65 protein-coding genes and 3 pseudogenes (1 of these 68 only partly in view) are annotated in these 53,088 nt (G+C 69.7%); 36 read left to right on the top strand and 32 right to left on the bottom strand.

Annotated features, from left to right (window positions below; all coding sequences use genetic code 11):
• On the bottom strand, positions 1–213 hold the 5' portion of the coding sequence (locus P3X83_RS32600) for a hypothetical protein (protein ID WP_277309149.1). Its footprint begins 207 nt before the window's first position; 213 of the gene's 420 nt are visible here — the first part of the coding sequence; the start codon lies at positions 211–213; the stop codon falls past the left edge of the window.
• A 22-nt stretch (positions 214–235) separates the two neighbouring features.
• Here P3X83_RS32600 and P3X83_RS32595 point away from each other — a divergent pair, with 22 nt between their 5' ends.
• Positions 236–1,009, top strand: a complete 774-nt coding sequence (locus P3X83_RS32595) for a hypothetical protein (protein WP_277309148.1) — start codon at positions 236–238, stop codon at positions 1,007–1,009.
• 343 nt (positions 1,010–1,352) lie between these two features.
• Here the strand turns inward: P3X83_RS32595 and P3X83_RS32590 are convergent, their stop codons facing one another.
• Positions 1,353–1,841: a MarR family winged helix-turn-helix transcriptional regulator gene (locus tag P3X83_RS32590; RefSeq protein ID WP_277309147.1), complete on the bottom strand. Its 489-nt coding sequence runs from the start codon at positions 1,839–1,841 to the stop codon at positions 1,353–1,355.
• 54 nt (positions 1,842–1,895) lie between these two features.
• Between P3X83_RS32590 and P3X83_RS32585 the strand changes: the two genes are divergently transcribed.
• Positions 1,896–2,309 (top strand): MarR family transcriptional regulator, encoded by a 414-nt coding sequence (locus P3X83_RS32585; RefSeq protein ID WP_277309145.1) that lies wholly within the window; start codon positions 1,896–1,898, stop codon positions 2,307–2,309.
• 328 nt (positions 2,310–2,637) lie between these two features.
• Here the strand turns inward: P3X83_RS32585 and P3X83_RS32580 are convergent, their stop codons facing one another.
• The 3 genes from P3X83_RS32580 to P3X83_RS32570 form a co-directional block, all read right to left on the bottom strand.
• The gene (locus P3X83_RS32580; protein ID WP_277309260.1) at positions 2,638–3,498 is read right to left on the bottom strand and encodes an aminoglycoside phosphotransferase family protein; all 861 of its coding nucleotides are present in this window, start codon (positions 3,496–3,498) and stop codon (positions 2,638–2,640) included.
• A gap of 190 nt (positions 3,499–3,688) precedes the next feature.
• A complete protein-coding gene (locus tag P3X83_RS32575; protein WP_277309143.1) occupies positions 3,689–4,222 on the bottom strand; it encodes a hypothetical protein in 534 nt (177 codons plus the stop codon).
• 533 nt (positions 4,223–4,755) lie between these two features.
• Positions 4,756–5,226 carry a helix-turn-helix domain-containing protein gene (locus P3X83_RS32570; RefSeq protein ID WP_277309142.1) on the bottom strand — a complete coding sequence of 157 codons (471 nt, stop codon included), beginning with the start codon at positions 5,224–5,226 and terminating at the stop codon, positions 4,756–4,758.
• Between the two features lie 74 nt (positions 5,227–5,300).
• Between P3X83_RS32570 and P3X83_RS32565 the strand changes: the two genes are divergently transcribed.
• Positions 5,301–5,636, top strand: coding sequence for a DUF899 family protein (locus P3X83_RS32565; RefSeq protein ID WP_277309141.1), 336 nt, complete (start codon positions 5,301–5,303; stop codon positions 5,634–5,636).
• 387 nt (positions 5,637–6,023) lie between these two features.
• On the opposite strand, the gene P3X83_RS32560 is transcribed toward P3X83_RS32565, so the two are convergent.
• Entirely contained in the window at positions 6,024–6,671 is a 648-nt protein-coding gene (locus P3X83_RS32560; RefSeq protein ID WP_277309140.1) for an NAD(P)H-binding protein, read from the bottom strand.
• Positions 6,672–6,759: 88 nt separating this feature from the next.
• Here P3X83_RS32560 and P3X83_RS32555 point away from each other — a divergent pair, with 88 nt between their 5' ends.
• Complete coding sequence (locus tag P3X83_RS32555) at positions 6,760–7,176, top strand: helix-turn-helix domain-containing protein (RefSeq protein ID WP_346742769.1); 417 nt, start codon at positions 6,760–6,762, stop codon at positions 7,174–7,176.
• A 44-nt stretch (positions 7,177–7,220) separates the two neighbouring features.
• On the opposite strand, the gene P3X83_RS32550 is transcribed toward P3X83_RS32555, so the two are convergent.
• A complete protein-coding gene (locus P3X83_RS32550; protein WP_277309139.1) occupies positions 7,221–8,123 on the bottom strand; it encodes a LysR family transcriptional regulator in 903 nt (300 codons plus the stop codon).
• Between the two features lie 93 nt (positions 8,124–8,216).
• Here P3X83_RS32550 and P3X83_RS32545 point away from each other — a divergent pair, with 93 nt between their 5' ends.
• Entirely contained in the window at positions 8,217–9,416 is a 1,200-nt protein-coding gene (locus tag P3X83_RS32545; protein WP_277309138.1) for an MFS transporter, read from the top strand.
• Between the two features lie 58 nt (positions 9,417–9,474).
• On the opposite strand, the gene P3X83_RS32540 is transcribed toward P3X83_RS32545, so the two are convergent.
• The 3 genes from P3X83_RS32540 to P3X83_RS32530 all read right to left on the bottom strand — a co-directional run bounded on the left by P3X83_RS32540 (position 9,475) and on the right by P3X83_RS32530 (position 11,905).
• Positions 9,475–10,434, bottom strand: coding sequence for a hypothetical protein (locus P3X83_RS32540; RefSeq protein ID WP_277309137.1), 960 nt, complete (start codon positions 10,432–10,434; stop codon positions 9,475–9,477).
• Positions 10,435–10,551: 117 nt separating this feature from the next.
• Positions 10,552–10,761: a hypothetical protein gene (locus tag P3X83_RS32535; RefSeq protein WP_277309136.1), complete on the bottom strand. Its 210-nt coding sequence runs from the start codon at positions 10,759–10,761 to the stop codon at positions 10,552–10,554.
• A gap of 160 nt (positions 10,762–10,921) precedes the next feature.
• On the bottom strand, positions 10,922–11,905 hold the full coding sequence (locus tag P3X83_RS32530; protein WP_277309135.1) for a YafY family protein: 984 nt from the start codon (positions 11,903–11,905) through the stop codon (positions 10,922–10,924).
• 111 nt (positions 11,906–12,016) lie between these two features.
• On the opposite strand from P3X83_RS32530, the gene P3X83_RS32525 reads away from it, so the two are divergent.
• Together P3X83_RS32525 and P3X83_RS32520 are read left to right on the top strand one after the other, a co-directional pair.
• Entirely contained in the window at positions 12,017–13,159 is a 1,143-nt protein-coding gene (locus tag P3X83_RS32525; RefSeq protein WP_277309258.1) for an epoxide hydrolase family protein, read from the top strand.
• Between the two features lie 196 nt (positions 13,160–13,355).
• Positions 13,356–13,661, top strand: coding sequence for a hypothetical protein (locus P3X83_RS32520; RefSeq protein ID WP_277309134.1), 306 nt, complete (start codon positions 13,356–13,358; stop codon positions 13,659–13,661).
• Positions 13,662–13,682: 21 nt separating this feature from the next.
• On the opposite strand, the gene P3X83_RS32515 is transcribed toward P3X83_RS32520, so the two are convergent.
• Positions 13,683–14,042, bottom strand: a complete 360-nt coding sequence (locus P3X83_RS32515) for a DUF4267 domain-containing protein (RefSeq protein ID WP_277309133.1) — start codon at positions 14,040–14,042, stop codon at positions 13,683–13,685.
• Positions 14,043–14,126: 84 nt separating this feature from the next.
• Here P3X83_RS32515 and P3X83_RS32510 point away from each other — a divergent pair, with 84 nt between their 5' ends.
• Positions 14,127–14,702, top strand: coding sequence for a TetR/AcrR family transcriptional regulator (locus P3X83_RS32510; protein WP_277309132.1), 576 nt, complete (start codon positions 14,127–14,129; stop codon positions 14,700–14,702).
• Here the strand turns inward: P3X83_RS32510 and P3X83_RS32505 are convergent.
• Entirely contained in the window at positions 14,686–14,874 is a 189-nt protein-coding gene (locus P3X83_RS32505; RefSeq protein ID WP_277309131.1) for a hypothetical protein, read from the bottom strand. The two genes, P3X83_RS32510 and P3X83_RS32505, sit on opposite strands and share 17 nt — an antisense overlap.
• A 266-nt stretch (positions 14,875–15,140) precedes the next feature.
• On the opposite strand from P3X83_RS32505, the gene P3X83_RS32500 reads away from it, so the two are divergent.
• Positions 15,141–15,518, top strand: a complete 378-nt coding sequence (locus P3X83_RS32500; RefSeq protein WP_277309130.1) for a hypothetical protein — start codon at positions 15,141–15,143, stop codon at positions 15,516–15,518.
• A 27-nt stretch (positions 15,519–15,545) separates the two neighbouring features.
• On the opposite strand, the gene P3X83_RS32495 is transcribed toward P3X83_RS32500, so the two are convergent.
• From P3X83_RS32495 to P3X83_RS32485, 3 genes are read right to left on the bottom strand one after another with little or no spacing between them, the layout of a single operon-like run.
• Entirely contained in the window at positions 15,546–16,208 is a 663-nt protein-coding gene (locus tag P3X83_RS32495) for a hypothetical protein (RefSeq protein ID WP_277309128.1), read from the bottom strand.
• A complete protein-coding gene (locus tag P3X83_RS32490) occupies positions 16,205–17,008 on the bottom strand; it encodes a hypothetical protein (protein WP_277309127.1) in 804 nt (267 codons plus the stop codon). The genes P3X83_RS32495 and P3X83_RS32490 overlap by 4 nt, the downstream gene beginning before the upstream one ends.
• Positions 17,005–17,676 (bottom strand): plasmid pRiA4b ORF-3 family protein, encoded by a 672-nt coding sequence (locus P3X83_RS32485; protein WP_277309126.1) that lies wholly within the window; start codon positions 17,674–17,676, stop codon positions 17,005–17,007. The genes P3X83_RS32490 and P3X83_RS32485 overlap by 4 nt, the downstream gene beginning before the upstream one ends.
• A 299-nt stretch (positions 17,677–17,975) precedes the next feature.
• Between P3X83_RS32485 and P3X83_RS32480 the strand changes: the two genes are divergently transcribed.
• Together P3X83_RS32480 and P3X83_RS32475 are read left to right on the top strand one after the other, a co-directional pair.
• Complete coding sequence (locus tag P3X83_RS32480; protein ID WP_277309125.1) at positions 17,976–18,224, top strand: hypothetical protein; 249 nt, start codon at positions 17,976–17,978, stop codon at positions 18,222–18,224.
• A 2-nt stretch (positions 18,225–18,226) separates the two neighbouring features.
• Positions 18,227–19,381, top strand: a complete 1,155-nt coding sequence (locus tag P3X83_RS32475; protein WP_277309124.1) for a recombinase family protein — start codon at positions 18,227–18,229, stop codon at positions 19,379–19,381.
• A 761-nt stretch (positions 19,382–20,142) separates the two neighbouring features.
• Here P3X83_RS32475 and P3X83_RS32470 read toward each other — a convergent pair.
• Complete coding sequence (locus P3X83_RS32470) at positions 20,143–20,712, bottom strand: helix-turn-helix domain-containing protein (RefSeq protein WP_277309123.1); 570 nt, start codon at positions 20,710–20,712, stop codon at positions 20,143–20,145.
• A 213-nt stretch (positions 20,713–20,925) separates the two neighbouring features.
• Here P3X83_RS32470 and P3X83_RS32465 point away from each other — a divergent pair, with 213 nt between their 5' ends.
• The gene (locus P3X83_RS32465; RefSeq protein ID WP_346742768.1) at positions 20,926–21,123 is read left to right on the top strand and encodes a Tn3 family transposase; all 198 of its coding nucleotides are present in this window, start codon (positions 20,926–20,928) and stop codon (positions 21,121–21,123) included.
• Here the strand turns inward: P3X83_RS32465 and P3X83_RS32460 are convergent.
• A complete protein-coding gene (locus tag P3X83_RS32460) occupies positions 21,077–21,220 on the bottom strand; it encodes a hypothetical protein (RefSeq protein ID WP_277309267.1) in 144 nt (47 codons plus the stop codon). The two genes, P3X83_RS32465 and P3X83_RS32460, sit on opposite strands and share 47 nt — an antisense overlap.
• On the opposite strand from P3X83_RS32460, the pseudogene P3X83_RS43380 reads away from it, so the two are divergent.
• Positions 21,203–21,262 (top strand): annotated as a pseudogene (locus tag P3X83_RS43380) (hypothetical protein); the annotation flags it as partial. The gene P3X83_RS32460 and the pseudogene P3X83_RS43380 overlap by 18 nt on opposite strands.
• 744 nt (positions 21,263–22,006) lie before the next feature.
• Here P3X83_RS43380 and P3X83_RS32455 read toward each other — a convergent pair.
• From P3X83_RS32455 to P3X83_RS32445, 3 genes are read right to left on the bottom strand one after another with little or no spacing between them, the layout of a single operon-like run.
• Positions 22,007–22,825 carry an NAD(P)H-binding protein gene (locus tag P3X83_RS32455; RefSeq protein ID WP_277309121.1) on the bottom strand — a complete coding sequence of 273 codons (819 nt, stop codon included), beginning with the start codon at positions 22,823–22,825 and terminating at the stop codon, positions 22,007–22,009.
• Positions 22,826–22,853: 28 nt separating this feature from the next.
• On the bottom strand, positions 22,854–23,642 hold the full coding sequence (locus P3X83_RS32450; RefSeq protein ID WP_277309120.1) for an ABC transporter permease: 789 nt from the start codon (positions 23,640–23,642) through the stop codon (positions 22,854–22,856).
• Positions 23,639–24,694, bottom strand: coding sequence for an ATP-binding cassette domain-containing protein (locus P3X83_RS32445; protein ID WP_346742767.1), 1,056 nt, complete (start codon positions 24,692–24,694; stop codon positions 23,639–23,641). Before P3X83_RS32445 ends, P3X83_RS32450 begins: the two co-directional genes overlap by 4 nt.
• 50 nt (positions 24,695–24,744) lie before the next feature.
• Between P3X83_RS32445 and P3X83_RS32440 the strand changes: the two genes are divergently transcribed.
• Positions 24,745–25,710 carry a YafY family protein gene (locus tag P3X83_RS32440; RefSeq protein WP_277309119.1) on the top strand — a complete coding sequence of 322 codons (966 nt, stop codon included), beginning with the start codon at positions 24,745–24,747 and terminating at the stop codon, positions 25,708–25,710.
• Between the two features lie 125 nt (positions 25,711–25,835).
• Here the strand turns inward: P3X83_RS32440 and P3X83_RS32435 are convergent, their stop codons facing one another.
• From P3X83_RS32435 to P3X83_RS32425, 3 genes are all read right to left on the bottom strand, one after another.
• The gene (locus tag P3X83_RS32435) at positions 25,836–27,029 is read right to left on the bottom strand and encodes a winged helix DNA-binding domain-containing protein (protein WP_277309118.1); all 1,194 of its coding nucleotides are present in this window, start codon (positions 27,027–27,029) and stop codon (positions 25,836–25,838) included.
• Between the two features lie 27 nt (positions 27,030–27,056).
• Positions 27,057–27,590: a VOC family protein gene (locus P3X83_RS32430; protein ID WP_277309117.1), complete on the bottom strand. Its 534-nt coding sequence runs from the start codon at positions 27,588–27,590 to the stop codon at positions 27,057–27,059.
• An 879-nt stretch (positions 27,591–28,469) separates the two neighbouring features.
• A complete protein-coding gene (locus P3X83_RS32425; protein WP_277309116.1) occupies positions 28,470–29,453 on the bottom strand; it encodes an AraC family transcriptional regulator in 984 nt (327 codons plus the stop codon).
• Between the two features lie 32 nt (positions 29,454–29,485).
• Here P3X83_RS32425 and P3X83_RS32420 point away from each other — a divergent pair, with 32 nt between their 5' ends.
• Both P3X83_RS32420 and P3X83_RS32415 read left to right on the top strand, forming a co-directional pair.
• Positions 29,486–30,475, top strand: coding sequence for an NAD(P)H-binding protein (locus P3X83_RS32420; protein WP_277309115.1), 990 nt, complete (start codon positions 29,486–29,488; stop codon positions 30,473–30,475).
• The gene (locus P3X83_RS32415; RefSeq protein WP_277309114.1) at positions 30,472–31,224 is read left to right on the top strand and encodes an SDR family oxidoreductase; all 753 of its coding nucleotides are present in this window, start codon (positions 30,472–30,474) and stop codon (positions 31,222–31,224) included. The genes P3X83_RS32420 and P3X83_RS32415 overlap by 4 nt, the downstream gene beginning before the upstream one ends.
• 111 nt (positions 31,225–31,335) lie before the next feature.
• On the opposite strand, the gene P3X83_RS32410 is transcribed toward P3X83_RS32415, so the two are convergent.
• The gene (locus tag P3X83_RS32410; RefSeq protein ID WP_277309113.1) at positions 31,336–31,662 is read right to left on the bottom strand and encodes a transposase; all 327 of its coding nucleotides are present in this window, start codon (positions 31,660–31,662) and stop codon (positions 31,336–31,338) included.
• Between the two features lie 220 nt (positions 31,663–31,882).
• Between P3X83_RS32410 and P3X83_RS32405 the strand changes: the two genes are divergently transcribed.
• The 3 genes from P3X83_RS32405 (at position 31,883) to P3X83_RS32395 (ending at position 34,098) form a co-directional block, all read left to right on the top strand.
• A complete protein-coding gene (locus P3X83_RS32405) occupies positions 31,883–32,659 on the top strand; it encodes a hypothetical protein (protein WP_277309112.1) in 777 nt (258 codons plus the stop codon).
• A gap of 363 nt (positions 32,660–33,022) precedes the next feature.
• A complete protein-coding gene (locus P3X83_RS32400; protein ID WP_277309111.1) occupies positions 33,023–33,247 on the top strand; it encodes a hypothetical protein in 225 nt (74 codons plus the stop codon).
• Entirely contained in the window at positions 33,244–34,098 is an 855-nt protein-coding gene (locus P3X83_RS32395; RefSeq protein ID WP_277309110.1) for a recombinase family protein, read from the top strand. The genes P3X83_RS32400 and P3X83_RS32395 overlap by 4 nt, the downstream gene beginning before the upstream one ends.
• On the opposite strand, the gene P3X83_RS32390 is transcribed toward P3X83_RS32395, so the two are convergent.
• Positions 34,070–35,035 (bottom strand): YafY family protein, encoded by a 966-nt coding sequence (locus tag P3X83_RS32390; RefSeq protein ID WP_277309109.1) that lies wholly within the window; start codon positions 35,033–35,035, stop codon positions 34,070–34,072. The genes P3X83_RS32395 and P3X83_RS32390 overlap by 29 nt on opposite strands.
• Before the next feature lie 62 nt (positions 35,036–35,097).
• Between P3X83_RS32390 and P3X83_RS32385 the strand changes: the two genes are divergently transcribed.
• Positions 35,098–36,129 (top strand): ATP-binding cassette domain-containing protein, encoded by a 1,032-nt coding sequence (locus P3X83_RS32385; RefSeq protein WP_277309108.1) that lies wholly within the window; start codon positions 35,098–35,100, stop codon positions 36,127–36,129.
• A gap of 144 nt (positions 36,130–36,273) precedes the next feature.
• Here the strand turns inward: P3X83_RS32385 and P3X83_RS32380 are convergent.
• Positions 36,274–36,489: pseudogene (locus P3X83_RS32380) on the bottom strand (TetR-like C-terminal domain-containing protein); the annotation flags it as partial.
• A 26-nt stretch (positions 36,490–36,515) separates the two neighbouring features.
• Between P3X83_RS32380 and P3X83_RS32375 the strand changes: the two are divergent.
• The 3 genes from P3X83_RS32375 (at position 36,516) to P3X83_RS32365 (ending at position 39,118) form a co-directional block, all read left to right on the top strand.
• The gene (locus tag P3X83_RS32375; RefSeq protein WP_277309107.1) at positions 36,516–36,824 is read left to right on the top strand and encodes a hypothetical protein; all 309 of its coding nucleotides are present in this window, start codon (positions 36,516–36,518) and stop codon (positions 36,822–36,824) included.
• Positions 36,825–37,841: 1,017 nt separating this feature from the next.
• Positions 37,842–38,057, top strand: coding sequence for a hypothetical protein (locus P3X83_RS32370; protein ID WP_277309106.1), 216 nt, complete (start codon positions 37,842–37,844; stop codon positions 38,055–38,057).
• A complete protein-coding gene (locus P3X83_RS32365) occupies positions 38,054–39,118 on the top strand; it encodes a M20/M25/M40 family metallo-hydrolase (protein WP_277309105.1) in 1,065 nt (354 codons plus the stop codon). The genes P3X83_RS32370 and P3X83_RS32365 overlap by 4 nt, the downstream gene beginning before the upstream one ends.
• Before the next feature lie 29 nt (positions 39,119–39,147).
• Here P3X83_RS32365 and P3X83_RS32360 read toward each other — a convergent pair whose 3' ends face one another.
• Together P3X83_RS32360 and P3X83_RS32355 are read right to left on the bottom strand one after the other, a co-directional pair.
• Positions 39,148–39,387, bottom strand: coding sequence for a hypothetical protein (locus P3X83_RS32360; RefSeq protein WP_277309104.1), 240 nt, complete (start codon positions 39,385–39,387; stop codon positions 39,148–39,150).
• A 130-nt stretch (positions 39,388–39,517) separates the two neighbouring features.
• Positions 39,518–40,213: a hypothetical protein gene (locus P3X83_RS32355; RefSeq protein ID WP_277309103.1), complete on the bottom strand. Its 696-nt coding sequence runs from the start codon at positions 40,211–40,213 to the stop codon at positions 39,518–39,520.
• Between the two features lie 190 nt (positions 40,214–40,403).
• On the opposite strand from P3X83_RS32355, the gene P3X83_RS32350 reads away from it, so the two are divergent.
• On the top strand, positions 40,404–41,549 hold the full coding sequence (locus P3X83_RS32350) for a histidine kinase (protein ID WP_277309102.1): 1,146 nt from the start codon (positions 40,404–40,406) through the stop codon (positions 41,547–41,549).
• 7 nt (positions 41,550–41,556) lie between these two features.
• Positions 41,557–42,252, top strand: a complete 696-nt coding sequence (locus P3X83_RS32345; protein ID WP_277309101.1) for a response regulator transcription factor — start codon at positions 41,557–41,559, stop codon at positions 42,250–42,252.
• Positions 42,253–42,270: 18 nt separating this feature from the next.
• On the opposite strand, the gene P3X83_RS32340 is transcribed toward P3X83_RS32345, so the two are convergent.
• Positions 42,271–43,143 (bottom strand): LysR family transcriptional regulator, encoded by an 873-nt coding sequence (locus tag P3X83_RS32340; protein WP_277309256.1) that lies wholly within the window; start codon positions 43,141–43,143, stop codon positions 42,271–42,273.
• Between the two features lie 106 nt (positions 43,144–43,249).
• Here P3X83_RS32340 and P3X83_RS32335 point away from each other — a divergent pair, with 106 nt between their 5' ends.
• From P3X83_RS32335 to rox, 9 genes and pseudogenes are all read left to right on the top strand, one after another.
• A complete protein-coding gene (locus P3X83_RS32335; RefSeq protein ID WP_277309100.1) occupies positions 43,250–43,744 on the top strand; it encodes a cupin domain-containing protein in 495 nt (164 codons plus the stop codon).
• A complete protein-coding gene (locus tag P3X83_RS32330; RefSeq protein ID WP_277309099.1) occupies positions 43,741–45,078 on the top strand; it encodes an MFS transporter in 1,338 nt (445 codons plus the stop codon). Before P3X83_RS32335 ends, P3X83_RS32330 begins: the two co-directional genes overlap by 4 nt.
• Before the next feature lie 153 nt (positions 45,079–45,231).
• Positions 45,232–45,339: pseudogene (locus tag P3X83_RS32325) on the top strand (alpha/beta hydrolase fold domain-containing protein); the annotation flags it as partial.
• Between the two features lie 16 nt (positions 45,340–45,355).
• Positions 45,356–45,550: a hypothetical protein gene (locus P3X83_RS32320; protein ID WP_277309098.1), complete on the top strand. Its 195-nt coding sequence runs from the start codon at positions 45,356–45,358 to the stop codon at positions 45,548–45,550.
• A gap of 150 nt (positions 45,551–45,700) precedes the next feature.
• Positions 45,701–46,027 (top strand): PadR family transcriptional regulator, encoded by a 327-nt coding sequence (locus tag P3X83_RS32315; RefSeq protein ID WP_277309097.1) that lies wholly within the window; start codon positions 45,701–45,703, stop codon positions 46,025–46,027.
• A complete protein-coding gene (locus P3X83_RS32310; RefSeq protein WP_277309096.1) occupies positions 46,024–46,380 on the top strand; it encodes a DUF1048 domain-containing protein in 357 nt (118 codons plus the stop codon). The genes P3X83_RS32315 and P3X83_RS32310 overlap by 4 nt, the downstream gene beginning before the upstream one ends.
• Position 46,381: 1 nt before the next feature.
• Positions 46,382–46,708, top strand: coding sequence for a DUF1048 domain-containing protein (locus P3X83_RS32305; protein WP_277309095.1), 327 nt, complete (start codon positions 46,382–46,384; stop codon positions 46,706–46,708).
• 278 nt (positions 46,709–46,986) lie between these two features.
• On the top strand, positions 46,987–47,364 hold the full coding sequence (locus P3X83_RS32300) for a VOC family protein (RefSeq protein ID WP_277309094.1): 378 nt from the start codon (positions 46,987–46,989) through the stop codon (positions 47,362–47,364).
• A 287-nt stretch (positions 47,365–47,651) separates the two neighbouring features.
• Positions 47,652–49,076, top strand: a complete 1,425-nt coding sequence (rox, locus tag P3X83_RS32295; protein WP_277309255.1) for a rifampin monooxygenase — start codon at positions 47,652–47,654, stop codon at positions 49,074–49,076.
• 93 nt (positions 49,077–49,169) lie between these two features.
• Here the strand turns inward: rox and P3X83_RS32290 are convergent, their stop codons facing one another.
• Positions 49,170–49,799, bottom strand: coding sequence for an LUD domain-containing protein (locus tag P3X83_RS32290; protein WP_277309093.1), 630 nt, complete (start codon positions 49,797–49,799; stop codon positions 49,170–49,172).
• A 158-nt stretch (positions 49,800–49,957) separates the two neighbouring features.
• Here P3X83_RS32290 and sigJ point away from each other — a divergent pair, with 158 nt between their 5' ends.
• A complete protein-coding gene (gene sigJ / locus P3X83_RS32285) occupies positions 49,958–50,869 on the top strand; it encodes an RNA polymerase sigma factor SigJ (protein WP_277309092.1) in 912 nt (303 codons plus the stop codon).
• Positions 50,870–51,243: 374 nt separating this feature from the next.
• Here sigJ and P3X83_RS32280 read toward each other — a convergent pair whose 3' ends face one another.
• Together P3X83_RS32280 and P3X83_RS32275 are read right to left on the bottom strand one after the other, a co-directional pair.
• Positions 51,244–51,564, bottom strand: a complete 321-nt coding sequence (locus P3X83_RS32280; protein WP_277309091.1) for a hypothetical protein — start codon at positions 51,562–51,564, stop codon at positions 51,244–51,246.
• Positions 51,565–51,692: 128 nt separating this feature from the next.
• Positions 51,693–52,541, bottom strand: coding sequence for an MBL fold metallo-hydrolase (locus P3X83_RS32275; RefSeq protein ID WP_277309090.1), 849 nt, complete (start codon positions 52,539–52,541; stop codon positions 51,693–51,695).
• Positions 52,542–52,618: 77 nt separating this feature from the next.
• Here P3X83_RS32275 and P3X83_RS32270 point away from each other — a divergent pair, with 77 nt between their 5' ends.
• A complete protein-coding gene (locus tag P3X83_RS32270) occupies positions 52,619–52,969 on the top strand; it encodes a helix-turn-helix domain-containing protein (RefSeq protein WP_277309089.1) in 351 nt (116 codons plus the stop codon).
• Positions 52,970–53,088: the final 119 nt, after the last annotated feature.

The following is a 53,088-nucleotide window of genomic DNA, read 5'->3' as shown; positions in this document are numbered from 1 at the left end:
GGGCATGATCTGGGCGTCGACATCGGCTTCTTCCAGGTTCCATCCCTGAAACCACGATGCCCGGGTAGGCATCGCCGGGGTGCAAGGCTTCGTGCCGCTCGTGATGCCAGCGTGCCTCCACGGTCTCGGCGCGGTGAGCGGCCGCGCGGGCGGAGGCGGGGAAGCGCCGATGTGGGCCGCGTTGTCGGAGCCGATCTCTACGATGCTCGGCACCCGATCATGTGAAGGGAGCACGATGACCGCCTTGGTGCAGAACGCCTGGGACGACGCCCTGGCCCAAGCCTTCGCGATCCTCCTCGGCAAGCCGCTGGAGGACTTCGACGCGGACGCGATGTACGCCACGTACTACTCCTGCTCTGACCTGTCGCTCGAGCTGTTCGACGAGGACTTCGACGTCGCCCCGCTGGCGCGCGGCGAGATCGTCAGTGCGCCGTTCTCCAGCGTGCCCATCCTGGGCGAACTCTTCGAAGGCTGGGACCTCATAGCTCCGCAATGGGCCATCGACCTGGGCAACTCGATCTTCTATAGCGAGGACGCGGTGCACGGTGTGAACGGGCTGGAGTCCGGATTGCCGGGCGTGGAGCTGGGCCGGATCCTCGTCGAGCGCGGCATGAAGACCAGTGATCTGTCGGAGGCGTTTCCCCTGGTCGCCTTCCGCGTGCACAGTGACGGATCGCTGCTGGACGCGATGCGCGTCATCACGGGAACCATGCGCGGTCCCGAACACCTGATGCCGCTGGAACCCGAGTACGGGGTCGAAGATCGTTGGAGAAGCCGCCTGGCCGCCATCGAGCATCCGGGGCTGCGGGACCACCTGATGAACCTGTGCAGGGAAAACGACACCGCCAGGGGCTACGGCGCCCTCTACCTCGAGGACGAGAACCCCGGATACGGCATTCCCCCGCATCCGGCGATCGCCGCGTGGCGGTTCGGCGAGGGGCAGGCCTGGTCGGCCGTCGTCCGGCTCCCCGCCGGTCCCGAACGTCCGGGAGCCGATCCGACGCCCTGACGATCGCGGCGACCTCACCGCCCTTCGGCAGGTCGGCTCCGTTCCCCGATCCTGGCAGGCCGATAGCGGGTGAAGTTGGAGGCCGGTGTCGCGGCATGACAGCAGTCGGTGGATGGTGGTCTTGGCGACCGTGCGGGTCTCGTCGGCGCTTTCCTTGCGGCGGCCGGCATGGGCGCCGCACCGAAGATCCCCGCCGTGCGCGGTGAGGCGTCAGCCTCGCCGTGGCCGCCGACGCCTTCCTCGCCACGCCGCGCACGGCCAACCCCAACACGCACTGCGGCCACTTCTCGGAGAGAGTTGCTGAACCCTACGAATGGCGTTCCCCGGGTAAGTGGGTGGCCTGTTACGAGCGGGTGCACGTGGCGAAGTCCCGGACGAACCGGCTGAGCAGGCGGGCGAACGTGGCCCGGTCCTCCTCGGTCCACTCCGCGGTGGCCTCGGCGATGACGGCGCGGCGGAAGTCCCTGATCCGGGCGAGCACGGCGCGGCCGTCCGTCGTCAGCGCGAGCAGCGAGCGACGGCCGTCAAGCTGGTCGGCCTCGCGCCGTAGCAGCCCTGCCTGGAGGGCTTGCCCGGCGAGTCTGCTGGAGCGCGGCTGGTCCACGTCCAGGATGGCCGCGGCGTCGGTGACCGTGAGCGCGTCGCCGTTCGCCTCGGCGGCCTCGATCACGTCGAGCAGCTCGTAGACGGCGTCGGGCAGTCCCGCGTGCCGCCCGGCCGGTTCGCCACGCCGTTCGGACAGCCGGGCCAGCGTACGGCGGCGCTGGCTGCGGCGGATGCCGACGACGGCGGCCTCGATCTCGGCCACGTAGCCGTCCGATTTGCCGGTCACCGAACCCCCATACATAGTATTAGACAACCACATGTCATCTTACATGGAGATCTCATGGACAAGCCTTTGGGCTACTGGCTCATGCACCTGCACGACCTGCTGGAGGAGCAGTTCGCCCGCTCTCTCGCCGATCTCGGCCTCAGCCGACGTCAATGGCAGGCGCTCAACTTTCTGAGCCGTGGCGACACCACGCGTGAGGAGCTCGCCACCGCGCTGACCCACTTCTCCACGGACGGCGGGCCGGACCCGTTGGAGGGGTTGACCGCGCGCGGCTGGGCGGCCTCGACCGGCGAGGGCGTCGTCACGCTCACCGAGGCGGGTCGCGTCACCCACCTTGAGGCGAGCAAGCGCGTGGAGGTGAGCCGGGCGACCGTACTGGGCGGGCTGACGCTTGACCAGTACGCCGAGACCATACGGATCCTTTCGGTGATGGCGGGGAACGTCGAAACGGACCTGGCCCGCTCGTGACACCAGCTTCACTGCGCTCGCCAGAAGCCCCAGCTCGCTCGACCCGGGCCGGCCTGCCGGGTGCTCGAAACGATCCCCCGCGCGGCTGACTCCCCTGAAAGGAATCCGTTATCGCGAAGACCAGGGCAGACTGATCTCGTTCTTGGCCGGACCGCCGTCATGGGGATCACCAGCGAGCGCACGTCAGGGATCCGCGTGACTCCCGTCGGACTGACGCGTGGACGGCCCCAGCGCCATGGTTCAGCGTGGCTGGCGCGTATGGGGGTCGCGACGGCGACTGTGCTCGTCGCTTCGTTCCTTACCGCCTTCAAGTGGCCTTCGGCGATCTCTACAGACCGTCCAGCCGCCTGGTGACCGCGTCGAGGGTCGGCCAAGGAGGACCCTCGCGCAGCGAGCGCACGAATTCCTCTCCGAATCGCCTCCCGTTTGGAAGCTGGTCGCCACGTTCCCAACGCCAGGCCGCGACCATCGCGAGAACGAGCTGCCGGCAGTCGTCCAACAGTCCTTGGTCAACGTTCGGATAGTGCTCGCAGACCGCCCCGGCGACATGGGCGAGATCGAACTCGACGGGACCACGGCAGCACGTCTCAAGGTCGATGAACAACGGGCCGTGCTTCGTGCCGAGCAGATTGCCTGGATGCGGCTCGCCGTGGAGCAGCTGCTCCGCGGCGCCGCGGTCCTCGATCGCCCGTCGCAGGCTTGCCAGTCTGCTACCGAGGAACGCGCGGTCCGCGTCGGCGAGCTCTGGCGAGAGATCCGGGTTGGCGACGACGGCTTCCGCCTCCGCGATCCGATCGGTGAACCGCGGGCTCGGCACGTCGACCTTGCGCATGCCGACGTGTAGCCGCTCCAGCGCCTTTGCGTAGTCGACCGGTGAGGTGTGAGGTGTCGCGGGTTCGTAGTAAGTCCACAGCGTCACCGTGAAGCCATCGCGCGTGTACACGCGTGGGTCCACCCGAGGTTCCAAGAGGCCCGTCGGGCACCCGGCCTGGGCGAGCCGTTGAGCGAGCTCGACTTCGAACTGTGCGACCTCATGCCCCGCAGGGGCGACCCGGGCAAGGACGTCGCACGGCGTCAGCCGCAGCGCCAGCCTGTTCGAGTTGTGGAGAACGATCGCGTCGTTGGCCGGCAGGTCGAGCGATGCGGCGACCGAGGTCGCAGCCGCGATCGCGCGCGTGATGCCGGTCATCTCCACCGTCGAATCTTGGCATAGATGAGCGAGGGCGGCGCCGACCATCGCGGCACGTGATCGCCGTGCCGTCGATACGGGGAACGGTCACAGAGCGCTACACGAGTACACCTCCGGCGATGGCACTTCTCATGATCAACGGGTCCCTGCGGAGGTTTCCGCAGGGACCCGGGATGATCTGGAATTGTCGTCACGCCACGGGGCGCTCGACGAGGCCGACCGTGAACGCGTAGTCGTCCAGGATGAACTGGGTGATCCCGGTCATGCGCAGAGCCTGCACCCGTACGGTGTAGGTTCCGGCCCCCAGAGGGGCGGAGAAGCGCTCAAGGGCGTGTGCTTCCTCAGCGCCACCAGGGCTGTCGAACCGGTAGTCCGTACTCGTGACGGGCTGCAGCTCAGTGATCGTCCCCGCTGAGTTGACCACGACGATGCGCACGGAGCACCACGCACTGGCGGTGCCGGCGCACAGGGACTCGGCGGTGAAGCGGGCGTCGACGAATCGTGTCGTTCCCGCGGGCACGTTGACGGTGACCACTGCCGTCGGGATGTTGCCCCAGGACCCGTACGTCTGGGCGGTCCAAGGGTCGGTTTCCCCGGTGAAGTACTGCGTGCTGGTGTGGGTGCCGGTCATCGAGCTGGGCAGGGCATTGGCGACGGTGGCCGTCAGGGCGAAAGCGCCGGTCAGCGCCACCGCGATGAACGCGGCCTTGATGAGTCGGGACAACGGGGTTCCCCTCTGCTCGTGCGGAGATGCGCGCTCCGCGATGGGTCATTGCCGAAACCACGCTGACGACGACGCCCCGGCCGGTGAAGCCCTGGCTGAAGTATCCGTACAAGTCCGTACAGGGTGTGTGGACCTCGCTGCAGGTCACGACGACGGTCGGATGGTGTGCGCATCCGGCCCCGTCGCACTCCCCCGCTGCCCCGGATCCCGACCGGCGCCTCGCGAACCGGCCGTGGCGCACACCGATCGCTAGCGGGGCGTCCCGTCGCCCCCGCTTCTCTGGGCGAGGCGTTGGAGTTGCCCTTCGTGCGCGTCGCTCACCCACTCCCAGCCAGGCTTGGCCGATGGACCGACCCGTGGGTCGGCGGAGACTTGACCGTCCCGCAACGCGAGTACGTACGCCCGATCCTGTTCGATCCGTGCCCGCACATGGTCGGCTCCGCCGACGGAACCGTGGCGCGGCCCGCGGCGGGCGGTCGTGGCCCCGTGTCGGCTTGTGCTGGCAGTCGAGGCCACCCTGACGCCGATGTTCCTTAGGTGCCGGGTGTGCGGTCGAGTGCGACTTCGTAAGCCGCCTGCATTTGTGCGGCGATGGTGGGGCCGCTCGGTGCCGGTCGCTGGCGGGCCTCAGGTCCGAGGTGGGTTTCACGGAGTTCGTCCATGAACGCCGCCAGGGCCGGTGGGCCGCCAGCGGCGAGTACCTCTCCGCGGGCGGCGTACGCCGCGGCCACCGGGAGGTATCGGGTTCCCCAAGCGCTGAGCTGGGCGAAGACGGGCACCAGTTGGATCGCCGACTCGGTCAGGCTGTAGATGACCTTCTGCTTGTGCGAGGGATCCTCGGCCTTGGTGAGCAGACCGTGCTGAACGAGCATGGCGAGCCGGTCGGCGAGGAGGTTGGAGGAGATCCGCTCGGGGCCGGTGAGCAGTTCACGAAAGTGCCGGGCGCCGGTATAGATCACGTCGCGGAGGACCAGCAAGGTCCACCGGTCGCCGAAGATCTCCAACGACAGGTTGATCGGAGGAGAAGGAGTTCACCCGGGCCCGTGACCGGGTCAATGCCGACCGCCGTCGGTTGCCGATGGTCCAGGTGGACAAGCCGTACACGTTCGAAGGCCCGGACGGCGAGATGAGCCTGCTCGACCTGTTCGAAGGCCGAAGCCAGCTGCTGATCTACACCAGCAGTCGGACCTCGCTCAGCGGCTCGGCTGCCGCCAGCTGTCCGACGGCGCAGTCGCGACGGACCAGGCGGGACGGACCAGCGTCCCCGGTGTATGGGCAGCGGGCACGACCGCCGTCCCCGCCCTTCTGGCGATCGGCGCGGCGGGCGACGCGAGCGGCGTCGCCGTCGCGATTCACAGCGAACTGCTGCAGCAGGACATCGATGCGGCATCCATGCCCGACGTCTGAGACATAAGACGAACATCGCCGACACCCTGCGAACATCCACGACAGCGCCGTCGTACGGCGTGCGCGACGTTCTCGGGCAGCCGCACCGTCACCTTCGTCGTGTCCGCGGTCGTGCAGGCGCGAAACCCGAGGTACGGCGCTTTATCGGCGCGGTCGAGGTGAGATCGGCCCCCTGGAATCGGCCGCCGAATACTGATCCGGGAAGGACGGGAGCCCGATCAACCAGGCGGTCCACCCGCTGGTCGACGACGCGGAGAAGATTCTCGCCGCCGCCGACCGCGTTCACATCGAGCTGCCCTTCTTCCCCCGCGACGAGGAGAAGGCCACTCCCGCCGTCTGAACCCCGCCCTTCCCCAGATCACGGCGGACCATCTGCCGCCGCGATCGGGGCTGCCTAGTGGCCCAGGTTGACCTGTGTCCTGTGGTGGTCGCCCTTCTCGATCAGGTCGACGAACCCGAGGGCGTAGTCCGCGGCGGAGATCTCGCCGCCGTCCTGTGGCTGAACCGCTACTTCGTCGCCGAGCCGGTAGCGACCGAGTCGCTCGCCAGGCGTATGGGAGCCGAACCTGAGCGCCGGGCTCACGAACACCCAGTCGAGCGTCGGGGGCGTGGCCGGGAGGTCCTCGATGACGAGCGCGGCCACAGTACGGGGTTCGCCTTGGTGCTCTGCCGGGATGTGGCCGAGGTCGGTGACGAAGCGGTCCTCCCCGGGGGCGGGGCGCAGCGAGGAGTAGCCGCCGACGACGTACAGGGATTGGCCTGCGGCATCGGCCAGACGGGCGACGGTGCGGTAGACGTCGCGGAAGGTGTCGGCCAGCGGCCCGCGTGGCGAGAGTGCGGCCACGACGACATCCGCGCCTTCCATGGCCGCTGAGAGGGTCGCTTCGTCGGTGGCGTCGCCCTGGACATAGTCCACGTTCGGGGTCGGCGTGCCGGGGAGCGAGCGGCTCAGCGCCGTGACCTGGTGGCCGCGAGCGGCGGCCTCCGCGACGATGGCCGAACCGGTGTAGCCGGTGCCGCCGATGACGGTGATACGGGACACGAGGTGCCTTTCTCCGGGACGGATGGCGTCGAGCGACGCCCTCTGGTTACCGTAGGAGCGCAGCTCTCTATTCGGAAGAAGGCACTTTGTGGTAACCACCCCGGCCGAGTCGGTGCTCCGCGGCAGCTCCTATCGTGCGGACTGTCCGACCCGCCAAATCCTGGATCGCATCGGTGACCGTTGGACGGTGCTCATCGTGGGCGCCCTGTCGAACGGCAGTGTCCGGTTCTCGGAGCTGCGCCGACGCATTGAGGGCATCTCACAGAAGATGCTCACCCAAACTCTCCGCGGGCTGGAACGGGACGGACTCGTACGCCGTACCGTGCACCCCGAGGTTCCGGTCCGTGTCGAGTACGCGCTGACCGAAGCGGGCCGCACTCTGCGCGAACCGTTGCGCGCGCTGGAGGAATGGGCGATCGCGCACCTCGGCGAGGTGTCGGCGTCGCAGGAGGCCTACGATCACGCGGAGCAACCTCCCACTGACCCCACGGACCGCGACATGTGACGCTGCGACGACGGCGCACTGCCGCTCTCAGGAAGCCCGGGCCACTACGCCACCAGGGCCGCGACGCCGAGCGCGTACTCGACGGCCGCCTCGTTGAACGCCCGGATCGCCGCCGTCTCCGCCTCCTTCACCCAAGCCAGGCCGAGGACCGAGGGAGGCAGCCCCGTGACGGGGACGAAGCTGACGTCCGGGCGCCCATGGTGAGCCGCCGTGGGGGTGCAGAACAACATGGCGCCCCGGTTGAGAGCCACCTGGGTCAGGCCCTCCTGGCTGGTGGCCACCGTACCGGCCAGGGGTATGGGACGGCCGGAAGGGGTCGCGGACGGTGCCACATGCTCGCGCCAGGTGCGCGGCGCCGGGCCGTTCAGGCCGATCAGGGACACGCCGGCCAGTTCCTCCACGTCGATGCTCGCACGGGCGGCCAGCGGATGGCGCGAGGAGACGCCGAGCCGGTACGAGACCCGGTTCAGCCCCTCCCCCGTCGCCAGATCGGGCTCGTCCACCGGTAGCAGTGTGAACGCGATGTCCACCTGCCCGGCCCGCAGCTTGCCGAAGGGGTCGGAGAGCGGGATCTCCACCAGCTCCGCCTCACACCCCGGGTATCGGCGCTCGAAGGCGCGCACACTGCCGGTGACGACGTCCGTGGGCGTGGCCAGGAAGCCGAGCCTGATCGTACCCGTCACCTCGCGGGCGGCAGCCTTGGCCCGGCTGACCGCGTTCGCGAGGCCGTCGTAGGAGGGGCGCAGGTCGGCCAGGAAGCGTTCGCCCAGGGACGTGAGGCGCACGCGCCTGCTGGTCCTGTGGAAGAGACGGCCACCGATCCTGGTCTCCAGCGAGCGCATGAGCTGGCTCACCCGGCCAGGTGACAGGTAGAGGCGCTCGGCCGTACGCGCGAAGTGCAGTTCCTCGCTGAGCACGACGAAGCACTCCAGCTCCCTGAACTCCATCTCCGCACCTCCACCTGATCGCTTAGTCCACCTAAACCAAGCCTTCGATCTTCGTCGTTGTTCCCGCCGATGACCTGCAGAAGGCTGGCTGGCATGACCATGACCGATGTCTCCACCGCCGCGCAGGCCCGCTGGCTCGCCGTGTCCTCGGTGGCGGTGGGCACCTTCACCATCGTGACCAGCGAGATGCTGCCCGTTGGCCTGCTCACCTCGATCGCCGCCACCTTCGGCGTCTCCGACGGGACGGCCGGGCTGATGATGTCGGCGCCCGGACTGATCGCCGCCGTCTCCGCGCCCGTGCTGGTGATCACCACCCGGCGGCTCGACCGGCGCGCCACGCTGCTGGGGCTGATGGCGCTGCTGGCGGCGGCCAACCTGGTGGGCGCGTTCGCGCCGAACTACCCCGTCATGCTGGCCGCTCGGGTGCTGACCGGGGTGAGCATCGGCGGGTTCTGGGCGTTCGCGGCCGGCCTCGGCCTGCGGCTGGTGCCCGAAGGGTCCGTCGGGCGGGCCACGTCGATCATCTTGGCGGGGGTGTCGGTGGCGTCGGTGGTGGGGGTGCCCCTGGCGACGTTCATCTCGTCGTTCGCGGGGTGGCGGACCGCGTTCGTCGCCATGGGGGTGCTGGCCCTGGCCCTGCTCGCGCTGCTGGCCGCGACCCTGCCGTCGCTACCGGGCGAATCCCGGGCCCGGGCGTCCGAGCCGTCGCCCCGCGAGGCCCCGGCCCGGGCGTCGCGGGGGCGGCTCGCGTGGATCTCCGGCCCACTCAAGGTCGTCCTCCTCCTGACCGGCCTGATCGTGTCCGGCCACTTCGCGGCCTACACCTACGTCCGGCCGTTCCTGGAGCAGGTCTCGCACGCTGGTCCCGCCCTCGTCAGCACCGCCCTCCTCATGTACGGCGCCGCGGGCGTGGTCGGCAACTTCGCGGCAGGGGCATGGGCGGGCCGGAACCCCAAGCCGGTCCTGGTCACGCTGGCCGTGCTCATGGCGCTCTCCACGGCGGCGCTGCCCCTGATCGGTCTGCCCCTGTTCATGCTCGTGGTGTGGGGCCTGGGCTACGGCGGCGTGGGGGTGACCCTGCAACTCTGGATCATGCGGTCGGGCGGCGGCGAAATGGGCACGGCACTGTTCGTCGGCGCCTTCAACGTCTCCATCGCGCTCGGCTCGTTCGCCGGCGGCCGGGTCGTGGACGGCGTGTCGATCTCCGCGGTGATGTGGGTGGCAGCGGCGCTCGCCCTGGTCGGCGCGGCCGTCGCCGCCATCTCGGGCAGGAGCGGGACGACCGGTTCATGAGAGGACGCGCCTCAGGCCATCGTGCTCGCGTAGTGGGCGGCGATCTCGTCGCTGGTGGTCAGCCACCCGCCGGCAACGTGATGTATCCCGTTGCGAACAGCAGGTAGGCCAGGATCACGCGGCGCAGAGGCCGCAGGCGCGCTCGTCGGTGGTGGCGGCCGGTTCCTCCCCGCCGGAGCTTGCGGCCGTCCAGCTCACCAGGGTGGCCAGGCCGGCGGCAAGCCCCATGCCGACCCAGGCGATGCGCCGTTGGGCGCCCAGTGCCGGGATGGTCGCGCGGCTGAGGATGATGCCCAGCCCGGTGCCGGCGAAGTAGACGACGATGGGGGTGCCGGAGGGGGGCACGAGTGGCGATCCGCGATGCGATCACACCGCCGGTGGTGAAGACCACCGCCCCGACACGCCCGCCACGCCCTGGCGGCCAGCAGCGCTGGATAGTGGTCGCTGACCGCGGTCGCCGCCAGCGCCACGCGATCCGGTAGGGATGCAGCTCGGTCCACGACACCAGGCCCGGGTACGTTCTGGCCAGTTCGTTGGCGTCGACGGCGTGATCAGGGCCGCCGCACGGCAGACCGAGGGCGCTCACCAGCCGGTCGACATCCTTGCGCGCGTAGCCGCCGACGGGCAGCCTGATCAGCGGATCGCGGTGCGCGTCGAGCACGAAGAGGGTCTCGCCGGGCGATCCGCGCGGCGCGGTGAGGGTCGCCCGCACCACCTCCGCGGCGTCTGAGCGGGACCGGCGCCGCTCGAAGAAGATCCCCCGCAGCACGATTTCATGCGTTGTCAGCACGATCCTGGCCCGGACGAAGGCGCCGATCCCCAGCGAGACCGGGATGGCGAAGGCGGCGCCCACGATCGGAGCGAGCACGGTCGGGGCGTCGCCGATCAGGATGGCGGCGACGATGACAGCGGTGGCCACCAACCCGGCCACCAGGAATGACTGCGGCTGGAAGTTCAGTTTCGGTCGCCGGTTGTCGACGTGGGCTTCGGCCGTCGGCGACGCGGACGCGATGGTCATCAAGGGCCTCGACCTCGACGAAGACGCCCACGCGATCTTCGCCAGGTTGCTCGCCTCGGCCCCGGCGGTGCGGCACGTGGTGTTCGTGTCCGCGGTAGGTGTCGGCGACGAGCCGGATCACAGCCCACGCCGGGCGGCGGAACTGGCCGTGCAGAACTCCGGCAAACGCTGGACCATGCTGCGGCCGAACTGGTTCATGCAGAACTTCGACGAGAACACATGGGTCTTCGCCAAGGCGCTGCGGGAGGACGGCGAGCTGCACGCCTCCGGCGACGAGGTCGCGGTCGGCTTCACCGACACCCGCGACGTCGCCACCGCGGCGGCCACCGTCCTGGCCCAGGACGGGCACCACGAGCACGGCTATGACATCACCGGGCCCGCCTTGCTGACCTTCCGCGAGGGGGCGGACGAACTGGGCAAGGCCTCCGGCCGCCCGATCCGGTACGTCGAGGCGACCCGGTCGCGGCACCGGGAGTACTTCGCCCTCCTACGGCTCCGCGACGTCCAGCCGCCGGCTGGCGTCGATCGCGCGCTGATAGCGCCGGGTCAGGTCGTGCAGCGTGTCGACCAGTTCCGGCGAGTCCACGATCGTGAAGTCGGCGCCCAGCAGCCCCAGGTAGAGGGCGAGCATCTCAGGATGGTCCGAACCCGGTTCGAAGGCGCACCGGTCTTCGCCCAGGGACTCCACCTCGATGGGGATCGGCAGCCGTTCCCGCACGTACGCCGCGGGCGCGTGCACGATCACCCGTGCCCGGTACCGCCAGGTCGCCTCGCCGACCCCGCGTGCCACCTGCGCCGTGATCTTGTGGTCGGGCGGTAGCTCGCGGGGCGTGAAGCGCGGCCCCGTCGGCGTCCGCGGCTCGATCCGGTCGGCCCGGAAGTTGCGCCAGGCGTCCCGGTCCAGATCCCAGGCCACCAGGTACCAGCGCCGCCGATCGTTGACCAGACGGTACGGCTCGACCGAGCGCCGCCCGACCGCGCCGGAATGCGCCCGATAGTCGAACCGGAGCCGCTCATGGTCCCGGCACGCGCTCGCGATCACGGTCAGCACGTCCGGATCCACCTGCGGGCCGCGCGACGGCATCGGCAGCGCGTACGACTGGAAGGCACTCACCCGGTGACGCAGCCGCGCGGGAAGCACCTGCTGCAGCTTCGCCAGCGCACGCACCGAGGTCTCCTCGATGCCCGCGATCGACCCGTTCGCGGCGGTGCGCAGCCCGACGGCGACCGCCACCGCCTCCTCGTCGTCCAGCAGCAGCGGCGGTAGAGCACCGCTCGTGCCGAGCCGGTACCCACCGGCCACCCCCGGCCGCGCGTCGACCGGATAGCCCAGCCCGCGCAACCGGCCGATGTCATTGCGGATGGTCCGGGTGGTGACGCCGAGCCGGGTGGCGAGCTCGGCACTGGTCCAGTCGCGCTGCGCCTGCAACAGGGACAGCAGGCGCAGCAGCCGCGCCGAGGTTTCCAGCATTCTTCGATCCTGCCGCCAATCTAGGAACGAACCTTTCCTCTATTGTTCCTACTCTTCTCCACGTGAGCGCAAGAGCTCCCGGCCAAGCCCCCCCGGGCCGTACCGGCCCCGCTGACAAGGAGAAGCGTCATCAGCGATCGCATCCGGCCCTTCCACATCGAGATCCCCCAGGCCGACATCGACTACCTGCACGACCGGCTCGCCGGGGCCCGCTGGCCCGGTGAGTCGCCCGGCGTGGAGTGGGCCCGCGGCGTACCGCCGGCCTATTTGCAGGAACTCGCCGAGTACTGGCGCACGCGGTACGACTGGCGCGCTCAGGAGGCGCGGCTCAACCGGTACCCGCAGTTCACCACCGAGATCGACGGCCAGCGCGTCCACTTCCTGCACGTCAGATCCGATCAGCCGGACGCCAAGCCGCTGCTGATCACCCACGGCTTCCCCAGCTCCGTCGCCGAGTTCCTGCACCTGATCGAGCCGCTGGTCGACCCGGCGGAGGGTCAGGCCTTCCATGTCATCGCCCCGTCCCTGCCCGGGTACGCCTTCTCGACCCCGCTGGGCGGGACGGGCTGGGCGATGGGCCGCACCGCGCGCGCCTGGGCCGAGCTGATGCGCCGCCTCGGCTACGAGCGGTACGGCGTGCACGGTGGCGACATCGGCGCCGGCGTGTCCGGCATGGTCGCGGGCCTCGACGGCGAGCAGGTCATCGGCGTGCACGTGGTGACCGATCCGCTGACCGCCGCGAACGTCGCCACCTTCCTGCCCGGAATGGCGGACCGGCTGGACGAGAACGACCCGGTCGACAAGCTGATCCTGGAGCGGATGGAGGAGTTCGCGAAGGAAGGCTCCGGGTACCTGGCGATCCAGAACAGCCGGCCGCAGACCATCGGCTACGGCCTGGCCGACTCACCGCTGCTGCAGCTCGCCTGGATCGCCGAGAAGTTCCACGAGTGGACCGACCTGCCGATCGACCGCGACCAGTTGCTCACCACGGTCAGCCTGTACTGGTTCACCGGCTCCGGCGCCAGCGCCGCGCACACCCTGTACGAGCAGGCGCACTCCTCGGACTGGGGCGCGCCGTCGGCCGTACCGCAAGGGTTCGCGGTCTTCGGAGCCGACGACACCGTACGAAAGCTGGTCCCCGCGCCGGCCGGCGCGCACTGGACCGAGTTCCGGCGCGGCAAGCACTTCCCGGCGATGGAGGCCCCGGCCGAGCTGGCCGCGGACCTGCGAGCGTTCTTCGGACCACTGAAGTGACCGATGTGCTGAGCCTGCGTGGCCTCAACCGGGCCACGCCGGCTCGCCGGCGCCTGCTGGAACGCGCGCCGTCACCGGCGATCGAGCACCTGGGCGGGATGCAGTCCCAGGCGCCGCTCGCCCCGTACGTGGGACTCTGGCCCGTCTTCAGGGCTTCGCGGCGGACGAAATCTCGACGCTGACCGAGCGGCGTCAGGTGGTACGGCTGCCCCTGATGCGCAACACCGTCCACATCGTCAGCGCGCGCGACCGCCTGGACTGGCGCCCGCTGATCCATGCGCTGCACGCCACGCAGTTCAGCGGGCACTTCCGCCATGGAACTCAGGGAGTGAACCGGGACGAGCTGCTCAGGCAGGCGGAGCGGCTGCCGTTGCGGACGTTCCACGGACCGGAGGGGCAGACGCTGTACGACCTGCCCGAGGCCCGAGGCCGCACGGTTGTGCGCCTTCCTCGCCCCCCAGACGACGCTCGGCATCGTCCTCGACGAACCGTAGATCGCTGATCGGGGCTCAGCAGGCACGCCTCACCCCAGGATGAGGATGGCCGCGATCACCACCATCACCGCGGCGGTGAGGCCGTGGACGCCGAACGCCACCGCCCGCCGTCCCCCGTTCCTGAGCACGATGACCGTGTCGCCCAGCGGGGAGAACACACTGGCGAGGATCAGCCAGCCGAGCATGTGCTGGTCTCCGGTCACGAGGGCCGGGAGCACGATGAGCCCGCACGTGATGTCCCGTACGCCCTTGACGGTCAGGTACGCGTTCATGGACACGGGAACCCCGAAGCCCTCCGCCGCCGCGACCGGCCGCAGCAGGAAGCGGATGCCGATGAGGATGATCCCGATGGCGATCAGTCCGGCGAGCCAGGTGGCGATGGTGACCATGTCTTCTCCTTCGATCGTTGCTAGAAGTGTTAGCGACGCTAGCCTAGCGATGCTCAACTGTCTAGCGGTGCTAGAGTCTGGAGGGTGTCCACACAGCAGCGCAGAGAACGCGAACGCGCCCAGCGCCACGACCTGATCGTCAAGACCGCCCGCAAGCTGGCCGAGTCCGAAGGCTGGGACGCTGTGACCACCCGCCGCCTGGCCGACGAGATCGAGTACAGCCAGCCGGTCCTGTACAGCCACTTCGCCGGCAAGGACGCCATCGTCGCGGCGGTGGCGCTGGAGGGCTTCGCCGAACTGGCCGCGCGCCTGCGCGCCGCGACTCGGACGGGCGAGCCGCGGGCCACGCTGGAGGGGCTGGTCAGGACCTACCTGGCGTTCGCCGAGGAGAACCCCACGCTGTACGACGCCATGTTCACGATGGCCGTGGACCTGCCGTTCGGCCAGGACGACACCCCGGAGCCGCTCCGGGACGGCTTTCAAGCGCTGTTGTCCGGAGTCGCGCAGTTCGCCGACGGCCGCGACCCGGCGGTCCTGGCGGAGGTCGCCTGGAGCGCCCTGCACGGGCTGATCGTCCTGTCCCGCGGCGGCCGCCTCCCCGCCGCAGGTCGCGAGGCCCGCCTGACCCTGCTGCTCGACCAGCTCAGCGCCACCCGCTGACCGCGCTGCGATCACGCGAAAGGGCACATCTCACCGTGAACGTGAGCACCATCGGGCAGGCAGCGGGATTATTCGCGTCACCAACATCGACGACATCCTGCTCCTGGCGCTGTTCCTCGCCCGAGGCACCGGACATCGTGGCGCGGCGGCTCAGGTCGTGGCCGGCCAGCATCTCGGCTTCCTGGGAATCTTGGCCGTAGCCTTGGCCGCGGCCTTCGGCGCCACCTTTCTGCCGGGACCGGCCCTGCCCTACCTGGGCCTGCTCCCGCTGGCACTGGGCCCGTTGATCACGATCTCTTCGGAGCGGCACGGCGCTGGAGACTCCGGCCACCCATGTGCGCGCGGCCTTCCATCCGGAGACCGGGAGAAACCGTGGGAACGATCAGGCCGGCGGCGGGGTAGCGGGGGATTCGCTCGGGGGGCTTGCAGTATGGGGGTATGGGGCGGCGTGGTGGTCGGCGGTGTGACAACTGCGAGTTTGCGCTGCCGGAGGGGGCGCGGGCCTCGCGGCGGTTCTGCTCGGGTGCGTGCCGGGCTGAGCAGTGGCGCAAGCTCAGGCGCTCGCGCGAGGTGTACGCGGCGGCGGTGGCCGAGCTGGCCGTGCTCGGGATCGGCCGGGGGCCGTCCGCCGGGGAGCTGCGGGCGCAGCGGCCGAAGGCGCGGTGTCCGGTGTGCGGGCAGTGGTGGTGGGTGGGGCTGCGCAAGCGGGCTGATGCGGTGTACTGCTCGCCGCGGTGCCGTACGGCGGCGTGGCGGGAGCGGACCGGGCAGGTGCCCGCGTGGCTGGCCGAGCTGCGTGCTCGCGCACGGCCGTAGCGTTCGGCAGGCGTCACGGTGTGACGCCTAGACGACACGGTAACCATGCGGGTCAGGCTGCTTGCCGGGGAAGCGGTTGATCGGTTTGGGCGGGTCGGGGTACCAGCGGACGAAGTCGTCTTCGAGGTCGTGGTTGAGGACGCGGGTGCGGATCTGGAGGAGGAGGTGGGCGCCGCGGGGTGTCCATCTCATCTGCTGTTTCTTGACCATGCGGCGGCTGATGACGTGGTTGACGGTGGCTTCGGCGGTAGCGCTGGAGATGGCTTCGCCGTTGCGGTGGCGTTCGCCGTAGTTGGGGATCTCGCGGGAGTTGCGGTCGATGTAGGTGCGGAACTCGCTCAGCCGGATTGAGAAGGCACGTTGCTTGTCGTCGGGCTCGTTCGCGCAGAGGAGTTCGTAGTCTTCGACGAGGTCGGTGAGCAGGTCCAGGGCGCGGAAGGTGTTGCCGTGCCACAGATAGTGCTTGATCCGCTCCAGGGTCCGGTCGGTCTGGTCGGGGTCGACGGTGAAGTCCTCGATGTCGGCGGGCGGCGCGGGCAGGGATCGGGTGCCCTGGCGCAGGACGGTCAGGCGCATGGTGATGTGGAACCAGTCGAGGTAGTGCTCGGCTTGGGGGTTGAGGTAGCGGGGCAGGTCGCGGATGTCCTCGCCGCCGTCGGTGAGGAACACGATCTGCTGGTTGTCGGTCATGCCCTGGGAGCGCAGCAGCTCATACAGGCGGCGTTTGGGTTTGTGGTCGTAGGTCTGGACGAAGGCGAAGGTCTTGGCGGGCCGCCGCCGGTGGGGGTGCTCTTGCCGGTGACGGCTTCGAACCAGCCGTCGCGGCGTGAGGTCTGGTTGGCTGAGTGGACGTAGCCGCCGTCCAGGGCGACGACCAGGGGCAGGTCGGGGCGCGGCATGGCCTCCAGATCGGCCGGGCAGGTGTCGATGAAGCTGAACCGTTCCTCGCCGAGCTCGTCTTCCAGGCGGGTCGCGGTGCGCTCGACCTGCTGGCGGATGGTGGTGGCGTGCAGGGGCCGGCCGAGCGGGAAGGCTTCGGCGAGCAGGGTGGCGGCGGTGCCGTAGGAGGTGAGCGCGGCGTACTTGGCCTCCCACAGCAGCAGCTCCGGGGTGGTGCGCTCGGGCAGCGCGGCGGCGACGGGGCTGAACGTCGCGGCCGCCGTGGTGTTCGACGGGGCGCACAGGCAGGCCTTCAGGCGCGGGCTATCCAGCCGGAGTGTGCCGAACAGGGTGCGCAGCACGATCGTCCGGGTGTCCTTGCGGGCACGGGCCCGCCCGCACTGTTCGCAATGCCGCGCGGTGTCGACGGCCTTTTGGACGTGGGCGGCGACCAGGTGGTGCTGGATGCCGGACAGCACCTCGTGCGCCTCGCTCAGCGCCAGCCCGGCGGTGGCCATGGTGAGGTCGTCGCGGGCGATCGCGGTGACGTGTTCGATGGTCGGCAGGGTGCCGTCCTGGGCGTCGATGACGAGCTGAACGGTGATCTTCACGCGGGTTCGTCGTCCGGGAGGCGGATGGTCGTCGGGTCGAGGGCGTGCAGGGCGGTGTTGAGCGCGTTCTTGTCGAAGTCGTCCAGGCGGGCGAGGCCGGTCAGCGCGGTCAGCTCGTCGCGATGTTCGGCGAGGAAGTCCGCCGCCCGCTCCCGGTCATCGCCGCAGTCGAGGAAGCCGGCGAGACGGCCTGCCACGATCACCAGAGGCCAGCGCATCCGCAACTTCAGAAACTCCTCGACGCTGCGGCAGGATTCGGGCGGGGCCTGCCGGGCGCCACCGGTGCAGGCCGGGTACCGGCGGCGTGGTGAGCGGGGCAGGATCTGCTCCACCCGCACCTCCAGCCGCCAGCCAGCGAAGAAGTCGTAGTCGTAGGTGAACCGCTCCCCTATCCGCAGGCCGAACCGCGCCAGAGCGACCCGGCGGGCGTCGGTGGAGAACCCCGCCGAGCCGGGCCGCCAGCACCCGTACTCCACCCCGTGGACGGTGAAGCGGTGCAGGCCCTCATCACTCCATCCGAACGCGCACTGGAAGGTCTCGTGTAGATCGGCGATCGAGGTGGACGCGGGGACCAGCAGGCGCCGCCACACCATCGGGCTGACCCCGGCCAGCACCACCCGCATCTGGAACACGACATCGGCTGATGGGCTGTCGTGCGACTGATCCACGCCGCCGATTCTTCCGATCCCGGCTGATGTCCGCCGTGGTTTCCGGTAACGCCTCGGACCCGACGCACACCGTCTTTTCGGACGGAGCTTTCTGGACGGCATCGTGCCTGGTCGCTACGGTGTCCAGAAAGGTATACCTTTCCGGACGGTCCGTGACGTTCGCCGAGGAAGACGAGGCTACATCTACACCGAGGTGTCAGCGAGCGAGCCTCTCCGCAAGCTGGCCGACGAGGCGATGATGGAGCTGGCCCGGGAACTCGGCCTCCACCCCAACTACGTCACAAAGGGGCGGTGACCCGATGGAGTTCACCCGCGAGGCCATCGCCGCCTTCCGCGGCGATGTTGAATGGGATCTTCCCGCCCACGGGGACGCCGAGCTCGCCCACCGGCTCACGCTATGGCAGTACGACCACGCCGACGACGAACGCCCGCTCGACGGGCTGTGCTCTCATATCGCAACTGTCCTGCACAACCTGGACCTGTACGGCCCTGACGTAGATGATCGCGGCATGCGGGAGTTCGCTCGCGCGGTCTGGGGATGGATGTAACCGTGGCCCGCCACCCTGACCCCGTCGAGTGGCCCGACGACATCGCAGGCCTGCGGCACGGCACACCGCTGCTGGGCGACGGGCACCTTCGGGCCGCGATGCGCGACGCATCCTGGTTCGAGCAGCCCGACACCACCAAGGACAAGTACGTCCACGTCATGGTGGTCTCCCACGAAATGAAGACCGGACACCCCGGGACAACCAGCGGGTGGGAAGCCGCAGCGTGCGACCCCACCAGAATCCCCTTGGACGTCGACGGGCTGGTCTGGAACGCCGCCGACGTCAGTGAGGCCCTGCGTTGCCGACGCCCCGGCTGCTCCGCCTTGTTCACTCAGGCTGACCGCGACCAAGTCACCGAGAACGGACGCACCTACGCCTACGTGCGGGTCTCCTCTCGCGACCAGAACCCCCAGCTCCAGCTCGACGCGATCACCGAATCCGGATACGACCGGTTGTTCACCGAGAAGCTGTCGGGCAAGCGCGGCACCAACCGGCCAGAGTGGCAGCGGCTCCTGACCATCGCCAAGGCCGGTGACACCGTCAAGTTCTGGAAGTCCGACCGATGGGGCCGCTCCGCCGCGCACGTCCTCACCACCGTCAACGAGCTTCGCGAGCGCGGTGTGAAGGTCATCAGTCTCACCGAGAACTTCGACCTGGACACCAAGGAGGGCCGCTTCATGTTCGCGGTCCTGGCCGCAGCCGCCGAATACGAACTGGAGTTGCGCGCTGAGCGCCAGGCGGAGGGCATCGCCGCTGCCAGGCGCCGCGAAACCACCGGCGCGATGCTGCCCGGCAAGAAGAAGACCGGACGGCCTCGCGCGATCGGGCCCGCCGAACTGGCTGCCCTACGCCGCATGGTCGATGATGGCGTCTCGGTCACCGAGGCCGCCCGCACCCTGAAGATCGGCCGTTCGACCGCGTACGAGGCCCTAGGCAAGGCCGACAAACTGCAAATAGCGCAGCTACAGGCCGCCCACGACATTGCGCTCGCCGCCGACGATGAGGGCGGCGCGCGACGCATCCGAGACGAGATGGCACAGATCGGCACCGGGATGCATCGGCGTGCCAGCGAGCAGCTTGCGGAGACCCGCCGTCAGTGGCGGGAAGAGGACGCCCGGTGGCACGTGGGCGGAACAGGCGCGACTCCAACTTTCTGACCAGCGGTTACCTTGATCATTGGCCCCTGCCAATGTGGCATCCGCTCCACTGCCTACGCGGCCCTCGCGGGGCACTGACCTGGGACCAAGTCACAGATGGCGGCTGGTGGTAGCTGCCTTACCGGTGGGCCAGGACCCGGACCCGTTTGCCGATCTCGGCGCGGGTCAGCTCGGCGAACCGCTCGGCGTCGCCGGCTCTGCCCATGCATGCCTCTTTTCTAGGTCATGGACGGGGTCGCGGTAGATCAGAGCTGATCCACCATCCTGCTGTGCGCAAACCTCGGCACGCGGCCCAACCCGGAAGATCAGGCCCGGCCTTTCACTCCTGCCGCCGCAGCCGGTGGGGGTGACCCGCCGGTCGCACCGGCTGTAGCCGCAGGCCCGGGCGGGGCGCCCATCGGCACAGGCGGCCCGCCCGGTGGTGGTCTCTGAACCGATCTCCGTCACATGACCGGGGACCTTGGCCGCCGCGCAGCGGGCCGCATCGGCGATTCAGGATTCACGCGGGAGGTCGAGTCGGCCGCTGGGCGTCGGATTCACCGGACCCGGAGGAGCGGGCGCGCTTGACGTCGATGCGCAGTCCGGTCTGGGCGTACAGCAGAGTGATCGCGGCCGGCGCCTGGTTGATGGCGGCGGGCGCGGCCTCGTATTGCGGTAGTCCCCCTTGGTCCGCTCCGATCAGCGGCCCAGGGGCCTGCTTTACCTGCGTGGCCTGCTGCTGGACGGCCTCCGCACGTCCATGCGACTTGGTGCCTGCTTGGTCATTCCGGGTTGGGGAGATCGGCCGGTGGGCCCAGCGGGGGGTCGTTGGCCAGGTCGAACGCGGCGGCGAGGATGGTGAGGACCTGGATCGTGGCCTGAGGTGCCAGCTCGTACTCGCCGCGCCTCCGTTGTGTGATCAGCCTGGCGCTCTGTAGCGCGCGCAGGTGGTGATAGAGCTGGCCGCTCGTGGTCTGCTCGCAGTCTCCGCCGAGGGACTCTTGGAGGTCGATGCTGGTGCACCGGCCCTGTTGTACGAGCGCGGCGAGCAGCGCCAGCCGCGGCCGGCTGCCCAGGGACTCCAGGATGGCGGCCACTGGCGCCCAATCGGCCGACAGCAACTCGGCGAGAGCAAGCTGCCTGTCCCAGAGGTTCTCGCCGCCGGCCAGCCGTGCTGCTCCGACATAGCCCACCGTCCCGAGCCTGTTCTCCTCCTTCGCCTGGCGGAGCATGCTGGTGGCTGCCGTGGTGAGGGACGGCGACTTCGGGAGGCGTCGTGGGGCGGCTGTGTCGATTCGACTCTCCAGGTGGGCGATCCGGCGCTCAAAATCGGCGAGCTGGTCCTCGCTCATCGCATCCTCCTACGCTATTCCATAATTACGAAATAGCGTAGATGTCTGGTGCGGGTATGACAACGTCCTTGGTAGGCGAGGTGTCGGCAGGACTCGTGCAGCCAGTTACACGCGATTGTGTTCGCCCAGTTCAGCGGTGGGCCCTACTGATCGGTGAGGAGATGGCTGACGGCGTCTTCGAGGCCGACGTGGGTAGGCAGGGGGTAGCGGCGGGTGGTGTCGAGGGGGCCCGGGACTCTACTGACGGGTAGCTACGCTAAGAATCAGAACCTGTTCACCGAGTGGCACTCCCGCTACGGCGGCCGCGGGATCTTGGTGTACTGGCACGTGGAGCGCGGGTCGGTGGTGGTGCACTCCCAGACGCTCAAGGCATCGGCGCCCGGTCCCCGCCCGGCGGCCGGCCGCCTCTGACATCTACCCGCACACCGGCCGCGCCCGCCTCGGCTACGACCGCGCCCGCGTCCTGCTGGAGGCGCACGCCGGGCTCGACCTGCACCAGCTGCGCCACAGCGCCGCCACCCACCTCGGCGAGGCCGAGATCCCGCTGCAGCTCATCATGGGCAAGACCCGCCACAAGAACCCCCGCACCGCCATGCGCTACGTCAAACCGGGCGCCGAGGCCATCGCCAAGGTCACCGAGCACCTCGCGCCGCCCCGTAGACGCCATTGACCGGCTCCCCTGGCCGTGCCGGGCAAGCTACCTGGCGGCTGAGGCCACACTTGGGGGAAAGGGGGCATCAGCGCATTCATTGACTACCGAGTGAGGGGCCTACCGCAGCTCTAGAGTTCGAGTCGTGCAAGACCATCAGCGCAGGTCAAAAGCGGTTTGGCGGCTTATCGCACGTTTCTTAACGGCACCCCAGGTCGCGGACGAGCTCGGGCCCGATCAGGTTCATCGGCGGCGCGTCCATCGTCACGCTCAGCACGCCCTCGTCGGTGGACGCCAGGCGCAGGGTCCTATACGTCATGACCACTCACCCTCTCGGTGACAGGGCCTGGCCTCTGGGCTGTACGGCATCGCGGGGGGGCGGGCTCCCGCCCGCCCCCGCGTCGTTCAGGCAGTCGCGAGTGACCTGCCACAGGTTTCCCTCGTCGCACCGACGAAGGTGCCCGTCATCCACGGCTCGTGAGCGGACAACTGGGCGACCTGGAAAGCGGCTTCAGGGATACGCAGCGACGGCGAACGGAAGCCCACCGCGCTGGAACCTCAAAGCCGCGCGTGCCGGGGTGTGGGGACTATTTCCTCAGAGAACAACGCTTAGGACTTTCCGCGCGTCAGCAATGGGTGCGCGGGTCAGGGCGCGGTGCGGAACCGTTCAGCGTGTTCCCGCGCCCACTGGGCAAAGGTTCGCGCGGGCGTGCCGGTGACGTCCTCGACGGTGGGCAGGACCACACCGCTGGCCTCGGGCGGGTTCGTGGCCAGTTGGATTCCGAACTCCACGTAGTCCTCGTCGTATCCGTAGCCGCGCAGCCGGGCGCGCTCCGCGTCCTCGCTCAGGTGCACGAAGGCGATGTCCTGCCCGGTGGCCTCGGCGATGATCCGGCTGCGTTCCGCCGGGGTAAGGGCTTCGGGCCCGGTGATCGGGTAGTTCCGACCCTCGTGGCCCTCGTGGGTGAGCGCGGTGGCGGCCACGGCGGCGATGTCGGCCTCATGCACCATCGCGCTGGGGAAGGTGGCGAGCATGGACACGGTGCCCTGGGAGCGGATCTCGTCGGCCCATTCGAGGGCGTTGCACATGAACTCCGCCGGCTGCAGCAGGGTCCAGCGGATCGCACTGGACTCTAGTGCGCTTTCGATGCTGGTGGGCGACCAGCCGCCGAGGACCGTGGCCCGAGTGATGCCGTGGCGTGCGGCGAGGTCGATGATCTCGGGGCCGTTGGTCAGGTCGTGGTCGCCGCCGAAGGTGATCAGGTGGATCGCGTCGATCCCTTCGAACGCTGCTTCGAGCGTGGCGGCATCGGTGAGGTCGCCCGCCACCACCTCGACACCGGTCGGGAGGTCGGCTTTGGCGGGGATGCGGGAGAGGGCGCGGGCGTCGTGTCCGGCTTCGTGGAGTTGCGTGACGAGGTGCCGCCCGACCTGGCCGGTCGCTCCGGTGACGAGGATGCGCATGGTGGTGGGTCCTTTCGTACGGGTGTTGTCAGTCGGTGCTGGCGCGCAGGGCGCGAAGCCCGAGGACGAAGCCGAGGACGGCGGTCGTGCTGGCGGCGAGGAATCCGTAGCCGACGTCGGGGGTCGCGATCTGTCCGGCGAAGAGGTCGCGTTCGGCCTCGACGACGTGGGTGAGGGGGTTGAACTGCGCGAGGACGCGCATCCACTGCGGTCCCTCATCGAGGGGGAGCAGCATCCCGGAGAGGATCATCAGCGGGAAGAGGACCGTCTGGTGCACGGTCCAGAACATCCAGTCGTGCTCGCGCACGGCGATGGCCAGTGCGTAGCTGAGTGACCCGATTCCGACGCCGAGGACACCCAGGAGCACCAGGCCCAGGACGCCGCCGCCGGCATCGGGGCGGAAACCGAACGGGACCATGATCAGGACGACCACGACGGCCTGGACGACGAGCGGCACGAACTCCTTGAGCGCGCGTCCGGTGAACAGCGACGAGCGCGCCAACGGCGTGACCAGGAGGCGTTCATGCGAGCCGCCCTGGAGGTCGTATTGGAGGTTGGATCCGGTCCCCGCCGTTCCGAAGAGCGAGGTCATCACGAGGATCCCCGGGACGAACCATGCCCACGGGGATTGGTGCGTGGTCCCGGTCGTCGTGTCGTGCACGATCAGGGGCCCGAAGAGGAGCAGGAAGAACAGAGGCTGGATCAGTCCGACGACCAGGGAGAACGGGTCACCGGCCACGGGGCGCAGCTCGCGGGTCATCACGATGAGGATGTCGCTTGCGACGTTGCGCCTGCGGGGTGGGGTGATGGTGCTCATGCGGCCTTCTGCGGTGTCCGGTCGCTGTCCTCGGTGCCGGTGGCGGGTCGCCCGCCGGCGTCGCGCAGGCTCCGGCCGGTGAGTTCGAGGAACACGTCATCGAGCGTGGGGAGCCGGGTGTCGGCTGCGACCACGGTGATCCCCTGGTCCCGGGCGGCGGCGATCGCGCTCGGCAGTGCCGCGCGGCCGTCGGCGACCTGCCCGGTGACCGCATCACCCTGCCGGGTCACCGTCCCGATACCGTCCATCGCCGCAAGAAGCCCACGCAGGCGCTCGGCGGAAGCGTGGTCGGTTGTTTCCAGCGTCAGCCGGTCTCCGACATGACGCTGTTTGAGCTGGGTCGGCGTGCCCTCGGCGATGATGCGCCCGTGATCGATGATCACGATCCGATCCGCCTGTTGATCGGCCTCCTCCAGGTAGTGGGTGCTGAAGACTACGGTCATGTCGCTGCGGCGCCGCATCCCGATGACGTGGTCCCAGAGGTTGTTGCGGTTCTGCGGGTCGAGGCCCGTCGTCGGCTCGTCCAGGAACATCAACGCTGGGAGGTGCACCAGCCCGATCGCCAGGTCGAGGCGCCGCCGCTGGCCGCCGCTCATCGCCTGCGTCTTGCGGCGCGCCAACTGTTCCAGACCGAGCACCGAGAGCAGTTCGGCGGCTCGCGCGCGGGCTGCGGCCCGGTCGAGGCCGTAGATGCGGCCCTGGGTGACGACCTCGTCCAGGGCCCGCTGGGTGTGCCCGGCGCCGTTGCCCTGGCCGACGTAGCCGATGCGCTCGCGCACCAGCGGAGCCTGGGTCCGCACGTCGAAGCCGGCGACGCGCGCGGTGCCGCCCGTGGGTGGGAGCAGCGTCGAGAGCATCCGCATGAGCGTGCTCTTGCCCGCGCCGTTGGGGCCGAGAACGGCGACCGTTTCCCCGTGCGCCACGGAGAGGTTGATGCCCCGGACGGCGCGGATCTCCTCGCCGTCGGGAGCCCGAAAACTCCGGGACAGATTGGCAGTGCTGATCATGTGTCGGCGTACGCTCCATTCCGCTTCGATGGCGGTTCCCATCATCACTGGGCTTGTGGCCGCTATATGTCCACAAGTGGTCCTAGAGTGGGCTCATGTCGACCGGCACCCGCGTTCTCGAACTCCTCGGACTGCTGCAGAACCGGCGCCATTGGCCCAGCCACGAGCTCGCGAGCCGCCTCAGCGTCAGCCAGCGCACGCTCCGCCGCGACATCGACAGTCTCCAGGAGCTCGGGTATCCGATCACCGCCACACGGGGCACCGGCGGCGGTTACCAACTCAGCCCCGGCGCTTCGCTCCCGCCCCTAGTAGTCAGCGAGGACGAGGCCGCCGCCATCGTCATGGGGCTCCAAGAGATCACTTCCAGTCCCTCCCCGATGTCGGCCGACGCCGCGCTGAGCGCCATGGCCAAGATCGTCCAAGTGCTTCCCGTGCGGATCCGACGCCGCATCGACAGCCTCCGCGCCGTCACCGTCGCGGCGCGAAACCCCGAGGCACGCGTGGACATCACCGATGTCGCCTCGTTGACGACCATCGCCCTGGCCTGCCGCGACACCGAGACGGTGGAGTTCGCCTACCGCACCCGCACCGGTCATACCGCGGCCAGGACAGTCAACCCGCACCACATCGTCCGCGTCGAGAACCGCCTGTACCTCATCGCCTGGGACCTCGACCGGGCCGACTGGCGGACCTTCCGCGTCGACCGCATCGGTGAGGCGAGCCGCACCGGCACGACGTTCGCCCCCCGCCCCCTGCCCGCCGACGATCCCGTCGAGTACGTGCGCGCCCGGATCAGGGCGATGCCCGCCAGGTATTCCGTCCGCGCCACGGTCGGGGCCCCGGCCGAACGGGTGCGGGAGGAGATCGCACACTACGGGACGGTGGAACCCATCGACGACACCTCGTGCCGGGTGGAGATCGCCACCGACTCTCTGGACTGGGCCACCTTCTGCATCGGAGCGCTCGAGGCCCCCGTTGTGGTCCACGGCCCACCGGAAGCCATCGCCTACATGCGCGCCTGGGGACGACGCCTCACCGCCGGCGCCCAAGAGCCCCCGTGACCCGCGCAACGGTCTTCAGAGGCGCAGAACCGGGCGGCGCCGACACGGAGCAGCGCACACGGAGCAGCGCACACGGAGGAAACACGCACCGCCCCAGGCCCCAGGCCCACCCGTGGCCCTTTGCGTCAACGCCCGGCGCCGGGCTGCATGGCCGGTGAGGGGTAGACGGCGAACACCCGCTGGCCGTCGAGCCACGCGCTGAGCCGCCGCGCTTCGGCCGCCAACGCCTCGCGGGCCTGCGGGGGGACATCGTCATCAAGCAGGCGCAGCTCGACCACACCGCCGGGATCCTGCACCCATGCGCCGACGACGCGTCCGTCGACCCAGGCGGTAGTCCCGGCGTTGCCCGCACTGTCGAACAACTGGGGTGCGTGCGCGCCGAGGTAGAAGGTGCGTGCCTTCCAGCCCATCACGCTCGGATCGAGCAACGGCAGGAGCGCGACCCACGGCTCGGCGGCGACGACCGGGGCGAGATCGTCCTGGCGCAGCCACCCGACCGAGCCGTCCTCCAGGGACACCCGCTGCGCGCCGATGTCGTCCAGCGCGGTGCGGACTGCGGACTTGGTGGCGCCGAACCACCAAGCGAGGTCGTCGACGGTGCCGGGACCGTAGGACCACAGCCACCGGGACACCAACTCGGCATAGCCCTGCCGCGCCGCAAGCGCCTCGGGCACCTCGTCCCCCCACCACGCCTGTGTCGTCGTCCATGTCGGGCGGCTCGTGTACCAGGCTCCAGCGTTGGCCGCGCGCGCCACCGCGCCGTCCAGGCTCAGCTGGGTGAGCACTCGCGGAGCGATCGCGATTCGTCCTCCCCAGGGCTTGTCCGGAGCCTGCTCGATGAAACCGGCGGCCTCGGGCACTTCCTCGCGTACCCGCTTCGACGACCGCGGCACGCCGTCGGCCAGGTGCGCCAGCACCGCCTCCTCCGCAGTCGCGAGCCATGCGGCTCCCTGCCCTTCAGCAGCCGGCCCCCAGCGTTGGAGGTCCCTGACCAGTCGTTTGCGATGGGCTGCGGCCACCCGGGCGGAGGCACTTCCCCACACCGCCGGAACAAGATCGCGAGGGAACACGAACAGGGTCTCGCGCATCGACTGCTGTCGAATGAGGGAACGTGTGTCGTAGAGCGCCCGTTCGACGTCGTCGATGTCGAGCGCGTCGACCCGTGCCCAGCAGGACAGGTGCACGCTCGGCGGGTCGGTGGCGTGCAGACACACCACCGCACGCGCGGCCTCCTCCGGAGAGACCGCCTTGGCCGTGGGGGCGAGAGCGTGCCGCACGCCCAACCGGGCCCGGCGCTCCTCATCGGTTACCAAGCGCATGGGGCCATCCTGGCGAGGAGGGACAGGTTATCCGGTGCCACCAGCACAGGGGTCGGCCAGCGTGACCATCGTCTCGAGCAGCGTCGTGTATACGGGGCCGGGTTCAGCGGATTCCTCCCAGCTCGACTCTTCCTGGGCCGCCGGACTGGTTTCCGCCGTCGGAAAGAACAGCCACCACAGGTTGTGCCAAGGGTCGAGAAACCGGGCGATGCCGTACCCGCCGTAGAAGGGGGACACCGAAGTGACGACGGTCGCACCGCGTTCGACCGCTCTGCGCATGGTCTCGTCGGGGTCGGCGACGTACACCTGGGTCAGGGCCGGGGTGAACGGCCAGCCGGCCTTACGGTCGGCGACCATGAGCAGCGAGTTGCCGATTTTGACTTCGGCGTGGATCAGCGTTCCGTCTCCGGCGTAGAAGTCAAGGGTGCGGGCTTCCTCCCGCTCAGTCGCATCGAAGACAGCGACGAGGAAGTCAATGAAAGGCGCGCCTCCGTCAACGACAACGAATCCGTTAACGGTATTCTCACCCCGAGGTTCGGGATCTTGCTTAGTCATCTCCATGCCGCGAGGCTAGAGATGATTGCGGTCAGTTCCTGCCGCAATAGGGGGGCCGACGTCTCGGTTTGATCAAGGTTTTGGATCATGGCCAAGGACAGTTCGCGGTTCGGGCTCCGGCCAGGGAACTACGGCCGTCGCGAGTAGGGTCCCCGGACCCCTTGTCGGTCAGAGGGCTCCTTCGTGGGCGAGTTGCTGGCGGGCCTTGGCCAGAGCCAGGACGCGCGGGTCGTCGAGCGGGATCTGCGGCAGCGGCACGGCGCTCTCCTCCAGAGTGGGTCGGGCTGGTCAGCCGGGGTTGTCCTCGGCGGCCCTGGCGGCGCCCTGAGCGTCGGCGAGGGTCTTGTGGACGACGCCGACGGAGACTTCGACTCCGGCGGCGACACATCCGAGGTGCGATCGGCCGAGCCGTAGCCGACGGTGAGCAGCCCGGGGACCCCCTTCGCATGGATGGCCTTCAGATCGGTCTCCAGCATCGAGCGGTCGCATGCATGAGGTGAGTTCGTCATGGATCCGATGCTGGACCCCTGACGTGCGGAAAGCCCTTAGCGTTGTTCTCTGTGGAAATAGTCCCCACACCCCGTGCCGTAGTAACGTGGCGAACCCTCCAGGAATACCAACGGCACACCTGGCTGTCGGCCGCCATCGCCCACCAGGGGACCGCTCTCACGGGCGCGTCACCGGTCAAAATCGAACGCTACCGCTACCGCAGAGCCAAGATCCCGACCCTCTGGAGCACCGAACCCGCAGGGACCTGACCAGCGGGAAAGGCACGTGGAGCGCCCGGTGCGTGGAGACGCGCACGCCGGGTGCGGCGGGCGGGCCGGGGAAACCCACTGTGAGCAATCACGGCAGGGCGCCACGGTCCGACCCAACCCGGCACTCCTAGTTCGCCTTGGCTGATGTCCGGTACTGGCCTGGGGAGTGGCCGACGGTCCGCTTGAATGCTCGCGCGAAAGCGAATTCGGAGTCGTAGCCGACTCGCCGCGCGACCTCCCGCAGTGGCGCCTGTTCCTCACGCAGCAGGCGGGATGCGACTGTCATCCGCCAGGAGGTGACGTAGGCCATGGGTGCCTGGCCGGTGAGCGTGGTGAAGCGACGGCTGAATGTGGCGCGCGGCACCCTGACGGCACGGGCGAGTGACGGCACGGTCCAGGGATTGGCCGGGTCACGGTGGATCAGTGCCAGCGCGCCTCCGACGACGGGATCGTAGAGCGCTGCGACCCAGCCTGGGCATTCCTTGTGCTGCTCGGCGATCCAGGCGCGCAGGATGTAGACGAACAGCAAGTCAAGCAGGGATGCGACGACCGCCGCGGCGCCGGGGCCGGAACGCTCCACTTCGGCCGAGAGCAGGTCGAGGGCGGCGGGCAGGCCGGTGCCCCGGGCCTGCCCGGCGGCGATGTGGACGATGGGTGGCAGCACGGCGGTGATCGGGTGTCTGGGGCTGGAGTCCAGCAGGAACGCGCCGCACAGCAGCCCGGTCAGCGGGCCGTCCCCGTCGATGACCAGATCTGTCGGTGTCGCCTGCCCGAGTGGGCCTCCGATCAGTTCCTCCACCGGCCGTACCGGCCGGCCGGGTCTGTCGACGAGCGCGTGCGCCAGCCCGGAGGGCACCAGGACCACGTCGGCGCGGGTGAGGTGGATGGGTTCGCCGCCGTCCGGGATCAGCCAGCACGCTCCAGCGGTGACGACGTGGACACTGGCCATCGCGCCCGCCGGGAAGCCGATACCCCACGGAGCGTGGAAGCGGTTGCGGCCGTAGACGGTGCTGCCGCGCCGGGTGATGGCCACGACGTCCGCCACGATGTCAGCGACAACGTCTCCCGGCCAGGCGGGAGCGGGTGGCGGGGCAGGTGCGTGTGCGGTCATGCCATTCACCGTAGCGGTTGAGCTAACTGGATATGGTTTCGTTCGGAACTGTCATTGATGCGCTCAATAGTGGGTCATACGGTCGAGTCGTCCACCAGCACCACTCACCGGAGGATCGGATGAACTCGACCGTCCTGGTCACCGGCGCCACCGGCAAGACCGGCCGCCGCCTCGTACCCCAACTCGCCGCACGAGGCGTCACCGTGCGTACGGCCAGCCGCAACCCCGCACCGGCGGATGCCCACGTCGAACCAGTGCACTTCGACTGGTCCGACGAAAGTACCTATGCAGCCGCGCTGAAGGAGGTGGACGCGGTCTACGTCGTCGCCGCGAACCTCTCCGGTATCACCACCCACCAATCCCAGCAGGTCGCGTCCCTCCTCGACGCCGCGGCGGTGGCCGGAGCACGGCGAGTCGTGCTGCTGTCAGCCTTCGGCGTGGATCAGGCGCCCGCAGAGGACCCCTTGCGTCGCATCGAGCGTGTCGTCGAGGAGGCCGGGATGCCGAGCACCATCCTGCGGCCGGGCACGTTCATGCAGAACTTCTCCGAAAAGCACTGGTCCAACCTCGACGCGACCATCCGGGAACGTGACGAGATCGCCATGCCGGGTGGGGATGTATTGGTGAGCTACGTGTCGACCCACGACATCGCGGCGGTGGCTGCCGTGGCGCTGACCGAGGACGGCCACGACGGCAAGGCGTACTCGCTGACAGGACGCGAGGCACTCACGCTCGCGGAGGTGGCCCACCACATCTCGGTCGCTGCCGGTCGGCAGGTGCGCTACGTGGAGTCCGGCCCTCAGACGATCCGCGACGCTCTCCTCGCCACCGGTATGCCGACCGACCAGGCCGAGTACGTGACCCAGTTGTTTGTCGCAGCCATGACCACCGGCGCGTTCGGCGTGGTCACCGACGACATAGCCGCCGTCACCGGCCGACCCGCGACCACCTTCGCCGAGTACGCGGCGGGCGCCGCCGACGCATGGCGCCGCCCCACCACCAACCACGTGAGCGCGACGTGATCGCGCCCGACTCCCCTCGTGCCGCGCTCATCACGGGCGGCACGACCGGTATCGGCCTTGCCACGGCCCGCGTGCTGCACGAACAGGGATTCGCGGTACTCGTCACCGGCCGGAATCCGGACACCCTGGCTGCCGCCCGACGCACGCTGCCCGACGACATCGTTGTGTTCCGCGCCGATGCACGCTCGATCGCCGACGCTGAGCAGGTCGCAGCCGAACTCCGGCAGCGGTTCGGCAAAGTCGACGTCGCCTTCCTCAACGCCGGTGTCGTGCGGTTCACGCCCCTGGACGCCCTCGATGAGCAAACCTACGACGAGCACTTCGACATCAACGTCAAGGGCCAACTCTTCACGTTGCAGAAGATCCTGCCATTGCTCCGGAACAGTAGCTCGGTGATCTTCACCAGCTCGGTCATGGCCGACAAGGGCAGCCCCAATCTGTCGGTTTACAGTGCGACCAAAGGCGCGCAGTTGTCCCTCGTCCGTTCGCTCGCCGTCGACCTCGCGCCCCGCGGGATCCGCGTCAACGCGGTAAGCCCAGGCCCGATCGAAACCCCCGCCCACAACAAACTCGACCTATCTGCCGACGCGCTCAGCACCTTCAAGAACACCCTGGCCGCCACACTGCCCCTCGGGCGGTTCGGCTCCGATGACGAGGTCGCACATCTGGTCGCCTTCCTCGCCTCCCCAGCAGCCAGCTACATCACCGGAACCAACATGGTCGTCGACGGAGGCCTGGCCGTGACCTGAACCGATTGCGCGGTGAGACCCTCCAATGGCAGCTCAGGTATGAGGACACGCAGTTGCAGAGGGTATCACTCTAGGGGCTCTGCGGCTCTGCCAAGATTCCCGTGGTAACGCTCAGTTTCTGGCGATGGTGAGAAGTATCCGTTTTCGGAGCAGGGCGAGACCGGCTCGCCCGTACATCTGCCGTTTCAGTAGTTTGATCTTGTTGATCACGCCCTCGGTGGGGCCGTTGCTGTAGGGCAGCGTGAGTCCGGCGGCGACGGCGTCGTGGTCGTGGTCGATGAGCAGCCCTTCGGCGAAGGAGCGCAGGGGTTGGAGATCGCCGGCGCGGACTTCGGCGATCCAGTCCTCCAGCCGGTGTCCCTGGCGCTGGGTGAGCAGGTCGGCGAAGGTGCGTACGTGCTCGGCGGCCTGCTTCAGCTCCAGGCAGTTGTTCAGCACTTCTTGCAGGCGTGCCGCGGCCGGGGTTGAGGTGGGCCGGGTCGGTCATGATCCAGATGGCGATGCGGCGGGGTGAGGGCGGCGGCTGGGCATCTTCGGCACGTCCTTGGCCCAGGTAGCGGTACAGCAGGGTGGAGCCGCCTCGATATCCCATCGACTTGATCTCCCGCAGCAGGGTCCATACGGTCACTCCGGGTTCGGCGGCCCGGCGGCTGCGCAGGTGGTCGCGGAACGGGTCGACCAGCGTGGTACCTCGTTTCGTGCCGCCGATCAGCTGCTCACCCCGTGGGGCGCGGGCGTACTTCTTGACGGTGTTCAAGGCGAGGTTGAGCCGGTGGGCGATCTCGTTGTTCGCCAGGCCCTGGCCCAGCAGGGCGTGGATGGCCGCATACCGGCTGCGGGTGCGCCGTACGGTAGGACCCTCGTCGCGGCCTTGGCCTGTGGCGATGTCGCGGAAGCAGCCACGGTGGGCCAGGGCGGGTTTCTCGATGGCCTCGCTGAGGTTCTTGAGCAGGTGCCGGCGGTCGGCGCACTGCACCGCCTGCGGCGCGCCGTCGCGGGCACCGGCCGCGTATGCGGTCGAGCGGTCCCGGCAGATGAGCTGGACTTCAGGATGTTGTTGCAGCCAGTGGGCGAAAGTGGCGCCGAGGCGATCGGGCGGCACCTCCACGCGGCGATGCGTGATGGCAGCGATGATGACGGTGGCATAGCGCCGGCCTCGTTTGATCGCGAAGTCGTCGACGCCGATCGCCGCCGGGACGGCCGGCGGCGGCTCCGGCTGCGCCATCAGGGCGCTCAGCACGCTGGTGCGGCTGAGCATGAACCCGATCGTGGACAGGAGAGCGGCTCCGGCTCGCCCGGCCAGTGCCAGCGCGCACGCGATCACCAATGCCGTTGCACCGGGCGTGCGACGCTCGTAGCGGCTGGTCAGGCCCGGCACCTGCTCGTTGAAGGTCTGCCGCGCGCAGTCCAGGTTGATGCACACCAAGCGTCGTAACTTTAGCTCGATCACCATGGGCAGCCCGTTCACCGGGCGGTCGGCCAGGCGCCGCAGGTGATAGCCGTGCACCTTACCCGTGGCCGTCCCGCATGAGGGGCAGCACACCGGGTCGCCTCGTGTGCGGGCCTCCGCCCGGATCTGGCCGTCCTGGCGGTCTATCTGCTCGATCTCCACCGCGGCCAGGTGCGGGAAGAGCATGTTCACCATGTCACGGTTGCACACCGTTCACGGTCTCATCCGGAACAGCAGATTGTTGATGGAACGGCACAATCTGTCACCACGGGAATCTTGGCAGAGCCCCTAGAGTGATACCCCCCTAAGGTGTCCAGAAAGGTAGACCTTTCTGGACGGAGAGCCCCCGTGACGTTCACCTACGACGGCCAGCGGCCGAAGATCTTCCGGGCCCAGGTCAACGGCGAGGAGGGGTATGCCCTGCTACTCGATCAAGACGACCCTGACGCGGTGCTCTACTTCTCCTCCTGGCAGGGCGGCCTGACCCGGTGGCTGTCCGAACTGAACCTCCTCATCGACCGGCTCTCACCCGAAGACGTGCCGACCATCGAGATCGCGTCCGAACACCCGTGACCGGCCGCATCCTCGCCTACGTGCGGGTATCTTCCCGCGACCAGAACCCCCAGCTCCAGATCGACGCGATCGAGGCCTCCGGCTACGACCAGATGTTCACCGAGAAGCTGTCGGGCAAGCACGGCGTCGACCGGCCCGAATGGCGCCGACTCCTGGAGATCGCCGGCAAGGGCGACACGGTGAAGTTCTGGAAGTCCGATCGCTGGGGGCGCACCGCCGCGCACGTGCTGACCACCGTCAACGACCTGCGCGGCCGTGGCGTCAAGATCGTCTCCCTGACCGAGAACTTTGACCTGGATACCAAGGAGGGCCGGTTCATGTTCGCGGTCCTGGCCGCGGCCGCCGAGTACGAGTTGGAGCTGCGCGCCGAGCGCCAGAGCGACGGGATCGCCGCCGCTGCACGCCGCGAAGCCGAAGGCCGCCGGCTCCCCGGAAAGAAGAAGACCGGCCGGCCCCGCGTTATCGGCCCCGCTGAACTCGCCACCCTCCGTCGCCTGGTCGACGACGGCGTGTCCGTCACCGAAGCCGCCCGCACCCTCAAGATCGGCCGATCCACCGCCTACCAAGCGCTGGCCACCGCACAGCAGACGACCAGACCGCGCGCGCCAAGCTGGAAGCCGTCGTGGCGGCCCTGCCCCCAGACAGCCGCCCAACGCCTTCAGTCGCCGCCTACGACGGACTGCTCAGTCGAATACCAAGCACCCCGGCCTGATCGTTCCCACGGTTTCTCCCGGTCTCGCATCCCTCCGGGCCGGACTCCGGCGGATCGGCACGGCCATGACCCATGTCGCCGCGGTGGACCGGTAGGACGGCGACCGCGCGTCATTCGCCGGATGTGGCGCCGTCGGTGAGACGCGTGCCGAAGGATGCCAAGGCGGCGCGGAAGGGGGCCGGTTCGTGGATGGTGAAGGGGGTGTCGAGGAGGGCCAGGTTGACGAGGAGCCACTGCCAGGTGTCGAGCCAGAGGGTCACTTGGGTCTGGTCGGGGCTCGTTGCCGTGAACTCGGCGTTCTGGTGTTTGAAGGCGTCGGCGACGGCCGGCAGGGGGGCCCGCACGGTGAGGACGACCCGTTCGCGGTTCTTGCCGAGGCCTTGCCGTAGATAGTCGAGCGCGGTCTCGGCGGGCAGTGAGCGTTGCGGGTACGTGCCGGTCGAGACTCGCAGGCCGGTGATGCGGTCGAGGCGGAAGACCCGCCAGTCGTCCTTGGTGGTGTCCCAGGCCAGCAGGTACCAGCGCAGGTCGTCCTGAACATGGCGGTAGGGCTCGACGCGCCGGGACGTGGCAGCGCCCTCCTTGCTGACGTAGTCGAAGGTGACGGGGTGACGGCGCTGAATGGCGTCGGCCAGCGTGGCCAGGAGGTCGGCGCTGACGCTCGGGGCGGTGGTGGCGCCGGTCTCCAGGCTGGCGCGGAGTTGTACGGCGCGCTGCCGCAGGCGCTTGGGCAGGTACTGATCGACCTTGCCGTAGGCGCGGGTGGCGGCCTCGTCCAGGCTTCCTTCGGCGGCGCTGCCGGTGGCGGCGAGGGTGGCCAGGCCGAGCAGGGTCGCGATCGCCTCCTCGTCGTCGAGCGCGAGCGGCGGCATCGCCGTGCCGGCGGTGAGCCGGTAGTGCCCCCCGGGTCCCGGCTGGGTGTGGACGGGATAGCCGTAGCCGCGCAGCCGGTCGATGTCACGGCGCAGGGTCCTGGCGCTGACGCCGAGCCGGGCCACGAGCTCGTCGGAGGTGAACGCCCGGCCGGTCTGGAGCGTGGCCAGCAGAGCGAGGATGCGCTGGGTGACGTCCGGCATGCCACCAGTCTCCCCGGAGTCCCGGCCAGAATATGACCACATCTGCTCGTAGGTTCGGTCTCATGCCTGCGCACACCATTCGAATTCGCGGTGCCCGTACCAACAACCTCAAGCGGCTCGACGTGGACATCCCTCGGGGCCGGCTCATCGTGTTCGTCGGCGGCGCGCGGGCCCTCGGCGACCGTGGGCCGCTCGCCAAACGCCCCCGGACCGCCCGCGGCACTGTCACGGTGACGAACGCCACCCGCAACAACCTCAAGAACGTCACCGCCGACATCCCCGCCGGCGTCCTGACGGTCCTGTCGGGGGTCGCCGGTTCGGGCAAGTCCAGCCTCGCGGCGGAACTGCTCGCCCAGCACGCCGCAGTGGTGATCGACCAGAAGCCGGTCAGCACGAACCGCCGCTCCACTCCCATCACCTACACCGGCATCGCCACGCCCGTCCGCAGGCTCTTCGCCCGGCACAGCGGTCTGCCCGCGAGCATGTTCAGCGCCAACTCCGAGGGCGCCTGCCCCGAATGCGAGGGGCTCGGCGTCATCTACACCGACCTGGCCTTCATGGACGGGCAGGAGTCCGTGTGCGAGACCTGCCGGGGGCGGCGTTTCACCGCCGAGGTGCTCGGCCACCGCATCGACGGCCTGTCCATCGCCGACCTCGACGACCTGACCGTCGCCGACGCCGCCCGGCGACTGCCGGACAAGGACATCCGCCGTGCCCTGCGCTCGCTGGAACGCGTCGGGCTCGGCTACCTGCGTCTCGGCCAACCGCTCACGACCCTGTCGGGCGGCGAGTGCCAGCGCGTCAAGATCGCCAAGGAACTGCGCGACACCGCCGCCCCCACCCTGTACGTCCTCGACGAGCCCACCACGGGACTGCACCTGCGCGACATCGCCGTCCTCCTCGGCCTCCTCGACCAGCTCGTCGACCAGGGCCACACGGTGGTCGTCATCGAGCACCACCTCGACGTCATCCGGCACGCCGACTGGATCCTCGACCTCGGCCCCGGCCCCGGCAGGCACGGCGGCCGGATCCTCTATCAGGGGCCGGTCGCCGGGCTGACGGGCACGGCCACCGCCGCCGCCCTGAACGACTGACACCGCCGGTGCCGGTGAGGACGGCGTGGCCGTCGATGAGGATCCGGTCAACGGTGATCTCACCGGGAACCCGCCGCGCGGCTTCCAGCAGTGGGCACGCGACCACCGCGAGAGCTTCCGCTGACCGAGCGCCGACCGGCTGGTTCAGCTGTGCATCTGGTGCAGGCCCGCGCTTCCGCTCACCTGGCGGCTGTGCGCGAGCAGGGCCGGGTAGTCGACCGCGATTCCGTTCACGAGGGCCTGTACGGCCTGCTCAAGCTCGCCGTCCCCCACCGGGGCGTGGCCGAACAGCACGCGGTAGTGGACCAGGGAGCCGATCAGGTCGAGCACGAGCCCCCGGTCCGTGTCCGGGCGGATGTCGCCGCGCCCGTAGGCCCGGTCGAGCGTTGAGCGTGGTCCTGTCCCTCGGCGCCGTGTTCGCGCTCGTCCACGGGCTGAAGGAGATCGCCAGGGACGGCGTCGCGGTGACGGCGGTGCTCGCGCTCGCGGTGGGCGCGGGTGCCGGGTTCCTGTTCGTGCGCCGCCAGCTCAGGCTCCCCCACCCCCTGCTGAACCTCGGCCTGTTCGCCCGACGCCGCTTTACCGGCGCGATGACGGCCGTCATCGCGGTCCTGGTCCTCGCCACTCTCCGGACGGTTCCCCCTGTCGGGCATGCCACCGCCGAGAACGACGTCGACGCGCATCGGGGGCCGTGACGCTCAGACCGCTTCCACCACCTGAATTCGCGTCACCGGCGACGGCGGCTCACACGACGTGCGGTACGGCGCGCCGTGCGCCTGGCCACCCTACGAGCTCCGAACATGTGCCTACCTCCCGCTTCTCTCGTGCGCCCCACCGTGTCATGGCCGGTCGGGGGCGACATCACCCGCCACAGGTGACCGGAGAGGCGCGAACCCCGGCCCGGGCCGGCACGAAAGCGGGCCCATCGGTGCGGCCACCCCGGGTTTCACCCCGCGCGGGTGAGCGCCTATCGCGCATTGCCTCCTATTCCTAAGAACGCCCCATATGCACTGATCAGCGGTACCGCATCAAGGAGCATGAGGATGGCCATGTACCAGCCGAAGCACGAGCATCCCGGCACGGGCGGGAGCGCCTGCGGCCGGCCACAGCGGATGTGGTGGCAGTGAGCACCGACGACGCGCCCCCCACTCCCCCGGCGGCCAGGGCCACCGCCCGGACCAAGCCTCCCGCGCCGGTGTGGATCTCCTGGGTGGCGCTGGCGCTGATGACGACCAGCTCCGTGGCCAGCCTGCGCCCCTCGCCGACGATGGCCGTCTACGGGCTGGCCTGCGTCTTCCTGTACGTCATACCGGCGATCGTCTTCCTGTTACCGACGTCGCTCGCATCCGCCGAACTCGCCTCTGGCTGGGACGGCGGCGTCTACAACTGGGTCAGCCTCGGCATCTCCCGGCCGATGGGGTTCCTGGCGGTCTGGTGCCAGTTCGCCATGACCATCTTCTACTACCCCAGCCTGCTGGGATACGTGGCGAGCACGCTGGCGTACGTCATCGACCCCGACCTCGCCACCAACGGGGTGTGGACCGCGGCGGTCATCGTGATCTGCTACTGGTCGGGGGTCTGGATCTCCTCACGAGGCACCAAAGGCGTGGCCGGCCTCGCCAGCGGCGGGCTGATCATCGGAACGCTTGTTCGTGGCCGCCGTACGGCTGCGCCGCACCCATCCGGACCATCCGCGCGGCTAACGGGCGCCCATGCTGGGCCTGCTCTGCGGCGTCGGCTTCGTCGCCTCACTGGCCGCCCTGCTCGTCGGGTTCGTTCCTCCATCGCAGTTCGAATCCGGCAACACCGCGCTGTACGTCGCGATCGTGGCGGCCGGCGCGCTGGGGCTCGGTCTGCTCGTGCCGTACCTGTTCTACCGGCTGCGCAAACCGACATGGCAGCAACCCGGGGAGGCGAGCTCATCATGATCACGACGGATCTGCGAACGCGTATCGCCGGCCTGATGCCCCAGGCCCGCGACGAGCTCGCCGAGCTCGTCGCCATCAGATCGGTGGCCGACCCGCGCCGGTTTCCGCCCGAGGAAGGCGCGCGGGCCGCGCGCTGGGTGCGCGGCAAGTTCTCGGAGCTCGGCTTCACGGACACGTTCCTCGCGGAGACCGCGGACGGCAGCCAGGCCGTGATCGGCTCCCGGGAGTGCTCGGCCCCGGCCGCTCCCACGGTGCTGCTGTACGCCCACTACGACGTCCAGCCGCCGCTCGACGAGGCCGCGTGGCTGACGCCGCCGTTCCGGCTCACCGAGGTGAACGGGCGCTGGTACGGCCGGGGCACCGCCGACTGCAAGGGGAACATCCTCGTGCATCTCACGGCGCTGCGCGCCCTCGGGGCGGAGGTCCCGGTCAATCTGAAGCTGGTCATCGAGGGATCGGAGGAGCAGGGGACGGGCGGCCCCTGGCCGCCCGAGCGGTTCCGCGGCGACGCGGAGGTGCTCGACGGCGTTTCGCTGCTGGGCGACGGCAGCGTCGCGGACATGCTCTGGGCGCGACCGGCGGTGACGATCCTGGGGATCGACTGCCCGCCGGTCCAGGGCTCGGCCGCGGCGATCACGCCACGGGCGGCGGCCCGGCTCAACCTGCGCATCCCACCGGGTATGACGGCCGAACGCGCCCGAATCGCCCTCACCGAGCACCTCCACGCCATCGCCCCATGGGGGGTTCGGGCCACCGTGGAGACCGAGGCGACCGGAGAGGCGTTCCGCGCCGCCACCGACGGGCCCGCCCACCGGGCGATCGGCGCGGCCATGCGGGAGGCCTACGGCACGCCGATGACCCTGCTGGGCCAGGGCGGATCGATTCCGCTGTGCAACGTGCTCGCCGACACCTATCCGGACGCGGAACTCATCCTGATGGGGGTCGAGGAGCCGCAGGCCCTGATCCACGCGCCCAACGAGAGCGTGGATCCGAACGAGATCGCCGCCATGGCGCTGACCGAGGCCCTGTTCCTGCGGAACTACGCGAGTGCCCGTATGTGAGGCGGCGCATCCGGGCCGGGGTCGCACCGTCACGCAAGTGGCGGCCGCGGCCTCGCCCGGTGCTCCCGCACGTGGTCGCTGCCGAAGGTGACCGCCACCATCGCGGTCACGATGGCGTTGGTGGCGTAGAGAAGCCAGGAGGCGACGGTCGCCAGGTGCCCTTCGCCGAGGCCGCGCGCCAGATACTCCAGCATGCCGCCCGCGGACCCCAACCCGATGAACGCCGCCTGCACGGCAGTGAACCGCCGCTCCTGATCCATATTCGCCATGGCCGGACTCCTGTCGCAGCGGGCGGCGGCAGGCCACCGCCGCAACCGCTCCAGGATCACGTCACGAATCAGGGCGTGGATCACACAAGCCGGGTGATCGCGGCCGCGCGCGGTGCGGTACCAGGGGACGTCAGGCCGCAGCACGTCGCAGCAGGTGTGCGCCGGCGACTCCGAGGGGCAGGAAGAGCAGGGCGAAGAGCGTGCCCGCCACGTATGTCAGGTGGATCGGGATGAGGCTCATCCCGACGAAGGCCATGACGAAGGCGGCGGTCAGCCACCAGCCCGCCACGCGGGCGCGGGCGAGGCCGACGCAGAGGATGAGAAGGCCGAGGAAGGCCAAGATCTCGGTGCCGCTCCACGCGGGCATGAACGGGGCCGTGTCCACGAGGTCGGAGACGCGTACCGCGACGTCCATCTCGAACCGCTGCCCCAGGACCATGCGCCACCAGTCGTCCCGCACCGCCCCCGACACGTTGAGCATCCCGAGGGTGGCGGCGAGGGCGCCCGCCACCGTGAGCCACCGGCCCTTGGGGCCGCCTACCAGCCCCGGTACGGCCAGGACGCCGAGGGCGCCCAGGATCAGGCCGTAGTGCAACAGGATCGCCGACAGTTCGGTCAGGAAGGAGTCGCGAGCAAGGGCGGTGATGTAGTCCGCGGTCGAGTCCGAGGTCTGCGGTGGGCAGGTCATCATGCCCGCGAACAGCAGCACGGGACAGGCGATCAGAGCCACCCCGCCGGTCCTCCGCAGAAACCGCCCCACAGGATCCGGCGCGCCGGCGAGTGCGGTGTCCGGCGGGGCGTCCGGGGTGTGGATGAGGGGATTCATGTCGTACCTCCGAAATCGTCGAGGGCCCTCACCTTCTCGCCGGGGCGCCGGAGCGCGCGTCCCCCATCGCGGACCGTGATGTCTCCGGCGTCCGATGGACCGCATCCATCGTTCGGGGGATGCCGTGAGCTGCGAAAATCCACCGCCCGGCGGGGTCGCCCGCGCGGCCCGCGGGCTACGATCGCTGCTCATGACGACGACCTGGCTGAGGGACCCGCGCCTCATCCCGCTGGTGTTCGGACCTCTGGTCGCCGCGCTGGCCGTGGCCGAGACCCGGCTCGACGACTTCTTCGGCCCGGCCGCCACGGCCGTCTGGGCCACGGGAGCGGCGATGGGCACCGGCCTCGTCCTGGCGGCCTGGTGGCCGCTGGTGAGCACCATCGTCGTGGCCCTCTGCCCGCCGGTCGGCATGCTCGTCTTCGGAGCGCCAGGGGTCAGCGGCGCGATGATGATCGGCATGATCGGGGCCGTCGCGTGGGCGGGCTGGCGGGAGCCGCCGCGCCGTTCGGTCGTGGCGCTGGGCGTGGCAGGGGCGTCCTTAACCGCTGCGGCGATCGTCGTCGCCTCGTCGTGGGAGTTGTTCTTCGCGCCGGCGGTCCTGCTGCCCGGCTGGTTCATGGGGTTGCTGGCCCGGCGCAGCGGGGAGCGCGCGGTCGAACTGGCGGAGCTCGCCGCGGCCCTGGACGCCGAGCGTGAGGCCGGCGCGCAGGCGGCGGTAGCGCGGGAGCGCACGCGCATCGCCAGGGAGGTGCACGACGCGGTCGCCCACTCGGTCAGCGTGATGACCCTGCAACTCGGCGGCCTGCGCCGGATACTGAAGGACCGCCCGGCCGAGCAGGAGGTCGTGGCCGGGCTCGAACGTCTCGGCCGGCAGACCGTCGAGGACATGCGCGGCCTCGTCGGCATCCTGCGCGAACGGGCCGACGGCGAGCCGCCCGCGCCGATCTCGTCGCTGACCCGGCTGCACGAGCTGATCGCGGACGTGCGCGCCGCCGGTCTCGCCGTCACCCTGGAGGCCCCCGCCGACCTGCCCCGGCTGCCGCCGGTGCTGGACGTCACCGCGTACCGGGTGCTGCAGGAGGCGCTGACCAACGTGCTGCGGCACGCCGGGGAGGCCCCGGCGTCGGTCGCCATCGGCTACACCGGTCAGGCGCTGTCCATGGAGGTGCGCAACGGCCCGGCACCGCGCGCCCCGGCCCCCGGTGGCAGGACCGGGCACGGCCTGGTCGGCATGCGGGAACGGCTGGCGATGGTCAACGGAAGCCTGCGCGCCGGGCCGGAACCCGACGGCGGCTTCGCCGTACGCGCCCTGTTCCCCCTTCCCCGGACCTGGTGAGGACGAGATGCCCATCTCCGTAGCGCTCGTCGACGACGAGGCCATGATCCGGGCGGGCCTGCGCATGGTCCTCAGCGCCGAGCCGGACATCGAGGTCGTCGGCGAGGCGTCGGATGGCGCCGGAGCCCTCGCCCTGGTCGCGCGCACCCGGCCCGACATCGTGCTGATCGACGTGCGCATGCCGCACATGGACGGGCTTGAGGCGTCCGCGCGGCTGGTGCGCGAGCATCCGGACACGAAGGTGATCATCCTGACCACGTTCGACGAGGACGAGCACGTCGCGGCGGCGTTGCGGGCCGGGGTGAGCGGATTCCTGTTGAAGGTCGCGCCGCCGGAGCGCCTGGTCGAGGCGCTGCGCACGGTGGCGGCCGGCGGCGGGCTCCTCGATCCCGCCGTCACCCTCCGAGTGATCTCCGCGTTCGCCGGACAGCCGGGCCCGGCGTCCGGCGCGGGCCGTTCCGCCGACCTGGGGCTGCTCACCGGCAGGGAGACGGACGTGCTGAGGCTGCTCGCGCAGGGGCTGACGAACAACCAGATCGCCGCCCGCCTCCACCTGGGCGAGGCCACCGTCAAGACGCACCTGTCCCACGTGCTGACGAAGCTGAACCTGGCCACCCGCGTGCAGGCGGTGGTCTTCGCCTACGAGAGCGGGCTGGTCCGGCCCGGCCAGGGAGACATCGGCTCGTCCGGCCCTTCGGCGTGAGCGCCCGGCACCGGGCGGTCAGGTGACGCGCGTCAGGGTGTCGAGCAGATGTCGGACGGCCGGCGTCGGCGGGCCGGGGGGAACGGCCAGCGAGGTGGTCAGCGTGCGCCCCGCCAGCGGGCGGATGGCGACCCTGGGGATCTCCGGCAGGCCGGTGACCTCGTAGAACACCGTCCATGACGGGGCGCCGACGCCGAGGGCCGTCAGGGTCTCCTGGAAGGTCGTGAACGGCGGCCCGGCGGGCGGGGAGATCCCCGCCTCCCGGCAGGCGTCGGTGATCAGGTCATGGAAGGGCGGGTTGTCCTCGCGCGGAGCGAGCCGGAGCGGGAGATCCGCCAGGTCTTCGAGCCTGAGTTCCGCCGCCCGCGTCAGCCGGTGACCGGCGGGCAGCGCCGCGTACAGCGGGTCAGTCCAGATCGGGAGCAGTTCCAGGCCGGGCGCGTCGGCGAGCGCGCGGACGAGCGCCGCGTCGAGCTCGCCGGAGCGCACGGCTGCCAGGCGGGCGGGCAGCGGGAGCCGGCGCGGCCGGACCTGGAGGCGCGGCGCGACGGTGGCCAGTTCGTTGAGCGTGCGGTAGATCCGGTCGCCGGGCCCCTGCACGATGCCCAGCCGCAGGACCCCGTCGGTGCCCGCGCGGATGTCGGCGGCGACCTGCCGGATGCGGTGCGCGGCGGCCTGGATCGCGCGGGCCTCGGGCAGCAGGCGCTCCCCCGCGCCGGACAGGCGCACGTGCCGGGTCGAACGGTCGAACAGCGGCACGCCCAGCTCACGTTCGAGCCTGCCGATCTGCTGGCTCACCGCCGACTGCACGATGCTGAGCCGTTCGGCCGCGCGGCCGAACCCGCCTTCTTCGGCGACCGCCACGAAGTATGTCAACTGCCGCAGTTCCATCGGCACCCGATCCATCTTGATTCGTGATGACTCCAGGTCATAACCGATTCTGGTTCGCGGCTTGTTCCCGGGCTCCAATGGATCCCGTATCAGGAAGGAGCCGAAGATGACGTACACGGCATCGCAGGTCCTCGTCGTGCCCACGGAGGCGGCGGAGGTCGTCGCACTCCCCTCGGGCGGCGCGTTCACCCTGCTCGCCGACGCGAGTGGCACCGCGGGCGCGCTGGGCGCCAACCGGCTCACGCTGGGGGCGGGCCGCGACGGCGCCAAGCCGCACCATCACGCGTTCTCCACCGAGTTGTTCTACGTCCTGGACGGAGTGATGGAGTTCCTCGTTGGTGAGGACGTGGCGACCGTCTCGGCCGGCGGGCTCGTCGTCGTGCCGCCGCGCGTGCCGCACGCCTTCGGCGCGACGCCGGGGGTGGAAGCCGAGTTGCTGTCCGTTTTGACACCAGGTGTCGAGCGGTTCGGATATTTCCGGCAGTTGGCGCGCGTTCAGCACGGCCTGGCGCCCTTCGACAGCCTGCTGCCGGAGCAGGAACGCTACGACGTGCACTTCGTGGACGCCGCCGCCTGGCAGTCGCTGAGGAGTTCCCGATGACCGCCGCGCCCGTCGCCGGGATCGAACCCTCTCCCGGCCGGATCGGGCCGCTGTCGACCGCCGTGCGGCTCGGCGGCCTGTTCGGCCCGGCCGTCTTCGGCGTCACGGCCGCCGCCGTGGCGTTGCCCCAGGTCGGTGCGGCGCTGAACGCGGGCCCCGCCCAGGTCGCCTGGGTCCTCATCGCGCACGCGCTGGCGCTCGGCGTCGGCACCGCCGTCTTCGGACGGCTGGCCGACTCCCGGGGCGCGCGCGCCACCTTGCTGATCGCGTCACTGACGCTCGTCGCCGGCGCGCTTCTGTGCCTCGTGGCGCCCACCCTCGGCGTCCTGGTGGCCGGGCGGCTGCTGCTGGCGGCGGGATCCGGCGGCACGGCGGCGGTCGGCGCCGCGCTGCTCGCGGGCGTGGACGCCCGTGAACGCCTGCGGGTCTTCGCCCGATACGGCGTGGTCATGGCGCTCTTCGCCTCCGCCGCCACACTGCTCGGCGGGATGGTGACGGCCTGGCTGAGCTGGCGCGTGACCGTCGTGCTGCCGGTGCTGTCGATCCTGGCGGTCCCCTTCTGCCTCCGGCCGGCCGTACGCGCCGGGTCACGTCGCCCCGTCGATGTGACCGGCGCCGCCGCGCTGACCGTGACCGTGAGCGCGCTGATCGTGCTCATCCAGGCCAGGACGCTCAAGCTGGACGGCCCGATCGTCCTGGCGCTCGCGGTGGTCCTCGTGCTCGCCGCCGTCGCCCTGGCCTGGTGGGTGGCTCGGCGGCCGGACGGCTTCGTGCCGCGCGAGGTCGTCGGCGACGCGGCCTACCGGATCGCGGCGGCCACCGGCGTCGGCGTGTTCGGCGCCCTGTTCGCCGCCATGTACGTGATCCCCCAGATCCTGGCCGCGTCGTACGGCTGGAGCGTCCTCACGATCGGTGTTGCGCTGCTTCCGGGAGCCGCGATCGGCGCCGTGCTGTCGCGCCGGGCCGGGCGGCTCCCGGGACGCGGCGGCCGGCTGCTGCTGGCCGGCACCGCGCTGGCGGCGGCGGTCGCGATGGCCGCCAGCGCGACGGGCTGGGGCGGTCCCTGGCCCGCCGTGCTCGCGGCCTCGCTGAGTCTCGCCGCGTTCGCCGTCACCCAGGTCGTGGTCACCGGCGAGGTGTCGGCGCGGCTGCCCCTCCCGCTGCGCGGCGCGGGGATGGGGCTGCTCAACCTGACGTTCTTCGTCGGCGGCGGGGTGGGCTCCGCCATCGCCGGGGCGCTGTCGGAGTCGATGCCGATGCACCGCACGCTGCTGGTCGTCGCCCTCTTCCCGCTCGCCGCCGCCCTGATCGCCGTGGCCCGGCGACGGGAGTGAGCCGCCCCCGGCGGTCTGCTCGGCGGCGTCACATGATGGCGGGTCCTGTCACGGGGGCGGAAGCCGTCCGGTCTTGACCAACGACCGGGTCACAACGGGTGTCCCGGGGTTGGAAGTCGTCATCGACCTGTCCAACTCGCCGTCGTTCGAGCCGGCGACTCGGTCGGCGGGGGAATGACCGCCGCGCTGACCATCCTGGCCAAGCGGCGCGGCGACGTGAGCTTCGTGCACCAGTCGCTCTTCTACCCGGTCACCGACGCCGGGCAGGTTCGGCCTGGTGGAGGCGCATACGGTGCCGGTGCGGATCAAGGAGGGCTTCCGGCGCAGGCTGGCGGCGCTCCCGGCCGAGACACGCTCGCTGATGCTGGCCGCGGCGGCCGAGCCGACCGGCGATCCGGTGCTGGCCTGGCGGGCGGCCGAGCGGCTCGGGGTGCCCGCCTCCGCGGTGGAGCGGGGGGGACGCTGTCGGTGATCTTTCGAAGGCGCACCTCCTGGCCGACGACATGGCGATCAGCGACCCGACGATCACCCGGCGACTCGGCTCAAGCTCGCTACTCCGTGGTACGGTATAGCAGTACTCGGTACTACGGAGTACCAAGGACAGGGCCGAAGGGGATCCACGATGGACGACCTCACGGAGATGCTGAAGGGCACGCTTGAGGGCTGCGTGCTCGAAATCATCGGCAGCGAGGAGACCTACGGGTACGCCATCACGCGCCGGCTGAACGAGCTCGGCTTCGCCGACGTAATCGAGGGGACGGTTTACACCATCCTGCTGCGGTTGGAGAAGAACGGCCTCGTCCAGGTGACGAAACGACCGTCCGAGGTGGGCCCGCCGCGCAAGTTCTACGCGCTCAACGAGGCGGGACGCGAAAGGCTCGCGACGTTCTGGATGAAGTGGGAGTACATCACCTCACGGATCGACAAGCTCAAGGAGGGCGGGAAATGAACCTCTGGGAGAAGATGACGGGTAGTGATCTCACCAGGGAATGCAAAGCGTTCGAAGTCCGGGCCCAGGTGTTGCCGGCCGAATACCGGGCGGCATGGGAAGAGATCAAGGGACATCTTTTTCCCTACGGGGATTTCAGCGGGCGAAACCTGATGCCGATTCTCGACAGCGCTCTGGGGCTACTCGAAGAGACGGCCGCCGATGGGCGGAGCATTCACGAGGTGCTGGGTGACGACATCGGGGGCTTCTGCGCGGCGCTGGCCGGCGGAGACGGGGCCCAAAGCCATCGCGACCGGTGGCGCGAGCAGCTGAACAGGAACGTCGCGAGGAAACTGGGCCGGCTGGGAGGCTGACATGGGCATCCAGGACATGATCGAGGGCAAGAAGCAGTGGCGCGCGCACATGGCGCGGGTCAAGGCGCTCCCGCCGGACTACCAGATCGTCTACAAGGAGATGCAACGGTATTTCTTCAAGGTCGGACCGGTCGACCTGCTCGAGGGGCGGCTGCTCTCCGGGATCGTCGATTTCTTCGAGGAGGGTGTCGCGGCCGGCAAGGGAGTCCTGGAACTCATCGGCGACGATGTCGCCGCCTTCTGCGACGATCTGATCAAGGACTCGCGCACTTTCGCGGACATCTATCAGGAGTCCATCAAGCGGGAATCCGGAACGGCCAAGGAGTAAGCCGGCGCCGCCCGGAACAACCGGCCTCCGGGGCCGTTCGGTGCACTCAGGCCCCGGGGACCACCAAGCGCGCCAGTCACACGCTTCCCACGCGTTCGCCACCTTCGTGTTGCCCAAACGGCTGGTCGAGGGCGCGCGCTTCCCGCTGACTTGAGCGCCGCGCCCGCGACGCCAGAGAGTTCTCGGAACGGACCACCGTCCCGCGTGCCGGTCGCCGCGATTCGAACGGCCGGCATGTGGGATGGCCGCTCCTGCTCCGCCTGGCGTAGCCTGCGAGTATGTCCGTCCAGCTGAACCACACCATCATGCCGGCCAGGGACAGGGACGCGACCGCGGCCTTCCTCGTCGAGATCCTCGGCCTGGAGCCGGCGCCGGAGTACGGCCCGTTCCGGGTCGTCTCGCTCGGTAACGACGTGTCGATCGACGTCGTGCAGGCGGGAGACGACCTGCCGTCGCTGCACTTCGCCTTCCTGGTCGCCGAGGACGAATTCGACCAGATCTGGGGCCGGATCAAGGAGCGCGGGCTGACGTACTGGGCCGATCCGTTCCATCGGCATTCGGGGCAGATCAACACCAACGACGGCGGGCGCGGCCTCTACTGGTCCGACCCCAACGGGCACAACCTGGAGATCATCACGGTGCCGTACGGCGGCTAGGGTGCCGGTGCCCGTGCGGAAAAGGATTGGACCCGATGACGCTCGGGCTTGTAGCTTGCAGCAGACCGTGACACCGCCGGAGGAGGTGAGACCCATGAACGCTGTAGCGATGTGGGTGCTCCGCCTTCCCGTCATGGTCGGGCGATTGACGTAGGTGTCGCCGGGAGCGCCCAGCCGACAAGGCACTCCCCCGAAAGGCAACACCTATGAACTCTCAGCGGTTCACCGCCGGGCCGTCGTCGAACGACACGGCCGAGCCTGACTCCACCGCCGATCGCACCCATCTCATCTTCGACGTGATCATCGCCGGATGCGGGCCGACCGGTGCGATGCTGGCCGCCGAACTGCGGCTGCACGATGTGCGGGTACTCGTTCTGGAGAAGGGAACCGAGCCCGCGTCGTTCGTCCGCATAGTCGGGCTGCATGTTCGCAGTCTTGAGCTGATGGCGATGCGCGGACTGCTGGATCGCCTTCTCCAGCACGGGAGACGGCGTCCGGCCGGCGGCTTCTTCGCCGCCATTCCCAAACCCGCGCCCAAGGGCCTGGACTCCGCTTACGCCTATCTGCTGGGCATCCCGCAGCCGGTCATCGAGCAGGTGCTCGAAGAACACGCGATCGGACTGGGCGCGCAGGTCAGGCGCGGGTGCGCGGTGACCGGTCTCGAGCAGGACGACGAGGGCGTGACCGTTGAGCTGGCCGACGGTGAACGGCTGCGCTCGCGCTACCTCGTCGGCTGTGACGGCGGGCGCAGTACCGTCCGCAAGCTGCTGGGTGTCGGCTTCCCCGGCGAGCCCTCGCGGGCCGAGACGCTGATGGGCGAGATGGAAGTGGGCGTGCCGCAAGAGGAGATCGCCGCCAAGGTGGCCGAAATCCAGAAGACCCACCAGCGATTCTGGCTCCGGCCCTTCGGTGAGGGGATCTACAGCGTCCTGGTGCCCGCCGCGGGCGTCGGCGACCGCGCGGAGAAGCCCACCCTCAAGGACTTCGAACAACAGTTGCGCGCCATCGCCGGGACCGATTTCGGGGTGCACTCCCCGCGCTGGATGTCCCGCTTCGGGGATGCCACCCGGCTGGCCGAGCGTTACCGGGTCGGGCGGGTGCTGCTGGCCGGTGACGCGGCGCACATCCATCCGCCCATCGGCGGACAGGGCCTCAACCTGGGCGTTCAGGACGCGTTCAACCTGGGCTGGAAACTGGCCGCGCAGATCCGCGGCTGGGCGCCGGAAACCCTGCTGGACACCTACCAGGCCGAACGTCATCCGGTCGCCGCGGATGTGCTGGACAACACCCGCGCCCAGACGGAACTGCTGTCCACCGAACCGGGCCCGCAGGCGGTGCGCAGGCTGCTCACCGAACTGATGGACTTCGAGGAGGTGAACCGCCATCTGATCGAGAAGATCACCGCGGTCGGCATCCGGTACGACTTCGGCGAAGGCCCCGACCTGCTCGGCCGCCGTCTGCCCGACATCGACGTGAAGCAGGGCAACCTCTACGGTCTGCTGCATCGCGGCCGCGGCCTGCTGCTGGACCGCACCGAACGCCTGGCCGTCGGCGGCTGGTCGGACCGGGTCGATCACCTCGCGGACCCCGCCGCGGAACTGGACGTCCCGTGCGTCCTGCTACGTCCTGACGGCCATGTCGCCTGGATCGGCGACGATCAGCGGGACCTGGACGGCCGGCTCTCCCGCTGGTTCGGCGAGCCCGTCGGCTGATCTCGCCGGGCGCTCCCCCGCGACGGCGACCTGCGCACCGTTCAGAAGGCGCGCAGGTCGTCTCGGCCGCGATCTCCTGGACGAGGTGATCCGTCAGAACCCGATGGCTTCGCGGAGCAGCAGGACGGTGCCGCGTCCAGGCTGGTATTCCGCGTTGAGGATGAGAACGCGGTTGACGGCGCTGGGCCACCCGTAGGCCTCCTGCGTGCGTGCGGTCTCCAGCGGCAGGCAGTGCTCTTCGACGCGGCGCAGGGCGGTGCTGATATCGAGCACCACCTTCTGCGCCCCGACGATCCAGATCGCGCGGGCGGCGCCGCCGGAGTAGCTGGGCAACTGGCTTCCGCTGCCCGAGGCGATCACGAGGGAACCGGTCTCGGTGACCGCGTGGACGCTGCCCACGACGACGTCGGGACCGGCGCGCAGCCGCCGGATCTCGTCCGTCTGGGTGGTGCGGTCCATGGCCAGGGTCAACGGCCTGACGGCCTTGTAGCGCCCACTGGCGTTGATGTCCTCATCGATGCCGGACCGCCGGAGGGTCTCGCTGGCCCCGGTGAGCACGCTGGCCCCGTCGGGTATCAGCTCCCTCACACGGGTGCGCGCGGCGGCGGCGTCATCGAGGATCTCGACGGTGAAACCGCGCGCGGCGAGTGCGGCGGCCGTCCGCTCCAGACGCTGCCCGGACGCCGCGCCGGCGAACGGTGTTTCCGGGACTGAGGTGGTCATGATGGCTCTGAGCTCCCTGTTCGCTGAATGACGTGTCGGTCTCAGCGGTTCGACAACGCAGCCCTCAGGAATGTCAGGCCGGTGCGTCGCCTCACATTCCGGTGCGCCGTCTTGTCGAAGCGGTGAGAGACCGATGCGACGAAGGGGCCGACGGCGTCATGACCACCCGATCCACGCCAGAACAGGGCCGGCTCGACCCGGACCTGGACGCGATCATGAGCGAGCGGCGTCACCTGATCAATCTCACGTACCGGCTGCTGGGCTCGCTGGCCGAGGCCGAGGACGCCGTGCAGGAGACCTACACCCGCTGGTACGCCATGTCCCGGCGGCAGCAGGACGCCATCGAGTCTCCCGGTGCCTGGCTGACGACGGTCGCCAGCCGCATCTGCCTCAACCTGCTCCGCTCGGCACGGGTCCGGCGAGAGACCTACGTGGGCGAGTGGATCCCCGAGCCGCTCCCCGACGGGACCGTCGCCGACCCCGCCGACCGGGTCACCCTGGACGAGTCGGTCAACCTGGCCTTCCTGGTCGTGCTGGAGGCGATGACCCCGGCCGAACGCGTCGCGTTCATCCTGCACGACGTCTTCTGCCACTCCTTCGCCGAAGTGGCCGAGATCGTCGGCCGTACCCCGGCGGCGTGCCGTCAACTGGCCTCCTCGGCCCGCCGTCGCATCCGGGCCTCGCAGCCTTCCGCGACGACTCCGGCAGCCCGGCCCGCCGACGTCGTCAGGAACTTCATGCAGGCTTGGGAGGCCAAGGACATCGACGCCCTGATCGGCCTGCTCGACCCCGACGCCACGGCGGTCGCCGACGGCGGCGGGCTCGCCACCACCTTCCTGCGCCCCATCGAAGGCGGCGAGCAGATCGCGCGCGCCTGGGTCGAGCTCGCCCGCCACCGGCCCGGCGACATGACGGTCCTGGAACGTATGGTCAACGGTCAGCCTGGTCTGGTGGCCCAGCAGGACGACGTCATCGTGACGGTGTTCGCGTTCGAGGTCGCGGGCGACCGGATCAGCCACATCTGGGTGGTACGTAACCCCGACAAACTCCGTCGCTGGACGACGAGCTGAGGCGCGCCTCGCATCGGTCCCCACAGGACGTGATCTCGCCGACGCTCGCCGAGCCGTCCTCGCCTGACTCGCCGCCCTCACCCGGCTCGACGCGTGATTGTCGGCCTGGCCGCGCCCATCGGTGGTACCTTCCGACCGGTCAAGTGATCCTCTGTCCAGCGGAGCGGGGCTGCTCATGGCCCCCGCCGCGCACGCCGCACCTGACGCGAAGATCAGCTATGTCAAGCGGATCAAACCGGTCCAGTCCGTGACCACCTATGTCACGATCAAGGACAGCGTCGGTCAGAAGAACCCGATCAAGGTGACCGCCACCTGGGCCTACAAGACCTCCAAGTCCGCGCTCCCCAGGACACGAGTCACGAGGCCGGGTGACATCAGACGGCTTCATCGATCATCGCGGACAGCCGCGCGCGCACCTGGCGGTGCAGGTCGTCGCGGGGCGGCGCCAGGTCGAGCAGCCGCGCCATCCACCAGCCGTCGACGGCCAGCCGGGCGAGGTAGGCCGTGCTCGGATCGAGGCCGTCGTCGGCCAGCCTGTCCTGCCAAGCCTCGTAGCGACGCCGGAACGTGTTGAGCACCTCCGGTCCGCCGGACAGCGCGGCGAGCAGGGCCACCGCCACCTGGTCGGTATGCGCGCGCGCCGGGACGTCGGTGTCCGGAATGGTGGCCTGACTTGAAGTGGTGGAGCAGGCCACCCTTGCTGATTCCGGCCTGGGCCGCGACCGCGTCCAACCGGATCGCGCCGACACCTCCGGCGAACGGCGAACGCGCTCAGGCCGCAGGGTTTCTCGCCCGCCGAACTCGTGAAAGCGTACGGCGCGCATCAGGCCAGCCGCTGCGCGTTGAGCCAGACGGTGCCGGGATTGAGCCGGTCCGGGTAGCGGCGGGTCATCTTGTCGAAGAACGCCCGCGCTGTGGGCTTGTCGGCGAGCACCCTGTCGGCGGTGCGCAGGTATTCGGCGGTCTCGTCGAGGATGCGCGGATCGTCGGCGCGGGTGGCGTCCTTGTGGCCGGCGACCACGGCGTTCGGCCGCAGGGCGCGTACCTTGTCGATGGCGCGGAGCCAGGCGTCGATGCCGCCGTCGAGCCCGCCGTCGGCGAGGTACTGGTGGACGTTGTTGTAGGCCACGTCACCCGCGACGACCAGTCCGAGCGACGGCACGTGCAGCACCGTGGAGTCGTCGCAGTCGCTGCGCCCGACCTCGACCGCATTCAGCGCGTGCCCCTCCAGGGTGAGGCCGTCGGCCGGGATCACCTGGGCGGTCACCTGGAGGTCGGGGAGCTGCCCAGGAAACAGGTCGTCCCAGAACGCCTTCCGCCGTCCGGCCACCGAGTCGCGCATGAGCCGGATGGTGCCCTCGGTGGCGTGAACGAGCGCTCCGGGAAAGCGTTCGGCCAGCAGTGCCGCGCCGAACCAGTGGTCGCCGTGGCCGTGGGTGACGTAGATGTGCGTCAGTCGTTTGCCGGAGCGTTCGACCCGGTCACCGACTCGGCGGGTCTGCTCGACCGTGAACGGCGGGTCGACCAGGATCGCGTCCGTGTCGCCGGAGACGAGGGTGGTCGAGATCGGCGACCACTCCTGCCGCGCCCCGGTCGGCAGCGTGCCGGTGGTGGGGATCGGCTCGGACACGAACACGTCGTACGACAACGCCGCCGCACTCGACTCGGGCATAGCCTACTCCTTGCGAGTTCATACCGTATCTTTGAGATAGAAAGTATCTTAAGGATAGAAGATTCGGGATGTGGAGTATGTCACACCGCCAACTGGACGTCGAGCAGCTCCGGCCGTACTGCCCTTACTACGCCGCCGCGATGGACATGATCGGCCGCCGCTGGGCCGCGACCGTGCTGCGCGCGCTACTCGGCGGCGCCGGCCGGTTCAGCGACATCGCGGCGGCCGTTCCGGACATGACCCACAAGCTGCTCTCGCAGCGGCTGAAGGACCTCGAAGCCGACGGGCTCATCGAGCGCAGCGTGCAACCCGCCACTCCGGTGCGGATCGACTACCGGCTCACCGAGAAGGGCGCCGCGCTCGGCAAGGTCCTGCTCGACCTCAATCGGTGGGCGCTGGAGTGGATCGATCTTCCGGCCGAGCCCTGACGGCCCGCCGGCAGCGTCTCAGCCCGGCCTGCCTCCTCCAGATGGCAGTAGGGGCACGCGTGCTCATCGGTCAAGGCCGCTCCTCCTGGAAACGGGTGACGGTCGAGGCGGCCAGGCGG

Source organism: Spongiactinospora sp. TRM90649, assembly GCF_029382225.1.
Classification (GTDB): domain Bacteria; phylum Actinomycetota; class Actinomycetes; order Streptosporangiales; family Streptosporangiaceae; genus Spongiactinospora.
Note: the sequence above shows the minus strand (reverse complement) of the source record. Positions and strands in the feature narration are given on the sequence as shown.

Bases quoted from the DNA above. Each gene is read 5' to 3' on its own strand.
- P3X83_RS32595 (WP_277309148.1), top strand. From the start codon at position 236: ATGACCGCCTTGGTGCAGAACGCCTGGGACGACGCCCTGGCCCAAGCC.
- P3X83_RS32585 (WP_277309145.1), top strand. From the start codon at position 1,896: ATGGACAAGCCTTTGGGCTACTGGCTCATGCACCTGCACGACCTGCTG.
- P3X83_RS32580 (WP_277309260.1), bottom strand. From the start codon at position 3,498: ATGACCGGCATCACGCGCGCGATCGCGGCTGCGACCTCGGTCGCCGCA.
- P3X83_RS32565 (WP_277309141.1), top strand. From the start codon at position 5,301: ATGGTCCAGGTGGACAAGCCGTACACGTTCGAAGGCCCGGACGGCGAG.
- P3X83_RS32550 (WP_277309139.1), bottom strand. From the start codon at position 8,123: ATGGAGTTCAGGGAGCTGGAGTGCTTCGTCGTGCTCAGCGAGGAACTG.
- P3X83_RS32545 (WP_277309138.1), top strand. From the start codon at position 8,217: ATGACCATGACCGATGTCTCCACCGCCGCGCAGGCCCGCTGGCTCGCC.
- P3X83_RS32540 (WP_277309137.1), bottom strand. From the start codon at position 10,434: ATGACCATCGCGTCCGCGTCGCCGACGGCCGAAGCCCACGTCGACAAC.
- P3X83_RS32530 (WP_277309135.1), bottom strand. From the start codon at position 11,905: ATGCTGGAAACCTCGGCGCGGCTGCTGCGCCTGCTGTCCCTGTTGCAG.
- P3X83_RS32515 (WP_277309133.1), bottom strand. From the start codon at position 14,042: ATGGTCACCATCGCCACCTGGCTCGCCGGACTGATCGCCATCGGGATC.
- P3X83_RS32505 (WP_277309131.1), bottom strand. From the start codon at position 14,874: ATGCTGGCCGGCCACGACCTGAGCCGCCGCGCCACGATGTCCGGTGCC.
- P3X83_RS32500 (WP_277309130.1), top strand. From the start codon at position 15,141: ATGGGGCGGCGTGGTGGTCGGCGGTGTGACAACTGCGAGTTTGCGCTG.
- P3X83_RS32495 (WP_277309128.1), bottom strand. From the start codon at position 16,208: ATGACCGACAACCAGCAGATCGTGTTCCTCACCGACGGCGGCGAGGAC.
- P3X83_RS32480 (WP_277309125.1), top strand. From the start codon at position 17,976: ATGGAGTTCACCCGCGAGGCCATCGCCGCCTTCCGCGGCGATGTTGAA.
- P3X83_RS32470 (WP_277309123.1), bottom strand. From the start codon at position 20,712: ATGAGCGAGGACCAGCTCGCCGATTTTGAGCGCCGGATCGCCCACCTG.
- P3X83_RS32455 (WP_277309121.1), bottom strand. From the start codon at position 22,825: ATGCGCATCCTCGTCACCGGAGCGACCGGCCAGGTCGGGCGGCACCTC.
- P3X83_RS32450 (WP_277309120.1), bottom strand. From the start codon at position 23,642: ATGAGCACCATCACCCCACCCCGCAGGCGCAACGTCGCAAGCGACATC.
- P3X83_RS32445 (WP_346742767.1), bottom strand. From the start codon at position 24,694: ATGATGGGAACCGCCATCGAAGCGGAATGGAGCGTACGCCGACACATG.
- P3X83_RS32440 (WP_277309119.1), top strand. From the start codon at position 24,745: ATGTCGACCGGCACCCGCGTTCTCGAACTCCTCGGACTGCTGCAGAAC.
- P3X83_RS32435 (WP_277309118.1), bottom strand. From the start codon at position 27,029: ATGCGCTTGGTAACCGATGAGGAGCGCCGGGCCCGGTTGGGCGTGCGG.
- P3X83_RS32430 (WP_277309117.1), bottom strand. From the start codon at position 27,590: ATGGAGATGACTAAGCAAGATCCCGAACCTCGGGGTGAGAATACCGTT.
- P3X83_RS32425 (WP_277309116.1), bottom strand. From the start codon at position 29,453: ATGACCGCACACGCACCTGCCCCGCCACCCGCTCCCGCCTGGCCGGGA.
- P3X83_RS32420 (WP_277309115.1), top strand. From the start codon at position 29,486: ATGGTTTCGTTCGGAACTGTCATTGATGCGCTCAATAGTGGGTCATAC.
- P3X83_RS32390 (WP_277309109.1), bottom strand. From the start codon at position 35,035: ATGCCGGACGTCACCCAGCGCATCCTCGCTCTGCTGGCCACGCTCCAG.
- P3X83_RS32385 (WP_277309108.1), top strand. From the start codon at position 35,098: ATGCCTGCGCACACCATTCGAATTCGCGGTGCCCGTACCAACAACCTC.
- P3X83_RS32370 (WP_277309106.1), top strand. From the start codon at position 37,842: ATGCTGGGCCTGCTCTGCGGCGTCGGCTTCGTCGCCTCACTGGCCGCC.
- P3X83_RS32365 (WP_277309105.1), top strand. From the start codon at position 38,054: ATGATCACGACGGATCTGCGAACGCGTATCGCCGGCCTGATGCCCCAG.
- P3X83_RS32360 (WP_277309104.1), bottom strand. From the start codon at position 39,387: ATGGCGAATATGGATCAGGAGCGGCGGTTCACTGCCGTGCAGGCGGCG.
- P3X83_RS32355 (WP_277309103.1), bottom strand. From the start codon at position 40,213: ATGAATCCCCTCATCCACACCCCGGACGCCCCGCCGGACACCGCACTC.
- P3X83_RS32350 (WP_277309102.1), top strand. From the start codon at position 40,404: ATGACGACGACCTGGCTGAGGGACCCGCGCCTCATCCCGCTGGTGTTC.
- P3X83_RS32345 (WP_277309101.1), top strand. From the start codon at position 41,557: ATGCCCATCTCCGTAGCGCTCGTCGACGACGAGGCCATGATCCGGGCG.
- P3X83_RS32340 (WP_277309256.1), bottom strand. From the start codon at position 43,143: ATGGAACTGCGGCAGTTGACATACTTCGTGGCGGTCGCCGAAGAAGGC.
- P3X83_RS32335 (WP_277309100.1), top strand. From the start codon at position 43,250: ATGACGTACACGGCATCGCAGGTCCTCGTCGTGCCCACGGAGGCGGCG.
- P3X83_RS32330 (WP_277309099.1), top strand. From the start codon at position 43,741: ATGACCGCCGCGCCCGTCGCCGGGATCGAACCCTCTCCCGGCCGGATC.
- P3X83_RS32315 (WP_277309097.1), top strand. From the start codon at position 45,701: ATGGACGACCTCACGGAGATGCTGAAGGGCACGCTTGAGGGCTGCGTG.
- P3X83_RS32310 (WP_277309096.1), top strand. From the start codon at position 46,024: ATGAACCTCTGGGAGAAGATGACGGGTAGTGATCTCACCAGGGAATGC.
- P3X83_RS32305 (WP_277309095.1), top strand. From the start codon at position 46,382: ATGGGCATCCAGGACATGATCGAGGGCAAGAAGCAGTGGCGCGCGCAC.
- P3X83_RS32300 (WP_277309094.1), top strand. From the start codon at position 46,987: ATGTCCGTCCAGCTGAACCACACCATCATGCCGGCCAGGGACAGGGAC.
- P3X83_RS32290 (WP_277309093.1), bottom strand. From the start codon at position 49,799: ATGACCACCTCAGTCCCGGAAACACCGTTCGCCGGCGCGGCGTCCGGG.
- sigJ (WP_277309092.1), top strand. From the start codon at position 49,958: ATGACCACCCGATCCACGCCAGAACAGGGCCGGCTCGACCCGGACCTG.
- P3X83_RS32275 (WP_277309090.1), bottom strand. From the start codon at position 52,541: ATGCCCGAGTCGAGTGCGGCGGCGTTGTCGTACGACGTGTTCGTGTCC.
- P3X83_RS32270 (WP_277309089.1), top strand. From the start codon at position 52,619: ATGTCACACCGCCAACTGGACGTCGAGCAGCTCCGGCCGTACTGCCCT.